Annotated in this window: 51 protein-coding genes, 1 tRNA gene and 4 pseudogenes (1 of these 56 running past the window's edge); 15 read left to right on the top strand and 41 right to left on the bottom strand. The window is 71.4% G+C overall.

Features of this window, described 5'->3' with window-relative positions; all coding sequences use genetic code 11:
- From M6G65_RS26370 to M6G65_RS26350, 5 genes are all read right to left on the bottom strand, one after another.
- A protein-coding gene (locus M6G65_RS26370; RefSeq protein ID WP_250103083.1) for a GSCFA domain-containing protein crosses the window boundary here: on the bottom strand, positions 1 to 472 show its 5' end (the start). The gene continues 1,361 nt to the left of window position 1, outside the view; 472 of the gene's 1,833 nt are visible here — the first part of the coding sequence; its start codon is at positions 470 to 472; the stop codon falls past the left edge of the window.
- Between the two features lie 493 nt (positions 473 to 965).
- On the bottom strand, positions 966 to 1,331 hold the full coding sequence (locus M6G65_RS26365) for a response regulator (protein ID WP_058194980.1): 366 nt from the start codon (positions 1,329 to 1,331) through the stop codon (positions 966 to 968).
- A gap of 169 nt (positions 1,332 to 1,500) precedes the next feature.
- Positions 1,501 to 2,067: a hypoxanthine phosphoribosyltransferase gene (gene hpt / locus M6G65_RS26360; RefSeq protein ID WP_192709623.1), complete on the bottom strand. Its 567-nt coding sequence runs from the start codon at positions 2,065 to 2,067 to the stop codon at positions 1,501 to 1,503.
- A gap of 147 nt (positions 2,068 to 2,214) precedes the next feature.
- Positions 2,215 to 2,538 (bottom strand): hypothetical protein, encoded by a 324-nt coding sequence (locus tag M6G65_RS26355; protein WP_238198743.1) that lies wholly within the window; start codon positions 2,536 to 2,538, stop codon positions 2,215 to 2,217.
- A gap of 365 nt (positions 2,539 to 2,903) precedes the next feature.
- Positions 2,904 to 2,980 (bottom strand) — tRNA-His (locus tag M6G65_RS26350).
- A gap of 540 nt (positions 2,981 to 3,520) precedes the next feature.
- On the opposite strand from M6G65_RS26350, the gene M6G65_RS26345 reads away from it, so the two are divergent.
- The 5 genes from M6G65_RS26345 to paoC all read left to right on the top strand — a co-directional run bounded on the left by M6G65_RS26345 (position 3,521) and on the right by paoC (position 10,499).
- Complete coding sequence (locus tag M6G65_RS26345; protein ID WP_379011839.1) at positions 3,521 to 5,215, top strand: chloride channel protein; 1,695 nt, start codon at positions 3,521 to 3,523, stop codon at positions 5,213 to 5,215.
- A 103-nt stretch (positions 5,216 to 5,318) separates the two neighbouring features.
- Entirely contained in the window at positions 5,319 to 6,422 is a 1,104-nt protein-coding gene (locus M6G65_RS26340) for a tartrate dehydrogenase (protein ID WP_238198745.1), read from the top strand.
- Positions 6,423 to 6,744: 322 nt separating this feature from the next.
- Positions 6,745 to 7,329, top strand: a complete 585-nt coding sequence (paoA, locus tag M6G65_RS26335) for an aldehyde dehydrogenase iron-sulfur subunit PaoA (RefSeq protein ID WP_250103082.1) — start codon at positions 6,745 to 6,747, stop codon at positions 7,327 to 7,329.
- Entirely contained in the window at positions 7,326 to 8,276 is a 951-nt protein-coding gene (locus M6G65_RS26330) for an FAD binding domain-containing protein (RefSeq protein WP_238198747.1), read from the top strand. Before paoA ends, M6G65_RS26330 begins: the two co-directional genes overlap by 4 nt.
- 3 nt (positions 8,277 to 8,279) lie before the next feature.
- Positions 8,280 to 10,499 (top strand): aldehyde oxidoreductase molybdenum-binding subunit PaoC, encoded by a 2,220-nt coding sequence (paoC, locus tag M6G65_RS26325; protein WP_250103081.1) that lies wholly within the window; start codon positions 8,280 to 8,282, stop codon positions 10,497 to 10,499.
- 460 nt (positions 10,500 to 10,959) lie between these two features.
- On the opposite strand, the gene M6G65_RS26320 is transcribed toward paoC, so the two are convergent.
- From M6G65_RS26320 to M6G65_RS26310, 3 genes are all read right to left on the bottom strand, one after another.
- A complete protein-coding gene (locus tag M6G65_RS26320) occupies positions 10,960 to 11,895 on the bottom strand; it encodes an aliphatic sulfonate ABC transporter substrate-binding protein (RefSeq protein WP_238198749.1) in 936 nt (311 codons plus the stop codon).
- Positions 11,896 to 12,252: 357 nt separating this feature from the next.
- Positions 12,253 to 13,224 (bottom strand): bifunctional helix-turn-helix transcriptional regulator/GNAT family N-acetyltransferase, encoded by a 972-nt coding sequence (locus tag M6G65_RS26315; RefSeq protein ID WP_238198750.1) that lies wholly within the window; start codon positions 13,222 to 13,224, stop codon positions 12,253 to 12,255.
- 84 nt (positions 13,225 to 13,308) lie between these two features.
- Positions 13,309 to 14,202, bottom strand: coding sequence for a LysR family transcriptional regulator (locus M6G65_RS26310; RefSeq protein ID WP_238198751.1), 894 nt, complete (start codon positions 14,200 to 14,202; stop codon positions 13,309 to 13,311).
- A 102-nt stretch (positions 14,203 to 14,304) separates the two neighbouring features.
- Here M6G65_RS26310 and M6G65_RS26305 point away from each other — a divergent pair, with 102 nt between their 5' ends.
- A complete protein-coding gene (locus tag M6G65_RS26305) occupies positions 14,305 to 15,186 on the top strand; it encodes an SDR family oxidoreductase (protein ID WP_238198752.1) in 882 nt (293 codons plus the stop codon).
- 79 nt (positions 15,187 to 15,265) lie between these two features.
- Here the strand turns inward: M6G65_RS26305 and M6G65_RS26300 are convergent, their stop codons facing one another.
- A complete protein-coding gene (locus M6G65_RS26300) occupies positions 15,266 to 15,787 on the bottom strand; it encodes a DUF1993 domain-containing protein (RefSeq protein ID WP_238198753.1) in 522 nt (173 codons plus the stop codon).
- Between the two features lie 127 nt (positions 15,788 to 15,914).
- A complete protein-coding gene (locus tag M6G65_RS26295; protein ID WP_238198754.1) occupies positions 15,915 to 16,529 on the bottom strand; it encodes an FMN-dependent NADH-azoreductase in 615 nt (204 codons plus the stop codon).
- Positions 16,530 to 16,617: 88 nt separating this feature from the next.
- Here M6G65_RS26295 and M6G65_RS26290 point away from each other — a divergent pair, with 88 nt between their 5' ends.
- The 3 genes from M6G65_RS26290 to M6G65_RS26280 all read left to right on the top strand — a co-directional run bounded on the left by M6G65_RS26290 (position 16,618) and on the right by M6G65_RS26280 (position 18,253).
- Positions 16,618 to 16,995 (top strand): winged helix-turn-helix transcriptional regulator, encoded by a 378-nt coding sequence (locus M6G65_RS26290; protein ID WP_238198755.1) that lies wholly within the window; start codon positions 16,618 to 16,620, stop codon positions 16,993 to 16,995.
- Positions 16,996 to 17,097: 102 nt separating this feature from the next.
- Positions 17,098 to 17,508: a response regulator gene (locus M6G65_RS26285; RefSeq protein WP_238198790.1), complete on the top strand. Its 411-nt coding sequence runs from the start codon at positions 17,098 to 17,100 to the stop codon at positions 17,506 to 17,508.
- 124 nt (positions 17,509 to 17,632) lie between these two features.
- The gene (locus M6G65_RS26280) at positions 17,633 to 18,253 is read left to right on the top strand and encodes a glutathione binding-like protein (RefSeq protein WP_250103080.1); all 621 of its coding nucleotides are present in this window, start codon (positions 17,633 to 17,635) and stop codon (positions 18,251 to 18,253) included.
- A 29-nt stretch (positions 18,254 to 18,282) separates the two neighbouring features.
- Here the strand turns inward: M6G65_RS26280 and M6G65_RS26275 are convergent, their stop codons facing one another.
- The 9 genes and pseudogenes from M6G65_RS26275 to M6G65_RS26235 form a co-directional block, all read right to left on the bottom strand.
- Positions 18,283 to 19,041: an SDR family oxidoreductase gene (locus tag M6G65_RS26275; protein WP_210030722.1), complete on the bottom strand. Its 759-nt coding sequence runs from the start codon at positions 19,039 to 19,041 to the stop codon at positions 18,283 to 18,285.
- Between the two features lie 15 nt (positions 19,042 to 19,056).
- On the bottom strand, positions 19,057 to 20,271 hold the full coding sequence (locus M6G65_RS26270; protein ID WP_250103079.1) for an ABC transporter substrate-binding protein: 1,215 nt from the start codon (positions 20,269 to 20,271) through the stop codon (positions 19,057 to 19,059).
- A 129-nt stretch (positions 20,272 to 20,400) separates the two neighbouring features.
- Complete coding sequence (gene phnE / locus M6G65_RS26265; RefSeq protein WP_238198761.1) at positions 20,401 to 21,222, bottom strand: phosphonate ABC transporter, permease protein PhnE; 822 nt, start codon at positions 21,220 to 21,222, stop codon at positions 20,401 to 20,403.
- Entirely contained in the window at positions 21,219 to 22,025 is an 807-nt protein-coding gene (gene phnE, locus M6G65_RS26260; RefSeq protein WP_238198763.1) for a phosphonate ABC transporter, permease protein PhnE, read from the bottom strand. The genes phnE (M6G65_RS26265) and phnE (M6G65_RS26260) overlap by 4 nt, the downstream gene beginning before the upstream one ends.
- Entirely contained in the window at positions 22,022 to 22,843 is an 822-nt protein-coding gene (gene phnC, locus M6G65_RS26255; protein WP_238198764.1) for a phosphonate ABC transporter ATP-binding protein, read from the bottom strand. The genes phnE (M6G65_RS26260) and phnC overlap by 4 nt, the downstream gene beginning before the upstream one ends.
- Positions 22,840 to 23,862, bottom strand: a complete 1,023-nt coding sequence (gene phnD, locus M6G65_RS26250; protein ID WP_238198765.1) for a phosphate/phosphite/phosphonate ABC transporter substrate-binding protein — start codon at positions 23,860 to 23,862, stop codon at positions 22,840 to 22,842. Before phnD ends, phnC begins: the two co-directional genes overlap by 4 nt.
- A 439-nt stretch (positions 23,863 to 24,301) precedes the next feature.
- Positions 24,302 to 25,541 (bottom strand): annotated as a pseudogene (efeB, locus tag M6G65_RS26245) (iron uptake transporter deferrochelatase/peroxidase subunit).
- A gap of 78 nt (positions 25,542 to 25,619) precedes the next feature.
- Complete coding sequence (gene efeO / locus M6G65_RS26240; RefSeq protein WP_238198766.1) at positions 25,620 to 26,507, bottom strand: iron uptake system protein EfeO; 888 nt, start codon at positions 26,505 to 26,507, stop codon at positions 25,620 to 25,622.
- 189 nt (positions 26,508 to 26,696) lie between these two features.
- Positions 26,697 to 26,882, bottom strand: coding sequence for a hypothetical protein (locus tag M6G65_RS26235; protein ID WP_238198767.1), 186 nt, complete (start codon positions 26,880 to 26,882; stop codon positions 26,697 to 26,699).
- A gap of 134 nt (positions 26,883 to 27,016) precedes the next feature.
- Here M6G65_RS26235 and M6G65_RS26230 point away from each other — a divergent pair, with 134 nt between their 5' ends.
- From M6G65_RS26230 to ugpB, 3 genes and pseudogenes are all read left to right on the top strand, one after another.
- Complete coding sequence (locus tag M6G65_RS26230) at positions 27,017 to 27,424, top strand: hypothetical protein (RefSeq protein WP_250103078.1); 408 nt, start codon at positions 27,017 to 27,019, stop codon at positions 27,422 to 27,424.
- A complete protein-coding gene (locus M6G65_RS26225; RefSeq protein WP_250103077.1) occupies positions 27,412 to 29,436 on the top strand; it encodes a sensor histidine kinase in 2,025 nt (674 codons plus the stop codon). Before M6G65_RS26230 ends, M6G65_RS26225 begins: the two co-directional genes overlap by 13 nt.
- Positions 29,433 to 30,784: pseudogene (gene ugpB, locus M6G65_RS26220) on the top strand (sn-glycerol-3-phosphate ABC transporter substrate-binding protein UgpB). The gene M6G65_RS26225 and the pseudogene ugpB overlap by 4 nt, the downstream one beginning before the upstream one ends.
- A 125-nt stretch (positions 30,785 to 30,909) precedes the next feature.
- Here ugpB and M6G65_RS26215 read toward each other — a convergent pair.
- From M6G65_RS26215 to M6G65_RS26195, 6 genes are all read right to left on the bottom strand, one after another.
- The gene (locus M6G65_RS26215) at positions 30,910 to 32,547 is read right to left on the bottom strand and encodes an ABC transporter substrate-binding protein (RefSeq protein WP_238198771.1); all 1,638 of its coding nucleotides are present in this window, start codon (positions 32,545 to 32,547) and stop codon (positions 30,910 to 30,912) included.
- The gene (locus M6G65_RS34100; RefSeq protein ID WP_430929512.1) at positions 32,544 to 32,921 is read right to left on the bottom strand and encodes a sensor histidine kinase; all 378 of its coding nucleotides are present in this window, start codon (positions 32,919 to 32,921) and stop codon (positions 32,544 to 32,546) included. The genes M6G65_RS26215 and M6G65_RS34100 overlap by 4 nt, the downstream gene beginning before the upstream one ends.
- A complete protein-coding gene (locus M6G65_RS26210; RefSeq protein ID WP_430929511.1) occupies positions 32,903 to 34,882 on the bottom strand; it encodes a HAMP domain-containing histidine kinase in 1,980 nt (659 codons plus the stop codon). Before M6G65_RS26210 ends, M6G65_RS34100 begins: the two co-directional genes overlap by 19 nt.
- A gap of 262 nt (positions 34,883 to 35,144) precedes the next feature.
- Positions 35,145 to 35,378 (bottom strand): hypothetical protein, encoded by a 234-nt coding sequence (locus M6G65_RS26205; RefSeq protein ID WP_238198774.1) that lies wholly within the window; start codon positions 35,376 to 35,378, stop codon positions 35,145 to 35,147.
- Between the two features lie 15 nt (positions 35,379 to 35,393).
- The gene (locus M6G65_RS26200; protein WP_238198775.1) at positions 35,394 to 35,660 is read right to left on the bottom strand and encodes a hypothetical protein; all 267 of its coding nucleotides are present in this window, start codon (positions 35,658 to 35,660) and stop codon (positions 35,394 to 35,396) included.
- A gap of 141 nt (positions 35,661 to 35,801) precedes the next feature.
- Entirely contained in the window at positions 35,802 to 36,563 is a 762-nt protein-coding gene (locus M6G65_RS26195) for a response regulator (protein WP_238198776.1), read from the bottom strand.
- 134 nt (positions 36,564 to 36,697) lie between these two features.
- On the opposite strand from M6G65_RS26195, the gene M6G65_RS26190 reads away from it, so the two are divergent.
- A complete protein-coding gene (locus tag M6G65_RS26190; protein ID WP_250103076.1) occupies positions 36,698 to 38,452 on the top strand; it encodes a DUF3369 domain-containing protein in 1,755 nt (584 codons plus the stop codon).
- A gap of 145 nt (positions 38,453 to 38,597) precedes the next feature.
- Positions 38,598 to 38,729, top strand: coding sequence for a hypothetical protein (locus tag M6G65_RS33575; RefSeq protein WP_283214896.1), 132 nt, complete (start codon positions 38,598 to 38,600; stop codon positions 38,727 to 38,729).
- Positions 38,730 to 38,821: 92 nt separating this feature from the next.
- Here M6G65_RS33575 and M6G65_RS26185 read toward each other — a convergent pair whose 3' ends face one another.
- The gene (locus M6G65_RS26185; protein ID WP_250103075.1) at positions 38,822 to 39,436 is read right to left on the bottom strand and encodes a sensor histidine kinase; all 615 of its coding nucleotides are present in this window, start codon (positions 39,434 to 39,436) and stop codon (positions 38,822 to 38,824) included.
- A 238-nt stretch (positions 39,437 to 39,674) separates the two neighbouring features.
- Between M6G65_RS26185 and M6G65_RS26180 the strand changes: the two genes are divergently transcribed.
- Positions 39,675 to 40,310 carry a hypothetical protein gene (locus tag M6G65_RS26180; protein WP_250103074.1) on the top strand — a complete coding sequence of 212 codons (636 nt, stop codon included), beginning with the start codon at positions 39,675 to 39,677 and terminating at the stop codon, positions 40,308 to 40,310.
- A gap of 72 nt (positions 40,311 to 40,382) precedes the next feature.
- Here M6G65_RS26180 and M6G65_RS26175 read toward each other — a convergent pair whose 3' ends face one another.
- The 15 genes and pseudogenes from M6G65_RS26175 to M6G65_RS26105 form a co-directional block, all read right to left on the bottom strand.
- A complete protein-coding gene (locus tag M6G65_RS26175; protein WP_238198779.1) occupies positions 40,383 to 40,868 on the bottom strand; it encodes a DUF302 domain-containing protein in 486 nt (161 codons plus the stop codon).
- A gap of 50 nt (positions 40,869 to 40,918) precedes the next feature.
- Positions 40,919 to 42,526, bottom strand: coding sequence for a DHA2 family efflux MFS transporter permease subunit (locus tag M6G65_RS26170; protein WP_250103073.1), 1,608 nt, complete (start codon positions 42,524 to 42,526; stop codon positions 40,919 to 40,921).
- On the bottom strand, positions 42,523 to 43,683 hold the full coding sequence (locus tag M6G65_RS26165; protein ID WP_238198781.1) for an HlyD family secretion protein: 1,161 nt from the start codon (positions 43,681 to 43,683) through the stop codon (positions 42,523 to 42,525). Before M6G65_RS26165 ends, M6G65_RS26170 begins: the two co-directional genes overlap by 4 nt.
- Before the next feature lie 60 nt (positions 43,684 to 43,743).
- Positions 43,744 to 44,229 (bottom strand): winged helix-turn-helix transcriptional regulator, encoded by a 486-nt coding sequence (locus tag M6G65_RS26160; protein WP_238198782.1) that lies wholly within the window; start codon positions 44,227 to 44,229, stop codon positions 43,744 to 43,746.
- Positions 44,230 to 44,352: 123 nt separating this feature from the next.
- Positions 44,353 to 45,360, bottom strand: a complete 1,008-nt coding sequence (locus M6G65_RS26155) for an SLAC1 anion channel family protein (protein WP_238198784.1) — start codon at positions 45,358 to 45,360, stop codon at positions 44,353 to 44,355.
- A 46-nt stretch (positions 45,361 to 45,406) separates the two neighbouring features.
- Positions 45,407 to 47,653: a xanthine dehydrogenase family protein molybdopterin-binding subunit gene (locus M6G65_RS26150; RefSeq protein WP_238198785.1), complete on the bottom strand. Its 2,247-nt coding sequence runs from the start codon at positions 47,651 to 47,653 to the stop codon at positions 45,407 to 45,409.
- Positions 47,654 to 47,663: 10 nt separating this feature from the next.
- The gene (locus M6G65_RS26145) at positions 47,664 to 48,110 is read right to left on the bottom strand and encodes a (2Fe-2S)-binding protein (RefSeq protein WP_192709657.1); all 447 of its coding nucleotides are present in this window, start codon (positions 48,108 to 48,110) and stop codon (positions 47,664 to 47,666) included.
- A 251-nt stretch (positions 48,111 to 48,361) separates the two neighbouring features.
- Positions 48,362 to 48,982 (bottom strand): reactive chlorine resistance membrane protein RclC, encoded by a 621-nt coding sequence (gene rclC / locus M6G65_RS26140; protein WP_250103072.1) that lies wholly within the window; start codon positions 48,980 to 48,982, stop codon positions 48,362 to 48,364.
- A 38-nt stretch (positions 48,983 to 49,020) separates the two neighbouring features.
- Entirely contained in the window at positions 49,021 to 49,368 is a 348-nt protein-coding gene (locus M6G65_RS26135) for a carboxymuconolactone decarboxylase family protein (protein ID WP_192709659.1), read from the bottom strand.
- An 87-nt stretch (positions 49,369 to 49,455) separates the two neighbouring features.
- A complete protein-coding gene (locus tag M6G65_RS26130; RefSeq protein WP_250104290.1) occupies positions 49,456 to 49,758 on the bottom strand; it encodes a helix-turn-helix domain-containing protein in 303 nt (100 codons plus the stop codon).
- A gap of 129 nt (positions 49,759 to 49,887) precedes the next feature.
- A pseudogene (locus M6G65_RS26125) lies at positions 49,888 to 50,405 on the bottom strand (cupin domain-containing protein); the annotation flags it as partial.
- Between the two features lie 83 nt (positions 50,406 to 50,488).
- Positions 50,489 to 50,839: a response regulator transcription factor gene (locus M6G65_RS26120; RefSeq protein WP_238198788.1), complete on the bottom strand. Its 351-nt coding sequence runs from the start codon at positions 50,837 to 50,839 to the stop codon at positions 50,489 to 50,491.
- Positions 50,840 to 51,022: 183 nt separating this feature from the next.
- Entirely contained in the window at positions 51,023 to 51,703 is a 681-nt protein-coding gene (locus M6G65_RS26115) for a response regulator transcription factor (protein ID WP_250103071.1), read from the bottom strand.
- Positions 51,704 to 51,907: 204 nt separating this feature from the next.
- A pseudogene (locus M6G65_RS26110) lies at positions 51,908 to 53,698 on the bottom strand (thiamine pyrophosphate-requiring protein).
- A gap of 350 nt (positions 53,699 to 54,048) precedes the next feature.
- Positions 54,049 to 55,272 carry an acyl-CoA dehydrogenase family protein gene (locus M6G65_RS26105; RefSeq protein WP_238198540.1) on the bottom strand — a complete coding sequence of 408 codons (1,224 nt, stop codon included), beginning with the start codon at positions 55,270 to 55,272 and terminating at the stop codon, positions 54,049 to 54,051.
- Positions 55,273 to 55,595 lie beyond the last annotated feature (323 nt).

The following is a 55,595-nucleotide window of genomic DNA, read 5'->3' as shown; positions in this document are numbered from 1 at the left end:
GCGTCGGGTGGTTGACGGCATGGCAGAACGGGGCGAGCCGCTTCAGATCGCCCAGCAGCGCCTCGCCGTCGAGCCCGGCCCGCGCGAAATCCTCGGCGAGATAGGCATCCGCGCTCGTGGCGTGGTCGAAATAGCCGAGCCGGTCGAACACCTCCTCGCGGAACAGGTTGATCGTCTGCCCGATCGTCAGGCCGCGCAGCCACCCGTAGAGGACCAGCGCCGAATTATACTCGTGAAGGGGGCTCGCGAGTGGGCCGTCACCCGCCCGCGCATAGACCAGATCGGGGTGAAACCCCGAGTGGTAGAAGGTCGGCCAGAGCCGCAGGCGCTCGGCCTGCCGCGCGGGGATGATCTCCCGGTTGTCGGCGAGCGCGGCGAATTCGGTCTGGAGCAGGACTAGGTCGCTCGCGGCGACGGTCTCGGTGCTCATGACCCCGAGATGGACACCGTGGATCTCGGCGTCCGGCAGCATCGTGCGCAGACACAGGGCCAGGACCGGCGCCGGCAGTTGCCCATGACGGTGATGCGCGTGACGCGCGGGTCGGGCGGCCCGGCATATTGCACGCGTCCCTCGCGACGCCCGTGAAGCTCGAAATGGAGGCGCGCCGACATCCCCGCCGCTCGCACGTCGGGATTGGCCGCGAGATAGCCTTCCGTGTTGAAGGTCTCTTCGGTGGGGACTTCGAGTCGCGTGTCTGAGGTCATGGTCAGGCCATCAAGAGTCCCACGGACCGCGCCTGTCCCGGCCGGAGCCGATGGGCGGGCGGGCGCCGCATCGGTGCGCCGTCGCTGGGCGGACCATATCCCAAAGCCGCCGCGCCGCGAGGTGCCGAGGACGACGAGCGGACGCGCCCTCCGTGCAGACGTCCTTCCCTCCTGCGGCGCCCGAGGGGATCAGCCCTGCGGCGCACCGACGGCCGTCCCGCGCGGAGCGGCCCGCCGCGCCGGTCCGGAGGCCCGGCCGTTCAGGCGGCGAGCGCCCGCCTCACCGTGGCGCGCAGGTCCGCGAGGGAGAACGGCTTCGTCAGCACGTCGGTGACGATGGCGTCGAGCCCCCGCGCCCGCTCGCGCTGGTCGGCGAAGCCGGTCATCAGCAGGATGGTCAGCTCCGGGAAGTCGCGCTTGGCGGCGAGCGCCAGGGCGATGCCGTCCATGAGCGGCATGCGGATGTCGGTGAGCATCAGGTCGAAGCCGCCATCGGCCTCGTTGAGCCGGTCGAGCCCGTCGCTGCCGTCATTGGCGGTCACGACGGCGTGCCCGTCGATCTCGAGCCCCCGCTTCAGGAAGCCCCGGACGGTCTCTTCGTCATCCACCAGAAGGATGCGCGCCATGTGGTCCCGCAAACGTCCCCGATCCCGCGAGCGTCCCGCCGCGATGACGCCTAGCTCTTGAGGAGACGACAGACGCCGACGGATCCGCCGCCTGTCAAGACGTTGCGTTCCGAAACGGCCGCCGCCGCGCGCGGAGAGGCCAAAATGTCGCGCCCTGTTGCGAGCCGGCTCACGGGTCGAACAGGTCGGGATCCGCGCTGCCGTAATCGACCACGCCCACGAAGGGCAGCTGCCGGAAGGCGTGGGCCGCGTCCATGCCGTAGCCGACGACGAACACGTCGGGGCAGGTGAAGCCGACGAAATCCGCATCGATCGTCACCGCGCGCTTGCCCGGCTTTTCGAGGAGCACCGCGGTGAGCACCCGCCGCGCGCCGCGCGCCATGAGCAGATCCTTGGCGAAGACGACGGTCCGGCCGGATTCCAGGATGTCGTCGACGAGCAGGACGTCCCGCCCGCGGACCTCGCTCTGCACGTCGCGCAGGATCTCGACCTGCCCGGTGGAGACCGTCCCGGTGCGATAGCTCGACAGGTGCACGAACTCGACCTGCGGCGCGAGCCCGACCCGGTGCAGGGCCCGGAGCAGGTCGGCGGCGAACATGAAGCTGCCCTTGAGCACCGCCACGACGAGGAGGTTCTCCGGCCGCGCGGCCAGGATCTCCTCAGCCAGCTCGTCGTTGCGCTTGGCGATCGCCGCCTCGTCGAACAGGATTCGAACGCGCCGTTCAGGGATGGTCATCTCACGTGTCCCGGAAAGCCCGGCCGCGGGGCGGGACCCGCCGCCGCGATCGGCACCGGTCTTAGCGCCCCCGGCGCGCCGGGGAAACTCCGGATCCACGAGATGGGCGGCCGTGTCACCGGCCGGGCGACGCCGTCCCCGGAGGCGTCAGGCCTCGGCCGCCGGCCGGAACGGGCGCAGCAGCCGGATCAGCCGGCCGGTGCGCGGCGCCGGCCGGTCGTCCGCGTCCGTCACATCCGGACCGGCTTCCGGATCCGCGCCGTCGGCCGGCTCGACGTGACGGACCTGTTCCAGGACATCCGTCACGATGCCGGGAATCGGGCGCTCGTGCTCTTCGAGAAGGAGCGACGCGGTCCACAGCCGGCCGGCATGCGCCAGCGGAAGCGTTCCGCGCGTCAGGCGCTCCATCAGCATCCGGTCGGCCAGAGAGGCCGCCAGCGCGCTGACGATCTCAAGTTGATCCTGCTGCATCCTACTATCCATATCGGTCTTCACCCATATGAAAATAGTCAATCCCCGCGGGGTCATCACATTAAGCGGCCAAATTAGGCGATTCTATAACATACGCGCAAATTCAACTGCGGGCTGCCGGCCGCGGGAGCGCGCGGGCCATTGCCTTCTTCCGGAGCCCGCACGAGCGAAAATGGCGCGTCGCGCCGTGCGCATGCTCGGGCGCGATCATTACAGGATCGGAGAAGCGTCTCGCGCACGCTCCGGGTCCGTGGATCGAACCCGATGCCGCGATCGGCCGGTTCCGCGGGAGCGCCAGATCCGGGCCCGTTCAAGCAAAAGGGGTCGGCGATCCGCCAACCCCTTGCGCTGTCGAGCTGAATGGATGGTACCACCGCCCCGGCTCGAACGGGGGACCCCCAGATCCACAATCTGGTGCTCTAACCAACTGAGCTACGGCGGCACTGGCGGGCGGTGTATCGTGGCCCGCGGCAGTTTTCAAGGCATCCGCGCGCAGGGATGTGGGGCCGGTGGACACAGGGCCGATTCGGCGCCCGGGCCCTGCGCGGGATGCCGCGACCGCGACGTCGCGCCGTGCCGACGCGGGCGACCGGATGGCCGGCATGGCCCGGCGGCTCTGCCCCGCACCAGGGTCCGGAGCCGCGCTCCGCCGGGGCGGGTGCGTTTGCAACGTGGACGGCCGGGGCTCTAACTGCGACCGGAAGGCCGACGCGTCGCTGGGACCGCGTCGCGCTGATCCGGGGGCGACGAGACGGACCGTGAGCGCGCGACAGCCAGCGGCGGCCGCGGGCGGGGGCAGGCCTCCGCCGAAACGCCAGGGCGGGCGCAGGCCCGGCCGGGCCGCCGCGCCCGTCGGCGCTGGACCGGTGCGGGCCTCGTCCAGGCCCCGGGGCGGCTGCGCAGCCTCGTCCGCCGCAGCGAGGGCGGCCTCGTGGCGCTCGCGACGCTCGTCGGCTGCGTCTCGGGGATTGCCGTCTCCGCCATGACCTGGGTCACCCAGACCCTGCGCGAGCTGCTCTACGGATTGCCCGCGGGAACGCGGCTCAGCGCGGCCGACGCCGTGACGCCGACGCTCCTGCTCGTGGGGCCCTGCCTCGGCGGCGCGCTGCTGGGGCTGGTGATCCTCGCCGCCGCTTATCTGCGCGGGCCCCGCAAGCGCCCGGCGATCGACCCGATCGAGGCCAATGCCCTGCATGGCGGCCGCATGTCCCTGCGCGACAGCGTCTACCTCGCCCTGCAGAACGTGATCTCGAACGGGTGCGGCGCCTCGGTGGGTCTGGAAGCCGGCTACACGCAGATCGCCTCCGGCCTGGCCTCGCGGCTGGGGATCGCCTTCGAGGTGCGGCGCAGCGACCTGCGCACCCTGGTCGGCTGCGGCGCGGCCGGCGCGATCGCGGCGGGGTTCGGCGCGCCGCTGGCCGGCGCGTTCTACGCCTTCGAGCTGATCATCGGCACCTATTCCATCGCCACGCTCACGCCGGTGGTGGTCGCGGCGCTGTGCGGCAACCTCGTCTCCCGGTCGCTGATCGAGACGCAGCCGCTGGTCGACCTCGGCGACATGCAGGCGGTCACGACCTCGCACGTCACCAGCATGGAGATCCTGCCGAGTCTCGCCCTCGGGCTGGTCTGCGCGGCCCTCGGCATCCTGATCATGCGCGGAGTGACCCTGGTGGAGCGGTTGGTCCAGGCCTCCGGCCTGCCGCGGGCGGCCGCCCCGGCCTTCGGAGGCCTGTGCGTCGGCGCCCTGGCCCTGCTGGCGACGCCGCAGGTGCTCTCGGGCGGCCACGGCGCCCTGCACATGCATTTCGCCGCCGAAGGCCAGGGCCACGGGATCGCGGCGCTCGCCGCTCTGTTCGCCGCCAAGGCCACGGCCTCGGCGATCTCGATCGGCTCCGGATTCCGGGGCGGCCTGTTCTTCGCCTCGCTGTTCCTCGGCGCCATCGCCGGCAAGCTGTTCGCGGCCCTGGCCCCCGAGCTGGTGCCGCCGCTCGCGCAGTTCGGCCTCACGCCGCTGGCCTACGCGGTGATCGGTATGAGCGCGCTCGCCGTGGCGATCATCGGCGGCCCGCTGACCATGACGTTCCTGGCCCTGGAGGTCACCGGCAGCCTGCCGATCACTGGGGTCGTGCTGGCGGCGGTGATCGCGTCCTCGCTGACCGTGCGCAAGACCTTCGGCTACTCCTTCGCCACCTGGCGCTTCCACCTGCGCGGCGAGAGCATCCGCAGCCCCCACGATGTCGGCTGGATCCGCTCGCTGACCGTGGGCCGGCTGATGCGCCGGGACCCCGGCACCGTGGCGGTCGAGACGCCGCTGCCCACCTTCCTGCGGGCGCATCCGCTCGGCTCGCCCTCCCGGGTGATCGCGGTCGACGGGCGCGGGCGCTATGCCGGCATCGTCAACGTCCCCGAGGCGCACGCGGCCGCGCGGGACGCCGCCGCCGACGCCCAGCCGGTGCTCGCCGACCTGCTGCTCCACGCCGGCGACTTCCTGACGCCCAGCATGAACGCCAAGGATGCCGCCGCCGCCTTCGACCGCACCGAGAGCGAGGCGCTCGCGGTGGTCGACGGGCCCGAGACCCGCAGGGTGCTGGGCCTGCTCACCGAGAGCCACACGCTCAAGCGCTACAGCGACGAACTCGACCGCCAGCGCCGGGCCATGGCGGGGGAAACCGACTGATTGTCAGGCCGGGGTGTTGACCGCACACAGGCGAGCAACAATCACCCTGGCGCCTGCAACCAGGGGTCCGCAAGGCCCGAACGCCGTAACCCGTGGAGGATCCATGCCCGGCCAAGAGACAAGCCCGCAGACCGGCCAGCAGCGCCGCTATCGCATCGCGGTCATCCCCGGCGACGGCATCGGCAAGGAAGTGGTGCCCGAGGGCGTGCGCGTGCTGGAGCAGGCCGCCAAGCGGCACGGTTTCAGCCTCCAGCTCGACTGGTTCGATTTCGCGAGCTGCGACTACTACGAGAAGCACGGCCGGATGATGCCGGAGGACTGGAAGCCGCAGATCGAGACGCACGACGCGATCTATTTCGGCGCGGTCGGCATGCCCGAGCGGGTGCCCGACCACATCTCGCTGTGGGGCTCGCTGATCCTGTTCCGGCGCGAGTTCGACCAGTACGCCAACCTGCGCCCGGTGCGGCTGATGCCGGGAGTGAAGTGCCCGCTGGCCGACCGCAAGCCGGGCGACATCGACTTCTGGGTGGTCCGGGAGAACACCGAGGGCGAGTACTCGAATGCCGGCGGCCGGATGTTCGCCGGCACCGACCGGGAATTCGCCCTGCAGGAGACGATCATGACCCGCCACGGGGTCGACCGGGTCCTGAAATTCGCCTTCGAGCTGGCCCAGAAGCGCCCGAACAAGCACCTGACCTCGGCCACCAAGTCGAACGGCATCTCGATCACCATGCCGTACTGGGACGAGCGGGTGAAGGAGATGGCCAAGGCCTATCCCGATGTGCGGTGGGACCAGTACCACATCGACATCCTGACCGCGCATTTCGTCCTGAACCCGGACCGGTTTGACGTGGTGGTGGCCTCGAACCTGTTCGGCGACATCCTGTCGGACCTCGGGCCCGCCTGCACGGGCACGATCGGCATCGCGCCGTCGGGCAACATCAACCCGGAGCGGGTGCACCCGTCGGTGTTCGAGCCGGTCCACGGCTCGGCGCCCGACATCGCCGGCCAGGGCATCGCCAACCCGATCGGCCAGATCTGGTCGGGCGCGATGATGCTGGAGCATCTCGGGGAGCACGCCGCGGCCGCCGAGATCGTCAGCGGGATCGAGCGGGTGCTCTCGGAGCGGACGCTGCGGACCCGTGACCTCGGCGGCAACGCCGATACGGAGGCCTGCGGCAAGGCGGTGGCAGAGGCGCTGGGCTAGGCCCCGGCCCCTCTCCTCGCGCGTTCCGGGTCCCGCCGTCGCCCCGGACGCGGGGGCGGGCCCGCAGACAGGATCGTCGTCCCGGTGCTGGGCTCCCCGCCGGGACCGGCCGCCCCCGCCCTCCTGCCGGAACGCCGCAGACGCGCCCGCCCCCCTGATCATCGCGCCGGCGCGCCATACCTTGGAGCAAATCCAGGGTGTCGGTGTTTCCCTGGGGCATCCCGCCCGCGACGGGCCGGCCCGTGCCGGTCCTCTCCCTGCCCCAGGCCGGGAGATCGGGATGCAGCGTTCGCGACGTGATGATCTGAACCGGAGAGACTTGATGGTGGGAGCTACCGCCGCGGCCGGCGCGCCCGAGGGCGCAGGTGCCGGGACCGTACGGACCGACGAACCGGTCCTCGCGAAGGTCACCCTGACGGTGAACGGCCAGCGCCGGGACCTCGAACTCGATACCCGGACCAGCCTGCTCGACGCGGCGCGCGAGCATCTGCACCTGACCGGTTCCAAGAAGGGCTGCGACCACGGCCAGTGCGGCGCCTGCACGATGATCGCCGACGGCCGACGCATCAACGCCTGCCTGACGCTGGCGGTCATGTACCAGGGCGCCGAGATCACCACGATCGAGGGGCTCGGCCAGCCGGACCACCTGCACCCGATGCAGGCGGCCTTCGTGAAGCACGATGGCTACCAGTGCGGCTACTGCACGCCGGGCCAGATCTGCTCGGGCGTCGCCGTCCTCGAGGAGATCAAGGCCGGCATCCCGAGCCACGTGACCGCGGACCTCGAGGCCGCCCCCCAGGTGACGGAGGCCGAGATCCGCGAGCGCATGAGCGGCAACATCTGCCGCTGCGGCGCCTATTCCAACATCGTCGAGGCGATGACCGAGGTCGCGGGAGCGCGGGCATGAAGTCCTTCACCTACGAGCGCCCCGGCACGCCGGCGGAAGCTGCCGCGGCCGTCGCCGCCACGCCCGACGCCAAGTTCATCGCCGGCGGCACCAACCTGCTCGACCTGATGAAGCTGCAGATCGAGACGCCGCGCCACCTCGTGGACGTGAACGGCCTCGGACTCGACACGGTCGAGCCGACCGAAGAGGGCGGCCTGCGCATCGGCGCGCTGGTGCGCGACACCGACCTCGCCGCCCATCCGCGGGTGCGCAAGGATTACGGGGTCTTGAGCCGGGCGCTGCTCGCGGGGGCCTCGGGCCAGCTGCGCAACAGGGCGACCACCGCCGGCAACCTGCTCCAGCGGACGCGCTGCCCGTATTTCTACGACACCGCGCAGGCCTGCAACAAGCGCGCGCCCGGCTCCGGCTGCGCGGCCCTCGATGGCGTGAACCGGTCGCTGGCGGTGATCGGCGGCAGCGAGGCCTGCATCGCCACGCATCCCGGCGACATGGCGGTGGCCATGCGCGTGCTCGACGCCACCGTCGAGACGGTCGACGCCGCCGGCAGCGGGCGCAGCATCCCGATCGCCGAGTTCCACCGCCTGCCCGGCGACGAGCCGCAGCGCGACACCACCCTCAAGCCCGGCGAGCTGATCACCGCGGTGACGCTGCCGAAGCCGGTCGCCGGCACGCATATCTACCGCAAGGTCCGCGACCGCGCCTCCTACGCCTACGCGCTGGTCTCGGTGGCGGCGATCCTGGGCAAGGACGGCAGTGGCCACGTCGCCTTCGGCGGCGTCGCCCACAAACCCTGGCGGGTGGAGGCGGCCGAAGCCGATCTCCCGAAGGGCGCCAGGGCCGTGACGTCCCGGGTCTTCGCCGACGCCAAGCCGACCCACGAGAACGCCTTCAAGCTGACGCTCGCCGAGCGGACGCTGACCGCCGCGCTCAACCAAGCGAGGGCCTGAGCCATGAAGTTCGACACCCCCGCGGGCCCGAACCCGATCGACCGCCTCAAGGTCGTGGGCCGGCCCACCGACCGCATCGACGGCAAGTACAAGACCACCGGCACCGCACCCTACGCCTACGAGCGCCACGACGTGGCGCCCAACGCCGCCTACGGCTACGTGCTCGGCGCCGGCATCGCCAAGGGCCGCGTGCGCCGGATCGGCACCGCGGCGGCGAAGGCCGCCCCCGGCGTGATCGCGATCGTCACCACCCTCGACACGCCGCGGATCGAGCGCGGCGTGATGAACGTCGCCTACCTGTTCGGCGGCGACGTGATCCAGCACTACCATCAGGCGATCGCCGTGGTGGTGGCCGAGACCTTCGAGCAGGCCCGGGCGGCCTCCTTCCTGGTCGCGGTGGAATACGCCCCGGAGGACGGCGCGTTCGACCTCGCCGAGGCGGCGAAATCGGCCAAGCCGGTCCCGGCCGACAGCGGCGAGGGCAGCGGCGGCGACGGCGAGGAGCGGGTCGGCGATTTCGAGGGCGCGTTCGCGCAGGCCCCCGTGACGCTCGACGCGACCTACACGACCGCCGACGAGAGCCACGCCATGATGGAGCCGCACGCCACGACCGCGGCCTGGGACGGCGACAAGGTCACGCTCTGGACCTCCAACCAGATGATCGGCTGGGGCCACGGCAGCCTCGCCAAGATGCTCGGCCTGCCCAAGGAGAAGGTCCGGCTCGACGCGCCGTTCGTCGGCGGCGGCTTCGGCGGCAAGCTGTTCGTGCGCGCCGACGCGGTCCTGGCGGCGCTCGCCGCCAAGGCGGCGGGGCGGCCCGTAAAGGTGGCGCTGACGCGCCCGCTCATCGCCAACAACACCACCCACCGGCCGGCCACGATCCAGCGGGTGCGGATCGGCGCGACCCAGGACGGCACCATCACGGCGATCGCTCACGAGAGCACGTCCGGCAACCTGCCGGACGGCGATCCCGAGACGGCGGTGAACCAGACCAAATTCCTCTACGCGGGGGCGAACCGCCTGACCGCCATGAAGCTCGCCCATCTCGACCTGCCCGAGGGCAACGCCATGCGGGCGCCGGGCGAGGCGCCGGGCTTGGCGGTGCTCGAGATCGCCATGGACGAGATGGCCGAGAAGCTCGGCCTCGACCCGGTGGAATTCCGCATTCGGAACGACACCCAGGTCGATCCGAACCAGCCGGACCGCCCGTTCTCGCACCGCGACCTCGTCGGTTGCCTGAAGCTCGGCGCCGAGAAGTTCGGCTGGGCCAAGCGCAACCCGAAGCCCGGGCAGGTCCGGGAGGGCCAGCGGCTCATCGGCCTCGGCATGGCGGCGGCGTTCCGCAACAACATGGTGCTGAAGTCGGGTGCCCGGGTGCGGCTCGATCGCGACGGCAGAGTCACGGTCGAGACCGATATGACCGATATCGGTACCGGCAGCTACACGATCATCGCGCAGACCGCGGCCGAGATGATGGGCGTGCCCCTCGACCGCGTCGTGGCGCGGCTGGGCGACTCGGACTTCCCGGTCTCGTCGGGCTCGGGCGGCCAGTTCGGCGCCAACTCGCCGACCGCGGGCGTCTACGCGGCCTGCGTGAAGCTGCGGGAGGCCGTCGCGCAGAAGCTCGGCTTCAACGCCACCGACGCGGTGTTCGAGGACGGCGAGGTCCGCGCCGGCAACCGCGCGATCCCGCTCGCCCAGGCCGCGGCCGACGGCGAGCTGGTGGCCGAGGACGCGATCGAATTCGGCAAGATCTCGAAGGTGCAGCAGGTCTCGACCTTCGGGGCGCATTTCGCCGAGGTCGCGGTGGACGCCTATACCGCGGAGGTGCGGGTCCGGCGGATGCTGGCGGTCTGCGCGGCCGGGCGGATCCTCAACCCGAAATCCGCCCGCAGCCAGGTGATCGGCGGCATGGTCATGGGCACCGGCGCGGCCCTGATGGAGGAGCTGGCCGTCGACACCAAGCGCGGCTTCTTCGCCAACCACGACCTGGCCGGCTACGAGGTGCCGGTCCATGCCGACATCCCGCACCAGGAGGTGTTCTTCCTCGACGAGGTCGACCCGATGTCCTCGCCCATGAAAGCGAAGGGCGTGGGCGAGCTCGGCATCAGCGGGGTCGGCGCCGCGGTGGCGAACGCGATCTACAACGCCACCGGCATCCGCGTGCGCGACTACCCGATCACCCTCGACAAGCTCCTCGAGCGCATGCCGGACGCGGCCTGAGCGTCACGCGGGGACGTCCACGGCGGATGTCCCCGCTTCGCGGCGCATCATCCAGAGAGGTGGTCTGCGGCCTCCCGGATGGTGCATGATCAAGGCTCCAAGCAGCGTTGCCTCGTCCGGCCCACGGTCCGCGGCCGGGAAGCACCGACGATTTTGATGGACCCGACGCCCCCTCTCCCGTGCGGGCGGATCGCTGGCCGCGCCGCGCCCTCCCCGCCTGCGGGCTCCGGGCGACACCGGCTGGAACATTCATCTCCCAACATGGGATGATCCCCGCTGTCCTCCCGAAACGCCGAAGGCGAGCCCGGACCCGACGGGGCACGCTAGAGGCGGGCAATCCAGAACCGCAGGTGGTGCAAGGTCTGCGCGCATCGGCGGCTCTGGATTCCGGGCTCCGCTGCGCGGCCCCGGAATGACGAGGCGGGAGCCTTAGAACCGGCGCCATTCTGGCGACACCCGCTTAGGTCCGAGGCGGCGTCCAGACCGCGTCCCGGACCTGGATGGCGCGCGGGATCAGCCCGAGCCGGTGAAATCGGTCGGCCGTCGCCTGCTGCTTGGCGAGGAGCGCCTCCGTGACCGGGCCGACGCCGAATTCAGTGCGGTCGGCGACGCCCTTCTCGATCGCGTACGGCACGCCCGTGACGGTCGCGAGCGCCTGCGCCACCTGATCCCGGTGGACCTCCGCCCAGGAAGCCGCCTCCGCCATGCCCTCTACAGCCGCCGTCACGATCCCGGGATACCGGTCGGCGAAGGTGCGGCTGGCCAGGAAGAAGTCCGACACGGCGTGCGTCTGCCGGGAGGTCGTGAGGATCCGCGTGTCGTTCTGCGCCTGCGCCAGGGCGAGATACGGATCCCAGATCACCCAGGCCTCGACGCTGCCATTCGCGAAAGCGGGGCCGGCATCGGAGGGCAGCAGGTAAGCCGGCTTGACGTCGGAGATGCTGAGGCCCGCCTTCTCGAGCGCCGTCACCAGCAGGTTGTGGGAACTGGTGCCGCGCCCGACCGCGACCGTGCGGCCCTTGAGATCCGCCACGGTCCGGATCGGCGAGCCTGCCTTCACCACGATGGCCTCGCCGTCGCCGGACAGCACCGAGGCGCCGACATAGACGAGGGTGCTGCCGGCCGCCTGGGCGAAGCCGAAGTCGAGGCTGCCGGCGTTGAGCGCTTCGAGCAGCGGCGGTCCGGCCTGGAACTCGACCCAGCGCACCGCGATGCCCTGCGGCGCCAAGCGCTTCTCGATGGTCCGCTGCTGGCGAGCCACCACGACCACGCCGACCTTCTGGTAGCCGATCCGAAACTCTTTGGGTGCCGCCTGCGCGGCCGCGCCCGTCGCGGTCGCGAGGCCGGCGCCGAGGGCAACAAGCAGAGCCGCGACCCGGCGTCGTGTGGTCGTCACGCGGAGATCTCCTTGCAGACGGGCGGGCGCTCGGCCCTGCACGAACCGGCCGACCCTGAATCACGGCAGGCCCATCCGGAGCATCGCCAAGATATCCCCCGGCCCGCAGAAAGAGGTTCCGTATTTTCAGGGCAGACCGGAACGTCTTTCCAAGGCCGCCTCCATAACGGGAGCGCCGACCTGTGCTTCTCCGTTACTGAGCTGCCGTCGATCCTGCAGATCCGCCGAGGCTGCGCAGCAAGACTTGCCCGGCACGACCGGGCCGGTTCGGGACATGAGACCCATCCGGCGGATCGAAGACCTGCGCAACTGGAGCCGGTACGCCGGATAATGGCGGCCCGCCTGCGGCCATCCCGGTCACGGTTCGTAGCGCATTGCCACGTTGCAGCGGGCGTAACGCCGTCCGAAGCGGTCCATGATCTCGGCATCGTGCCGGAACCCGACCTTCTCGTAGAGATGGATCGCCGCCGCGCACGCGGTGTTGGTCAGCAGGTAGAGCGTCTCGATGTCCATCGTCCCGGCGCGGGCTAGGACGGCGCGCAGCAGGTGCTCGCCGGCCTTCAATCCGCGTGCCCGCTCCGACACCGCCATCTTGGTGAGCTCGAAGCAGCCCGGACTGGTGGTCATCAGTGCGCAGGTGCCGACGACACCCAGACCCTCGGCCTCGACGAACAGGATGAGACCACCCCGATCCAGGATCTCGCCGCGCGGGTCGGACAGGATCCGGCGGTCGTTCTCCTCCAGGGCGAACATCGCCGCGATCCACTCGGCGTTGATGGCGTAGAAGGCCTCGGCCAGATCGTCCGCATAGTCGCGGATCGTGAGCGCCGGCCGCTCGCCGCTCCCGCGGGGGCCGGCCTGGACGCGCGCCGCGAAGGCGCGGTCATCGAGCCGGCGCTCCAGCCCGGCGAGCTGGTCCAGCAGCGGACCGGTCAGGCCGTCGCACAGGTCGGTCACGGCCGCGTGGACCCGGGGCCACAGCGTCGCCTTGGCGCGCGCCATCAGCGCCTGCCCGGCGGCGCTGAGCGACAGGGCCTTCTGGCGCAGGTCGCGGTCGGAGCGGGTCTCGGTCAGGAGCCCGGCTTCCACGAGGCTCGCCGCCGTGCGGGTGACGGCCGGCTGGCTCACACCGAGAGCAAGGGCGGCATCGTTGACGGTCATGGGGCCGTAGCGATCGACCGCGGCGAGGAGCGGGAATTGCGCCGGCTGAATCCCGAGCCCCTCCTCCCGCAGGATCTTGGTCGCGTCCCCCTGGAACCGGTCGGACAGGCGCTTGAGGCGGCTGCCGAGGAACAGGGGCCCCAGGTCGTGCAGTATGTCGGCGCTCATGGCATCGCTCCTGAGCGCGATATACATAACGCGTTATGGATATGGCAAGCCGGCCCCGGGCGCGTCGCCGGAGCGCTGCCGCCTTCAGCTGCCGATGAAGGTCGCCAGCTCCTCCGGCGTGCCGAGCGGGAAGGCCGCCTTCAGGTGGTCGAGGAAGGCCGACACCCGCGCGCTCAGCAGCCGGCGCGACGGGTAGAGCGCCCACAGCGCGATCTCCGGGCCGTCCGCATCGCCCCAATGCACCAGCGTGCCGGCCGCGAGATCGCGGCCGACCAGCGAGACCGGCAGGCAGGCGGCGCCGGCGCCCGCCCGGACCGCGTCGCGCACCATGATCAGCGAGGACAGGTGCAGGACCGGATCGACCGCGATGCGCACCCGGCCTGTCGGTCCCGTCACGGTCCAGGCGGACACGGGATCGCTCCCGCCGCGCAGGACGGCCGGGACGGCAGCGCCGTCCACGCCGCGATCGAGACCCGGGCTCGCGACCACGACGAGCCGGTCGCGCAGGAAGATCCGCCCGACCAGGCTGTCATCCGGGTCCGGATTGACTCGGATCACGAGGTCATAGCCCTCCTCGACCATGTCGACGGCGCGATCCTCCGTCGTCACCTCGAGCCGGACCTCCGGAAATCGCCCGGCGAATCCGGCGGCGAGCCGGCCCATGGCGGTCTGCGAGAACAGCAGCGGGGCGCTGATCCTCAGGCGCCCCCGCGGGTTGCGTCCGCCCGCCGCGATCCCCGCCGCAACCTCCTCAAGCTCGGTCAGCAGGGCACCGGAGCGTGCGTGGAGCGCCCGCCCCTCCTCGGTGAGCGTCAGGATGCGCGTCCCGCGTTCCAGCAGGCGCAAGCCCAGGCTGCCCTCCAGCTCCGCGACCCGGCGGGACAGCGTGGCCTTCGGGCGTCCGGTGGCCCGGGCGGCGCGTCCGAACCCGCCGTGGCGGGCGACCAGGTTGAAATCGGCGAGGGCGAGGAGATCCATCCGTTCCACCAGCGAGACAGTGCATCCCAATATACCGTCTATTGGCGCACAGGTGGATCACGCATCTTCGGGCTGTCCACGACATCAACCCGGAGTGCTCCCATGACCATCCTCGTAACCGGCGCCACCGGCACGGTCGGCCGCCACGTCGTCGCGCAGCTCGTGCAGCAGGGGGCGGAGGTTCGAGCCCTCGTCCGCGATCCCGCCAAGGCCGATCTGCCGGCCGGAATCGCCGTCGTGCAGGGCGACCTGCTGGATGTCGACGCGCTGCGGAATGCCCTGTCGGGCGTCTCCACCCTGTTCCTGCTGAACGCGGTGGTGCCCGACGAGGTCTCGCAGGCGCTGATCGCGCTCAATCTCGCCCGGGAGGCCGGCATCGAGCGGATCGTCTACCTGTCGGTGATCCACAGCGACGCCTACGTGAACGTGCCGCACTTCGCCGGCAAGTTCGCCGTCGAGCGCATGATCGAGCGGATGGGCTTCGGCGCCACCATCCTGCGCCCCGCCTACTTCTTCAGCAACGATCTGACGATCAAGGACGTGGTGCTGGGCCACGGCGTCTACCCGATGCCGGTCGGCAGCAAGGGTCTGGCGATGATCGACGTGCGGGACATCGGCGCGATCGCGGCCCGCGAACTCCTGCGCCGCGAGCAGGCCCCCGGGCCGCTCCCGCTCGACCGGATCAACCTCGTCGGTCCGGACACGCTGACCGGCGCGGATGTCGCGGCGATCTGGTCGGAGGTGCTGGCGCGCCCGGTCGCCTATGGCGGCGACGACACCGCCCGGTTCGAGCAGACCCTGCGGGCCTTCATGCCGGGCTGGATGGCCTTCGACATGCGCCTCATGGCCGAGCGCTTCCTCACCGACGGCATGCTGCCCGAGGCCGGCGACGTCGCGCGCCTGACCGGGCTGCTCGGCCGGCCGCTGCGCAGCTACCGCGCCTTCGCGGCCGAGACCGTGTCCGCAACCGGGGTCTCGGCCTGAGCGCCGGATGCCGATTCCGGGCCGGGGCGTGCGGCCCCGGTCGTTTCGACCGTTACCGGGCCGGTCAATCCGGCCGGCGCTACGCGGAGGCCCCGTCGAAGGGGCCGAGATAGTCGCGCTTGCCGACCGGGACGCCCCTGTGCCGCAGGATGTCGTAGGCCGTGGTGACGTGGAAGAAGAAGTTCGGCAGCGCGAACTGGAGGACGTAGCGGTCGGCGGACAGCGTCTGCTGGAACGCGCCGCCGCCGAAGGTGACCGCCTGCGTCTCGCGGCCCGCGAAGGCGTCTGGCGGCAGCGTGCCGAGATAGGCGATCGTGTCCGCGCAGCGCGCCCGCAACTGGTCGAACGTGGTCTCCGCGTCCGCGAAGGACGGGGCCTGCCTGCCGGTGAGCCGCGCGCCGCCGAACTTCGCAGTGTCGGAGGCGCGCTGCACCTGGCCGGCCAGCGTCAGCATGTCGGGCGCGAGCCGCGCCTCGATATAGGTTTCGGGTGCCGCGCCGGTCTCGGACGCGTGCGCCTCCGCCTTGTCGAGCAGGGTCGACAGGATCGTCAGCCCGCGCGTGAACACCGGGATCGAGGCGTCGTACAGGGTCAGGGGCATCGCGGACCTTCTCGAATGCGGGGCGTCTGGCCGGCGTCCCGAAGCGGCGCGCGGGTCATGCGGGAACGAGGCCGGTCCCGGCGTGCGGTTTGTCACACCGGCCGCGTCCACGGCAGCGGCGTGCCCGTCAGGCGGCGAGCTGTCCGATGGCGTCGCGCGCCGCCTCCATCGCGTGGGTCTTGGTCTGCTCGCCGGCCGCCAGACCCTCGACCAGCACGAATTCGGGCGCGATGCCCAGGAACCCGAAGACCGCGCGCAGGTAGCTCTGGGCGTGCTCCGCCGAGATCATCGCGGTGTCCGGACCGTAGAAGCCGCCGCGAGCCAGCGCGACGATCACGCGCTTGCCGCGCATCAGGCCCTCCGGGCCGCCCGCGCCGTACCTGAAGGTCCGGCCCGGAACGGCCAAGCGATCGATCCAGGCCTTGAGCTGCGAGGGGATGCCGAAATTGTACATCGGGGCCCCGACCACCACGATGTCGGCGGCCAGGAACTCCTCAAGGAGCCGGTCGCTGGCGTCGCGCCGGGACTGCCCGGCGGCGTCGAGCGCGCCCGCCAGGGCCGCCCGGGGATGGGCGCTCGGCAGCGTCGCCAGCGTCAGGTGCGGCAGGTCCGCCTCGGCGAGGTCGCGGTACGTGACCTCCGCCGCGACGCCCGCCGTCACCCTTCGGACGATCAGGGCCGACAGCTCGCGCGAGACCGAGCCGGCCCCGAGAATGCTGCTATCCACGTGCAGGAGTTTCATATCGGAACCCGGTTCCTGTTTGTGACCGGGCGATGATATGAGCTTGGCTGGGCGCCGCAAGACGGCACAGATTTGATACCGAGGTTACATGGATGTGACCGAGTCGACCGTCTCGCCGTCCTCGGATTGCCGCCGGGTCTCGCAGGTCCTGTCCCGTATCGGCGACAAGTGGAGCGTGCTCGTCATCATGCTGCTGCATCGCGGACCGCACCGCTTCAGCGCATTGAAGCGCAGCATCGGCGGGATCTCGCAGCGGATGCTGACGCTGACCTTACGGAACCTGGAGCGGGACGGCCTGGTGAGCCGCACCGTCACGCCGTCGATCCCGCCCCGGGTCGATTACGAGCTGACCGAGATGGGACGTTCCCTGGCCGAGCCGGTGAAGGCGCTGGGGGCCTGGGCCTTCCAGCATCTCGACGCCATCGGTGCCGCGCAGACCCGGTACGACGGGCAGGCGGACCCCTGAGACGGCCACCGGACCAGTGCGCCTGCGCCGCCCGACGTGCCGCCCGGCACCTCGCCCGATGCGCGGCGCGGATCTTTGATCTGGGTTGGGATTTGTCCGATGATGACCGACTCGCCCGCCCCTTCGACTCCTTACGCCCTCGTCGTCGACGACGACGGCCTCATCCGCATGGATGCGATGGATATGCTGGAGGATGCGGGGTTCCGGACCTTCGAGGCCAGCGACGGCGACACGGCGATCGCGCTGCTCGCCCAGAACCATGCCCTGATCGTCCTGCTGTTCACCGACGTGCAGATGCCGGGCTCCCGCGACGGCTTCGCGGTCGCGCGGGAGACGGCCCGCCAGTGGCCGCACATCGCCATCGTGGTGGCGTCCGGTCAGGTCCAGCCCGGCCCGGACGACATGCCCGACGGGGCGCGCTTCATCGGCAAGCCGTTCACGGCCGACATGGTGCACGACCATCTCAAGGAGATCCTGCCGGACGGTCAGAAGCCGGAGCCGCTGCGCGATTAGGCTCGGTCGGGATCGCGACCTGTAGCCGGGCAGCTGGCAGCATCCCGCACGATCCCGGCTTCTGCGAACCGGCGGGGGCCGGTACACAGGACCGAGGATCCGGCGCCTGAGGGATGCACCCGCGATGATCGAGCTGTACGCCTGGAACACGCCCAACGGTCGCAAGATCAGCGTGGCCCTCGAGGAGATGGCGCTGCCCTACCGGGTCACGCCGGTGGACATCACCCAGGGCGCGCAGCACGAGCCGGCCTTCCTGGCGATCAGCCCGAACAACCGGATCCCCGCCATCGCCGACCCCGACGGGCCGGACGGCGCGCCGATCTCGGTGTTCGAATCCGGCGCGATCCTGCTGTACCTCGCCGAGAAAACCGGCCGGTTCCTTCCGGAGGACCGGCGGCAGCGCGTCGCCGCGCTGGAATGGCTGATGTGGCAGATGGGCGGCTTCGGGCCGATGCCCGGTCAGGTCCACCATTTCCTGACCGTCGATCCGGCGAACCGGGCCTACGGGCTGGAGCGCTACCAAAAGGAGACGCGGCGGCTCTACGGCGTCCTGGACCGTCGCCTGGCGCAGGTCGCGTTCGTGGCGGGACCGCTCTCGGTGGCGGATTTCGCGATCCTCGGATGGGCCTGGCGGCACGAGCGCCATCAGGTCAGCCTCGATGCGTATCCGCACGTGCAGCGCTGGTATCAGGCCCTGATGAGCCGGCCGGCCGTGCAGCGCGGTTTCGAGGTTCCCCTGAGCTGAGGCCGGCGCGGCCCCTTCATCGCGACCGCTCAGAGCTTCACACCCTCGAGATAGCCGCGGTTCCAGGTGGGGCTCATCAGGATCTCGTTGATGCACACGGAGGCCGGCAGGCGCGCGACGAACAGGATCGTCTCGGCGAGATCCTCCGCCTGCAGCATCCGCCCCTTGTCCTCCGCCGTCACCGGAACCGGCCGCTTGTCGAGGAGCGGCGTCGCGACCTCGCCGGGGCAGATGCAGCAGGACCGGATGCCGTGGCCGCATTCCTCCTGGTTCAGGCTCTCCGAGAGCGCCACCAGCCCGTGCTTGGCCGCCGAATAGGCCGGCCCGGTCAGCTTGGAGACGTAGCGGCCGGCCCAGGAGGAGACGTGGATGATCAGGCCGCTCCCCTGGGCGCGCATCGCCGGCAGCACCGCCCGCGACGCGTAGAACGGGCCGTTGAGATTGGCGCCGACCACGGCGTCGATGCCGGCTGGCGTGATCGCGTCCCAGCCCCGCTGCGGCACGTTGAGGCCCGCCGCGTTCACCAGCAGGTCGCAGCGCCGGTAGGCGGCCTCCACTGCCTCCCAGGCGCGCTGGACGTCGTCGGCCACGCGCATGTCGGCGGGGGCGACCAGCGCCTCCCCGCCCGCCCCGCGCACGAGCTCGGCGGTGTGCTCAAGCGCCTCGCGCCCCCGTCCGGTGAGCGCGAGCCGCAGCCCGGCCTTCGCCAGCGCCAGGGCAGCCGCCTGTCCGATGCCGGACCCGGCCCCCGTCACCCAGGCGACCTGTCCTCCGATGTCACGCAGCATGCCGGGCTCCCGTTTCTACAGCTTGCCGACGAGCGGGCAGCCCCCCTCGGCCAGGGGGCGGAAGGCCTGCTCGGCTGGGATCGTGTCGAGGAGTTTGTAGAGGTCCCACGGACCCTTCGATTCCGAGGGCGCCTTCACCTCGAACAGGTACATCGGGTGCACCTTGCGCCCGTCCGCCCGGACCGTGCCCTTGCCGAACAGCGGGTCGTCCGTCGGGTTGGCCTTCATCCAGGCCATGGTCGTCTGCGGGTCCGTCGACTTCGTCGCCGCCACCGCCTTCAGGTAGTGCAGCAGCCCAGCATAGACGCCCGCATGGTTCATCGTCGGCATGCTGTTGCCGTTGCGCGGGTAGAACCGCTCGGAGAAGGCCCGCGTCCCAGGGTTGAGGTCCCAGTAGAACGATTCCGTGAGCACCAGCCCCTGCGCGGTCTGCAGGCCGATCGCGTGGACGTCGACGGCGTAGATCAGCAGCGCGGCGAGCTTCTGGCCGCTCTCGGTCAGCCCGAACTCGTGCGCCTGCTTGACCGCGTTGACCGTGTCGCCGCCGGCATTGGCCAGCCCCACCACCTTCGCCCCCGAGGCCTGGGCCTGCAGCAGGAACGAGGAGAAGTCGGTGGCGGGGAACGGGACCCGGGCGGCGCCCAGGACCCGCCCGCCGCCCTTGTCGATCACCGCGGTGGCCTCGTTCTGCAGCGAGAGGCCGAACGCGTAGTCGGCGGTGAGGAAGTACCACGCGTCGCCGCCGCGCTTGAGCATGGCGCCGGCCGTGCCGTGCGCCAGCGCGTAGGTGTCGTAGGTCCACTGGATCGTGTTCGGCGAGCATTGCCGGCCGGTCAGCTCCGTGGTCCCGGCGCCCGAATCGATGAAGACCTTGTTCTTCTCGCGCGTGACCTCGCTCACCGCCAGCGCCACCGAGGAGGTCGGCACGTCGAGGATCGCGTCGACGCCCTCGCGGTCGTACCACTGGCGGGCGACGGCGGCCCCGACATCGGGCTTGTTCTGGTGGTCGGCCGAGACGACCTCGACCTGCACGTCCGGGTTGGTCTTGGCGAAATCCTCGACCGCCATCTGCGCGGCGACGACGGAGCCCTTGCCGCCGGTATCCGCGTAGACGCCGGACATGTCGTTGAGGATTCCGACCTTGACGCGGATCGGCTCGGCGGAAGCCGGCCCGATCAGGGCGGCCAGATTGATCGCGGCCGAGAGAACGCAGCACCGGATCAGCGTCATGGCAGACATTCCTCCGAGGCGGATTTTTTGTTGCCGACAGGAGGGCATGGCTGGCATCCCAGCGTCAAGCACCGGTCCGCGGCGGGATCCGGGCATCGACGCGCCACCCGAACCTGTCGCCTGCGAGGCTCAGAGCATGCGGGCTCTCACGGTCGTGACCACGATCTCGGCCGCGATGACGGTGGCGAAGATGGCGGCGAGCACCACGGCCACCTGATCCCAGTAGAGCAGGTTGAGCGCCGTATCGAGCGCGACGCCGATGCCGCCGGCGCCGACCAGGCCGAGCACGGCCGATTCCCGGATGTTGATGTCCCAGCGGAACAGCGCGATCGACCAGAAGGCCGGCTTCACCTGCGGCCAGTAGCCGAGCAGCAGGGTCGAGAGCCGCCCGGCCCCGGCGGCCTGCAGCGCCTCGATCGAGCCGCGGTTCGCCTCCTCCAGCGCCTCGGCGAACAGCTTGCCGGTGAACCCCACGGAGCGCAGCGCGATCGCCAGCGTGCCGGCGAGCGGCCCCGGGCCGAACACCGCCACGAACAGCAGCGCCCAGACCAGGGAATTCACCGAGCGGGAGGTCACGAACACGAACTTCGCCAGCAGGTTCAGGGGCAGGCTGGGCGTCACGTTCCGCGCCGCCAGCAGCCCGATCGGCACCGCGATGCCGATCGCGATCAGCGTGCCGAGCGTCGCGATGTGCAGCGTCTCGACCAGGGCCCGCAGCGTCGGGCCGACATAGCCGGCATCCATCGGCCACATCCGCCCGAACAGGTCGGCGAGCTGGTCGGGGGCGTCGTAGAGGAATTCGGGGATCACCTCGATCGTGCGCAGGCTCGTCACGAAGGCGGCCACCGCGAACAGCGTGAAGGCGAGCCGCGCGAGGCGCTTACCCAGGGAGAAGCGCTGCCAACGGCGCGGGGCCGGAGCGGCGGAGACGGTCGCGGCGGCGGCGCTCACTGGAACACCTTCCGCGCCCAGCCCGACACGATCTCGGCCACCATGATCAGCGCGACGATCACGATCAGGATCGCCAGCACGACGTCGTAGTCGAAGCGCTGATAGGCGGTGAACAGCGTCGCGCCGATGCCGCCGCCGCCCACGATCCCCACCATGGTCGAGTTCCGGAGGTTGGAATCGAGCTGGTAGGTGGCGAAGCCGATGAAGCGCGGCAGGACCTGCGGCTGCACGCCCATGATCAGCGTGGACAGGAAGCCCGCGCCGGTCGCCCGCACCGCCTCGACCTGCTTCAGGGAGATCTCCTCGATCGCCTCGGCGAACAGCTTCGCGATGAAGCCGACCGAGGCGACGATCAGCGCCATCACGCCGGCCAGCGCCCCGAAGCCGATCGCCTTCACGAACAGGATCGCCACGATGATCGGGTGGAACGAGCGGCACAGGGCGATCAGCGCCCGCGTCGGCCACGTCACCCAGGACGGCATCAGGTTGCGCGCCGCGAGGAAGCCGATCGGCAGGGCGATCACGATGCCGATCACCGTGGCGATCACGGCGATCTGCAGGCTCTCGACGATGCCGGACTGGATCAGCTCCCAGCGCGAGAAGTTCGGCGGGAACATGCGGGCCAGGAACTGCCGGCCATGGCCGAGCCCGCTGGCGAGGCGCTCCGGCACGAAGCCGAGTTGGCTGGCGGCGTAGAGCGCGTAGAGGGCGAGGAGCGCCCAGCCGATCCGCGCCGTCCAGTTCGGACGGAACGCGGCGTCGCGGGGAACGCCCGCGGGAGGTCGTCCGGCGGCGGCGCTCATTCGAGCCAGTTCTCGCCGCCGTAGATGCCGCGCAGGTCCCGCTCGCTCAGGCGGTCGGGCGGCCCGTCATAGACCACGTGGCCGCCCGACATGCCGACGATGCGCGCGGCAAAGCGCTGGGCGAGCGCCACGTTGTGGATGTTGACGACCACCGGCACGCCGCGCTCGGCCGCGAGCCGCGACAGGATCTCCATGATCTCGACGGAGCTCTTCGGGTCGAGGGACGAGGTCGGCTCGTCGGCGAGCACGATCTCGGGCTCCTGCATGATCGCCCGGGCGATGCCGACGCGCTGGCGCTGGCCGCCCGAGAGGGCGTCGGCCCGGCGCGTGGCGAAGCCCGAGAGGCCGACCGCGTCGAGGAGGTCGAAGGCCCGGGCGATGTCGGCCTCGGGGAACCGCCGCAGCCACGCGCGCCAGACCGGCACGTAGCCGAGGCGCCCGCAGAGCAGGTTCTCCATCACGGTCAGGCGTTCGACGAGGTTGTATTCCTGGAACACCATCCCGATCCGGCGCCGCGCCTGGCGCAAGCGGCGGCCGGAGAGCTGGGCGAGATCCTCGCCGCGGAACAGGATCTCCCCCGACGTCGGCTGCACGAGGCGGTTGATGCAGCGGATCAGGGTGCTCTTGCCGGTCCCCGACGGCCCGATGATCGCGGTGAGGCCGGTGCCCGGCACCACGAGGTCGATGCCCTTCAGGACCGGCTGGCCGGGCCGGTACTCCTTGGTGAGCCCACGGATCACCAGGGCGCGCGGATCGTCCGCCCGGACGCCCGCGTCCGGCCCGGCGGTGGGCCCGCGCAGCGCGGTTCCCGCGGTCACGGCTTGCCCGTGCCGTCGGCCTTCTTGCGCGCCGCCTCGGCCTCGCGGGCGGCCTCCCGCTCGTAGGCGGTCTTGTTGTAGGGCGTGCCCGATTCCTCCGCGACCTTGCGGACGATCGCCCAGTCCTTGAGGTAGGTGATCGGCGCGAAGCGGTCGTCGCCCTCGAAATCCTTCACCATGTCGGGCGGGAAGCGGAAATCGTAGAAGCACTGCTTCAGCTTCTCGGCGAGTTCCGGCTTGAGGTCGTGGGCGTAGGCGAAGCCCGAGGTCGGGAACTTCTCGCTCGTGTAGATCACCCGGTAATCGTCGCCCTTGATCGTGCCGCGGGCGACCATCCGGTAGAATACGTCGGAGGCCACCGGCGCCGCGTCGTAATCGCCGGTGCCGACGCCCAGCGCCGACTTGTCGTGGCCGCCGGAGTAGATGAGCTTGTAATCCTCGCCCGGCTTCAGGCCCTGCTCGGGGAACAGCGCCTTGGGGGCGAGATTGCCGGAATTCGATGACGGGGCGGTGTGGGCGACCCGCTTGCCCTTGAGGTCGGTGAGCGTCTTGTACGGGCTGTTCGCCTTCACCACGACGATGAGGTTGTAGCCCTCGGCGCCCTTCTCGGTGCCCTTGGCGGCGAACGGGATCGCGCCGGCCATGTTGACGGCGAAGCCGAGCGGGCCCGTCGAGAAGCCCGCCACCGTGAGCCGGCCGGAGCGCATCGCCTCGATCTCGGCCGAGTTCGACTGGACGGGGTAGTAGACGACCCGCTTGCCCGTGCACTGGCTCAGATAGGTGGTGAACGGCTTGAAGGAATTCTCGTAGACCGCGGGATCCTCGACCGGTGTGTAGGCGAACACGATGACGCTGGGATCGCGGGTCTTCGCCGGCACATCGGCGACGAGGTCCTTGTTGGCGTCGCAGTACGCGTCGTCGAGCTGGCCGCGATTGGGGCAGTCGTCGGCCTTGGCGGGCGACACCGAACCCAGTCCCCAGAGCAGCGCCAGGGCGGCACCGTATCGGGCGATTGTCACGCGGTTTCCTCCATGCGGAGCAAGGCCTTAGGCCGCTCCGCCGTGTTGCCGCTCGATCCAGGCCGAGCTTGAGCCGGCAAACTTGTAGGCGTCGGCTTCCGGATTGCGCAAGGCCGCGGGCGCGGCGGTTCTTGAGGGATGGGGTGTGGTGACAGGTTCCGTCGATCCGCGGCCCGCCCGCCTCGCGGCATCGAACCGCGTTCCCCGGCGGCGCGCCAGGATCGAGATCGCGTCCCTCGATCAGGAATTCGCTTGGGCTGCCGGCCATGCCGTCATTCCGGGGCGCCGCAGGCGCGCCCGGAATCCAGAACCACCGACGGAGCAAGGCATTGGCGCGTCGGCGGCTTTGGATCCCGGGCTCCGCTGCGCGGCCCCGGGATGACGGTGCGCAGGACCAACCCCGGGCGGCCAAGTCCACGCGGATCGGGACGCGATCAGCCTACACGGCGGCGAGCAGCCCCTCCCCCAGGAAGCTCTCGGGCCCCGCGACCCCCGGCAGGGCGAAGAAGTAGCCGCCGCCGACCGGGCGGATGTACTCCTCGAGGCCCTCGCCGGAGAGGCGGTTCTGGACGGTGATGAAGCCGGCCGCGAGGTCGGCCTGATAGCAGACGAACAGCAGGCCCATATCGAGCTGCCCGGCCGTGGTCAGCCCGCGGGAGTAATTGTAGCTGCGACGCAGGATCAGGCTGCCCTCGGTGCCGGGCAGGCGCGGGTTGGCGAGGCGGATATGGGCAGCGAGCGAGATGGCCTCGCCGTCCGGATCGGCCGCGTAGTCGGGGGTGTCGCGCTCGTGGCCCTGCCGGAGCGGCGCGCCGCTGCCCTTGTGCCGGCCGATGATCGCCTCCTGCTCGCCGAGCGGCGTGCGGTCCCAGCGCTCGGCGAGGGTGCGGATGATCCGCACCACGGTAGCTGCCCCCCGCCGTCCAGGCCGGCTCGTCCTGCCCCGCCGCCACCCAGACGTAGCGGTCCATCAGCCGGGAATCCCGAACGTCGAGATTGGCGGTGCCGTCCTTGAAGCCCAGCATGTTGCGCACGGTGTCGGCCCCCATGGTCTTCACCACGTGGGGCGGCAGGAAACCCTCGATCTTCCAGCGGGGCGCCAGCAGGCCGGGCGTCGCCTTGATGACGTCGCGCAGGGCGTGGATGTTGGTCTCGGCCGTGTTCGAGCAGAACTGGATCAGCAGGTCGCCGTGGCACTGGGCCGGGTCGAGGGCGTCGTTGGAGAAGCGCTCCATGGGCCCGAGATGGCGCGGGCGGGCGCGCGCCAGGCCGAACCGGTAGTCGAACAGGCTCGCGCCGATCGAGACGGTGGCGGTGAGGTTGTCCGGCAGGACCGTGGGACCCAGGATGCCGGAATTGCGCGGCGGCAGCTGCGGGTGGACATCGGGCACGGCGCCGCCCCGGGTCAGGAAGGCCAGGCGCTCGGTCAGCGTCCGGAACAGGTGGGGCAGCTCGCCCCGACGCTCGGCCAGCACGTCGAAGGCGACGTAGAGGGCGGCGGCCGGCTGCGGGGTGACGATCCCGGCCTGGTGGGGCCCGTAGAACGGCTGGGCGACGAGCGTGCCCTCGGTCGCCGGCGTGGGCGTCGCATCCTCGGCCCGGGCCGGAGCGAGGAGCGCGACCGCGCCGAGACCGCCGAGGAAACGGCGGCGGGTGGAGACCGGAGACGGAAAGCGCATCATCGCTCGACGAAATCTGTTCGTTCTGCCGCGTGTCGTCGCGAACAAAGACGACAGGACGGCACCTTGGCAATGGTTTCAGTCTAACCCCAGACGGCCGCGCAACGTCGACAGGTCTTCGGCGAGCAGCGTGATCGGCCCCTTGAGGGCGTTGCGGTCCCGGGCCGTGAGGTTGTCGTAGCTCTGAAAGCCGCCATCCGGGCTGCGGTAGCGGGCGAGCAGGTCCTCGACCCGCTTGTAGCTGCGCTCGACCCGGGCCACGAAGTCCCGGTCCGCCAGCAAGGGCCGCAGGAGCGTGAACACCACCTTCGAGCCCTCGATGTTGGCCTGGAAGTCCCACAGGTCGGTGCGGCTGTAGCGCTCCTCCTCGCCGCTGATCTTGGTGGCGGCGATCCCCTCGATCAGGGCCGAAGCGGCCCCGACCGCCCTCGCGGGCGGAATGGCCAGCGCCACGATGCGGTCGCGCAGGGTCACGGTCTCGGTCGCGAGCCGCTCCGCGACCTCGCCGAGGCCCTCCGTGGTGCCGTGGGTGAAGAGCGCCATCTCCAGGCGGTGGAAGCCCACGAAGGCGGGATCGCGCTCGCGCAGCTCGAACTCGTCGCTGCGCACGTCGAGGCGCTTGATCAGCTCGGGAAACAGGGCCGCCACCGGCTCGATGCGCTCGTAGGGTGCGCGCGCCGGGGCGTAGAGCCGGCGCGCCTCCGCGAGCTGCCCGGCCTGGATCGCCGCGACGAAGCGCGCGGTCTCGCGCACGAAGGCGTCGGCCTGGGCGATGACGTAGGTCCGGTAGGCGGCGAGGGCCGCAGCGAGCTCCGGCGCCACCGGCCGGGACGGCCGCGCGGGGCGCGGGCTGTCCGGCTGCTCGAGGGACAAGGCCGGCCGCGGATCGCCGAGGCCGATCAGGATCGCCACGACGACCGCCGCGACGCGGCGTCGGTCCCTGTCGAGGCGTGCAATCTCGGGCATGCGTGGCCGGAGGCGGGTCCAAACGCGGAGCGCGACGCGCGCCGACCGCCTGGTCCGGCTAACCGAGGCCGCGCACCGGGGCAACCGCCCTGGGTCCTCACAGCCGGCTCAGACGAGAAGCGGGATCAGGATGGCGAGCAGGACATTCCCGCCGACGAGCAGGACCAGGGGGAGCGCGTCCATGGCCGGTCAGCCGATGCAGGCCAGCGCGCGGGCGCCGGGCGCGGCGGCCTTCGCCGGGCAGGCACGGACAGCCATCGCGGAGGCCGGGGCGTCGGCCGGCTGGGCGGTGACGGCCTGCGAGAGCATCGGCAGGTAGGTGGTGCCGGTCAGGATGCCGGCCGAGAGCAGCAGGCGGGCGATGACGTCGAGCATGGTGTTTCCCCTCTTTCGGTCTTCGAGGACCGTTGTGCGGGGCGGTGTCTACGGGTTTCGTGATGCGGGAATATTGCGTCCCGTGTTGCTTCAGTGCTCTCGGGAAGTCATCGCGCGGATGTCACAATAACCGAATGTGTCGTCGCAAGGTCGGCGGCGGAACGGGAGACCGCAACGGTGGCGGGGCGCGGGACACGGTGTGGGGCGCGATGATGCGCGGGTTCGGCAGGTCCGGCATCGCGCGCCGCGTCCTCGTGGTCGGGGCGATCCCGATCCTGGTCGCGGCCGCGATCGCGCTCGGCGCCTGGATCCTGCTCCACGAGGCCGAGCGCGCCCGGGCCGGCGCCGTGGTGGCGACGGAGACGGCGCAGACGCTCGCGGCGATGAACCGGGCGCGGGCGGATGCCCTGAGCGGCAGCGTCGCGGGGCGGGACGGGGCCGAGCGCCGCTTCGGCGAGCGCGCCGCGACGGCGACGGCGCAGCTCGAAAGGCTGGAGCGCCTCGCGCGGACGCGCGGCAGGCCGCCCTCGTGGCGACCGTGACGGGCGATCTGACCTCGCAGGTGACGCGGATGCGCGCGCTCCTGCTCTCCGAGCAGGCGGCGAATGCGACGATCGCCGACATGGCCCGGCGGGCGGACGCCCTGGTGGCGCTGACCGACGTCGCGCGCCGGCGCCAGCAGCAGGACAACGCCCAGCTGATCGCCGTGCTCGCCGTCAAGGACGCCGAGCTGGAGCGGAACCAGGGCGTCGTCACCGCGCTGCGGGAGCTGCGCGAGGCGATCAGCACGGCGGAGCTGAACCGGGCGCGCATCGGCCGCCCGGTTTTCCCGATCGAGTTCGACGAACTCGCCGCGGATCTGCGGCAGCTCGATGCCGTGGGCGACCGGCTGCGCCGGGTCCTGCGCGTCGACGGCGAGGCCGGGGCGGCCGACCGGGCGACGGAGCTGCTCAAGGCCTATCGCGACCGGAGCCGGACCGAGGATGACCTCAACCGGGTGCTCTCGGAGGGGTTCGAGCTGACCCGCGCCACCCAGGCGGGCCGCGTTCTGGTCGAGTGGTGCGACCAGCTCGTCCAGGTGAACGTCGCCCGCCAGAGCCGGCTCTACGAGGAGGTCGCGCTCCTCATCCGGCACTCGGTCCTGTCGAACGAGGCCGAGCTCTCCGCCCAGGACATCGCCCTCACGGCCCTGCGCCTCGCCCGGCGGACGGATGCGGCGCTGGCGGGCCGGGACACCGCCGAAGCGTCCCGGGTGCTGGCGGCGGGCGCGGACCTGTCCGGCACCTCCCGGACGCTGCTCATCCCGGTGAGCATCCGCGACGAGATGGCGGGGGCGATCGACGGCTGGCGCACGCAGCTCGCCGCAACGATCGACAAGATCGGCGAGCAGAACGAGACCATCGCCGACATGGACCGGCGGGCCGCCACGATGAGCGCCAACGCCCAGACCCTGAGCCGGGCCTTCATCGGCGACGCCGACCAGTTCGGCAGCGTGATCCGGCAGCTCCTGATCGTCGGGGCGGTCGGGGCCCTGTGCCTCGGGATCGGGGCCGCCGCCGCGGTGGCGCGCTCGATCACCCGGCCGCTGCACGCCCTCCAGCACAGCATCGTCACCGCCGCCGGCGCGCCCACGCCGGAGGATATCGGCCGGGACGGCCACCTGCTCGCCCGGCGCGACGAGCTCGGCGACATCGCCCGGGCGACCAACGCGTTCCTGGAGCAGATCCGCCGCCGGGAGGCGGACCGGCGCAACGCGTCCCAGCGGGCCGACGACGCGCTCACGACCCTGCGGCAGGCCCAGGAGGACCTGATCCGGGCCGAGCGGCTCGCCTCGCTCGGCCAGCTCGTGGCCGGAGTCTCGCACGAGATCAGCACGCCGCTCGGCATCGCGTTGACCACGGCCACGCAGGTCCAGTCCGACTCAGCCGCGTTCGCGCGCCTGGTCGGGGACAACCAGCTCTCCCGCTCGCGGCTGACCCAGTATGCCGGGCGGATGCAGGAGGGCGCGCAGCTCCTGACCAGCAACCTCATGCGGGCGGCCGACCTCCTCTACAGCTTCAAGCAGGTGGCGGCCGATCAGGCGATCGAGGACCGCCGCGCGCTGAACCTCGCGGACTGGATCGACGAGCTGCTGAAGAGCCTGCGGGCCCTGGCGCGGCCGGGCCGGCACGCCTTCGTGGTCGAGTGCCCGCCCGACCTCGTCGCCGACACGCTCCCGGGCATCCTGGCGCAGGTCGTATCGAACGCCGTCAAGAACGCCATCGAGCACGGCTTCCGCGACCGGGAGGGCGGCCGCATCACCATCACGGCGCAGCGGACCGGGGACGGGATCGACCTGTCCATCGCGGATGACGGGCGCGGCATCGACAGCGCCGATCTCGGCCGCGTGTTCGACCCGTTCTTCACCACCGCCCGCGCCCGCGGCGGGACGGGCCTCGGCCTGCACATCGTCCACAACCTCGTGGTGAACCGCCTCCAGGGGCGGGTCGAACTGCAGAGCAGCGCCGGCGCCGGCACGGTGCTGCGGCTGTGGCTTCCGGAGCGGCTGGCATGAGCAGAGCGACGCGGAACGCCCCGCGCGGCGGCCTCGTCCGCCTGGGGCTGCTGATCGCCGGCCTGCTTCTCGCGCTGCGCCCGCTCCCGGCCGCCGCCGTCACCGAGCTGCAGTTCTGGCACGCCCTCGACGGGCCGAACGGCGAGCTGGTGACCCGCCTCGCCGAGACCTTCAACGCGTCGCAAGCCGATTACCGGGTCGTCCCGGTCTACAAGGGCAGCTACGCCGAGACGATCAGCAGCGGCATCACGGCCTACCGCACCGGCGCGGCGCCGCACCTGCTCCAGGTCTTCGAGGTCGGCAACGGGACCATGGCGGCCGCCATCGGCGCCGTCAGGCCGGTCGCCACCGTGATGCGGGAGGCGGGGCTCTCGGCGATGCCGGAGGATTTCCTGCCGGTCGTCGCCACCAATTACCTGGATTCCGAGGGCGGGATGCTGTCCCTGCCGTTCAACGTCTCCTCGACGGTGATGTGGATCAACCGCGACCGGTTCCGGCAGGCGGGCCTCGACGCCCATCATCTGCCGGCGACCTGGCCGGAGGTCTTCGCGGCCGCGCGGCGGCTCAAGGCGGCGGACGGCACGCGGTGCGCGCTGTCCTCGGCCTGGCCGACCTGGGTGCATCTCGAGCAGCTCTCCGTCTGGCACGACCGGCCGCTCGCGACCCGCTCCAACGGCCTGGACGGCTACGACGCCGAACTCGTCTTCAACGGCCCGCTCCAGGTCCGCCATCTGCAGAACCTCGCCGACCTGCACCGCGCGGGCGTGTTCGCGTACAACGACCGCGTCAACCGCGGGGAGAGCCGGTTCGTCTCGGGCGACTGCGCGATCTTCCTCACCTCGCCGAGCCTCTACGGGAAGGTCTCGACCGCGGCCCGGTTCGACTGGACGGTGGCGCCGATGCCCTTCTACCCCGACGTGGTCGCCGAGCCGCAGAACGCGATCCTGGGCGGCGGCTCGCTCTACGTGATGCAGGGCAAGACGCCGGACGAGTACCGCGGCGTCGCCCGGTTCCTGGCCTTCCCATGGAGGGACGCCAGCAGGCCGCGCTGTACCGGAACACCGGCTACATCCCCACGACGCGCGCCGCCTATGCTGACGCGGTGGCGGAGGGCTTCTTCGAGCGGCACCCGCAGCTCCACGTCGCCGTGCAGGAACTCACCCGACGCCCGCCGACGCGCAACACCGCCGGCCTGCGCCTGGGCAACATGCTGCAGATCCGCGACCTGTGGGCCGAGGAGCTGGAGGCGGCGCTCAACGGCGCGAAGCCGCCGCAGCAGGCGCTCGGCGACGCCGTGGCGCGGGGCAACCAGGTGCTGCGGGTCTTCCAGCAGCGGACCAAGAAGTGAGCATGGCGGATAGGTCGGCCCGCGCCGCCATCGCGAGCGCAGCGAAGCGACCCAGGGCACCGCGACCTCGGTGACCATGGCGCCGGCTGGATTGCTTCGCTGCGCTGGCAAGGACGGCGTTGCCGTCACCGGGACGCGCGGAACCGCACCGTCTCGAACAGGTGGCGGCCGAGGGGATCCATCGTCAGGCCGAGCACGTCGTTGCGGATCGCCAGATGGACCTTGCTGTGCGCCAGGGGCACCCAGGGCATCGCCTTCCGGACGATGGCCTGGGCCTGGCGGTAGAGGGCCTGCCGCGCCTCGCGGTCGCCGGTGCGGCGGGCGGCCTCGACCAGCCGGTCGTAGGCTGGGTCGCACCAGCGGGCGAGGTTGGCCCCGCCGGCCTGGGCGGCCTTGCAGCCGAGCAGCACGTTCAGGAAGTTGTCCGGATCGCCGTTGTCGCTCGTCCAGCCGTAGAGCATCAGGCTGGGCTCCCCGCCATAGAGCGCGGCGCGGTACGCGTTCCAGGGGCGCGTGACCGGGCGCGCGCGGATGCCGACCTGCGCGAGGTCGGCCTGGATCATGTCGGCGACGCGCCGTCCGTTCGGGTTGTAGGGCCGGCTGACCGGCGGGTACCACAGGTCGGTCTCGAAACCCTCGGCGAGCCCCGCTTCCGCCAGCAGGCGCAGGGCCTCGGCGCGGTCGAAGGGCGTGTCCGGCAGGTCGGCGTCGTGGGCCCAGATCCCCGGCGGCAGCGGCCCCTGCGCCAGGAGGCCGGCATCGCCGTAGACGCCGGCCACGATCGCCTGCCGGTCGATCGCCAGATTGACGGCGCGCCGCACCCGGACATCGTCGAAAGGCGCCTTCGTCGTGTTGAGGGCGAGATAGGCGACGTTGAGCTCGGCGAGTGCGAGCAGCGTCAGGCCCGGCTCCGCGCGGATCGCGTCGAGATCCCCGGTCGCCGGGAACGCCATGGCGTGGCACTCCCCGGCCCGCAGCTTGGTCAGCCGCACCGCCGCATTCGGGGTGATCGCGAAGACGAGGCCGTCGGGGCGCTCCCCCGGTTCGCCTTCGTCCGCCCCGCGGCGCCAGTAATCCGGGAAGGCGCGATAGCGCAGGACCTGATCCGGCCGGTAGCCCTCGAACACGAACGGACCGGTCCCGATCGGCGCCCGGGCGAGGTCGTCCGACGCGTTGCCGGCCGCGAGGGCTGCGGCGTACTCGGCCGACAGGATCGCCGCGAAGGCCTGGGCGATGTTGGCGAGGAACGTGGTGTCGGCCTCGCGCAGCCGGAAGCGGACGTGGCGCGGATCCGGCGCGTCGATCGCCTCGATCAGGTCGGCGAGGCCGAGATCGTGGAAGTAGGTGAAGCCCGGCGCGGCACCGTCGGGTCCGGCCCGGCGCTGCCGAGCGAAGGAGAACACCACGTCCTCGGCGTTCAGGGTGCGGGTCGGGGTGAAGCGCGAATTGGCGTGGAAGCGGACGCCGTCCCGCAGGGCGAAGACGTAGGTCCGGCCGTCCTCCGAGACTGTCCAGGATTCGGCGAGGCCCGGGCGGATCGTCGTGGTCCCGGGCGCGAACTCCACCAGCGTGTTGTAGACCTGCCAGGCCGCGTTCATCGTGGTGGTGGTCGTGGCGCGGGCGGGATCGAAGCTCTCCGGGCTGCCCTCCGAGCAGAACACGAAGGTGCGGGCCGCCGCCGGGCCGGGCGCCAGGAGAAGCCCTGGAAGCAGGCCGGCCGCCAGGGCGAGGAGCCCGGCCCGGCCTCCCGCGGCCGGCCTCACGGTGTCCCGATCGCGGTGGGGAGCGCCCGGGCGGCCGTGTCCGCGCGGCGGGCGGGAAACTCGACCTGCACCACTGTGCCCTGGCCGAGTTCGCTGGTGAGCGCGATGCGGCCGCCGAGCTTGGCGGTCACGAGGTTGTGGACGATGTGCATGCCGAGCCCCGTGCTGCCGGCGCTGCGCGCCGTCGTGAAGAACGGATCGAAGATCCGGTCGAGGTGCTCCGGCGGGATGCCCTGGCCGGTGTCGCGGACCTCCATCCGCACGAGGCCGCCGTCCCGTTCCGATACGTCCACGGCGATCCGGCCCGGCTCGCCCGCGCGGAAGCCGTGCACGACCGCGTTGGCGATCAGGTTGGTCACGATCTGCGCCAGCACGCCGGGATTGGTGTCGATGACGAGGTCCTCCGGGCAGGCGCGCGCTCCACCGTGTGGCCGCCCTTGCGCAGCATCGGCCGCAGGCTCGCCAGCAGGTCGTCGAGCCAGGTCGCCAGCACGACGCTGCGGCTCTCGTCGCTGACCCGGTCGACCGCGACCTGCTTGAAGCCCTGAACGAGGTCGGCGGCCCGGGTGAGGTTTGTGCAGAGCAGGGTGGCGCCCTCCTCGACCCGGTCGACGAAGTGGTTCAGCCGGGAGCGCGACAGCGTGCCGGCGGCGAGGCCCGTCCGGAAGGTCCGCGCCTCGTCGCTCATGAGCGTCCCGGTGGTCAGCGCGATGCCGAGCGGCGTGTTGATCTCGTGGGCGACCCCGGCCACGAGCTGCCCGAGGGAGGCGAGCTTCTCGGCCCGGACGAGGTTGTCCTGAGTCCGGCGCAGCTCGACCAGGGCGACGTCGGCCTGATCCTTGGCCCGGCGCAGCGCCCCCTCCCGGCGCGTGATCTCGGAGACGAAGACGGCCGTGGCGCGGGCGATGTCGCCGAGTTCGTCCCGACGGCCCGTGCCGCGCACGGCCGCGCCCGCCGGGTTGCCGGTCAGCATCACCATGTCGCCCTGCAGGGCGCGCAGGGGCACCAGGATCGAACGGGCGACGCAGATCACCACCAGGGCGCCGAACAGCAGCAGCCCGGCCGCGCCGACGAGCAGGATCCGCTGGATGAAGATGCCGAACCGGTCGGCGTCGCCCACGAAGGCGTCGTTGAGGGCCTTGGCGCTGTCGATCATCGTCGCGGCGAGCCCGTCCATCGCGACGATCATGGCGTTCTGGCTCCGCAGGCCCCCGATGGTGGTCGTCAGACGCGCCCGCCAGCCGTCGAGGGCCTGGATCATCTCCGCCTGGATCAGCGGCGAGATCGGCAGGGCGCCGGCGCTCCGGGCGAGGCGCTCGCCCTCGGCCAGCATCCGCTCGGCGAGAGCGGCGTCGCGGTGCAGCAGAGCGCCCGCCGTGCGCGGCCCGAGCTTGAGGGTGCCGATGGCGACGTTCTGCGTGGCCTGCTCGATCTCGTTGGCCTCCACCGAATAGGCCAGCAGCTGCGCCACCTCGTCGTGCAGGCTCTCCTGGCCGGAGGTCTCGATCTTGAGATTGCGCTCGATCCAGCCGTCGAGCTTGCCGCGGTCCGGGTTCTGCCCCGCGGCCTCGACGGTCAGGGCGTCGAGCGCCTCGGCCTCGGCCTCGCGGCCGTCGTCCCGCAGCGCCGCCGCCAGGTCGCGGCTGGCGGCGCGGAAGCGGGCCTGCGCGCGCTGGGCCTCGGACTCGGCGGCCGCGGGTCCGGCCGGATCGGCGGCCTGGCCGGTGCTCTGGCCGGCACTCTGGGCGGCGCCTTGCGCGGCGATCACCGCGCTCTCGGCGGTCCGGACTCGCAGGGCGTTGAGGCGGGCGACGAGGCCGCGGGCGACCCGCAAGGCCTCGACCTTCTCGGCCAGCGAGCGGGCGAGGTCGGCGTTCGAGGCCTGCTGCCGCAGGCGCGCCCGGTCGGTGAGGTCGATCAGGGTGTCGGCCCGCTGATTCATCTCGCGGATCAGGCCGTCATTCTCCTGGGTGCGCCGGACGAAGGCCTCCATCTGGCTCCGGTAGCGGGCGAGCGCCGCTTCCACCGAGGCGATGCGGGAGCGCTGCGCGTCGATGCGGGCGAAGCCCGTGAGCCGGCCGAGGCCCGCTTCGGCCCGCGCCGTCAGCCCGGCGAAGCGCTCGGCGTAGGTCTGTCGGTCCTGCGCGTCCGCGGCGGCGTACTGGTCACGGACCAGACGCGCGGTGGCGATGTCGTGGTACACGTCGGCGACCAGGACCGCCCCGCCGCGGGCGCGCTCCTCCTGGGCCAGGAGGAGCCAGCCGGCCATGGCGATCGCGCCGGCGGCGAGGATCGGCACGCCTCCGACCAGGGCGATCTTGGGTCCAACCCGCATCCGCGTCCCGACATAGGGGTCCGGCATCAACTTAAAGCGGTGCCGGAGCGCGGTGCAATCGGGCAGCGTTCCGGCGAGTCCCGGCGGCCCGGCGACGCGGCCATCCCGTTTCCGTTCGAAGCCTTCGGTCGATGCTGACCGCTCCGTCATCACGCGCGCCGCGGTGTGACCCAGGGCAGCGCGCGTCCGGTCGGTGCGGCGCTGCTGGATTGCGTCGCTGCGCCCGCACAGACGGCGTCGCAGCCATCCACCCCGCGCAGTCTCAGCGGGGTCGGGAACCGGCCGGTCGCGGGTCGGGACCGGCCAGCACCGCATCCTGCGGATCACGCGCGCCATCGGTGGGCGCGGGCGCGCCGAGCGGCGCCGGCACGCCGAAACGTTCCGCCCGGGTCGGCGGGCGCCGCGGCGCGGGATCCCGGCCGTGCAGCATGCGGTGCAGCCGGCGCAGCAGGTTGGGATCGTCGCCGGCGCCGGGATCGTCGCTGAAATGCGGCATGGCGGTCCCCGCCTCTCACCGCGAGCCGGGCGCGGGCTCGACCGCGATGAGCCGCACGCGGCGGGGCGGCGCATCCGCTTCGCCGGGGCCCGCACAGGCGCCCGGCGGGTACGGCCAGGCCGCGCCGGCACAGGGTGCGCCGTCACGGAGAGACGCGGCGGAGGCCCGCGCATCGCGATCCGCCACCGGCGCCGCGCCGCCCGGGGCGACCAGGCCGACGAGCGCCAGAACGCAGAGCGTGCCGGCCGCCGCGGCCGACGAGGGTCCGATCAGATGTCGCATGGCCTGTCCTCCGGGCCGCCTCGGCCCTCGGTCGTGCCACGCTGATAGGGGCTCTCCGTGCCGCGGTTATTGCGTCCCGGCCGGCCCGAGCGCCGAAATGTTGCGTCCGCAGGCCGGGACGCAATATTTCAGCGCCCTTCATCAGTCTCCCTCAGGCCGGAAGATGTATCCGAGGCCCCTGACCGTACGGATGTAGCGCGGATTGCCGGGATCCGGCTCGACCTTCTTGCGGATGCGGTTGATCCGCACGTCGATGGCGCGGTCGAACGCGTCCGGGTCGCGGGCATCGGCGAGGTCGAGCAGCCGCTCGCGGGACAGGGCGCGCCGCGGGTTGTCGGCGAACGCCTTCAGCAGATCGAATTCCGAGCGGGTGAGCGCCTGTTCGAGGCCGGCATCGTCGCTCAGGCGCAGGGCGTCGAGTTCCAGCCACTTGGTCCCGAACCGGATCCGGCGTCCCACGTCCGGGCTCGGCACCGGCGCGGCGCCCGGCGCCTGCACGCGACGCAGCACGGAGCGCACCCGGGCGACCAGTTCCCGCAACTCGCACGGTTTGGGCAAGTAATCGTCGGCCCCGAGCTCCAGCCCGACCACCCGGTCGATCGCGCTCGCCGTGGCGGTGAGCATGATGATCGGGATCGCCGTCCGGGCCTTGAGGTCGCGCACGATGGAGAGCCCATCCTCCTCGGGCATGTTCAGGTCGAGCACGATCAGGTCCGGGCTCTGCCGGACGAGGTGCTCCCGCAGGGCGCGTCCACCGTCGCACAGGACCACCGAGAACCCGTGGAGCTTCAGGTAATCCCCCACCATCTCGCGGGTCGCTGCCTCGTCATCGACCACGGCAATAGAAGGCATCACCGCGCCGCCACGGGCGGTGCCGAGGGCGGGGCTGTCTGGAATGGTCATCGCGGCTGTGCGCACTTTCCGGCTTCGCTCTGGAACGAATGTAGGAATCGTATCGGATCACGATAGCGTGACAAGTTTTCAACACGATTGCTAGCGTACTCGTCAGGTTTCGAGCAGCATTTCAGGCCACAGCCATGGATGACGACACCCTCACGCTGATCCCGGACGATCTCGATGAGGCGAAACCGAATGCGGGGGCGTGGGTCATCGCCGTGATCGACGACGATCCGGCGGTCCATGACGGCACCCGCTACGCCCTGGCGAGCTACACCCTCGACGGGCGCGGCCTGGAGATCCTCACCGCCCGCTCGGCCGCGGAGGCGCGGGTGCTGCTCGCCGAGCGCCGCGACGTGGCGGTGGTGCTGCTCGACGTGGTGATGGAGACCGACAACGCCGGGCTGGACCTCGCCGACTACATCCGGCGCGACCTCCGGCAGGAGACCGTTCGGATCATCCTGCGGACCGGCCAGCCCGGCCAGGCGCCGGAGCGGCGGATCATCGCCGATTACGACATCAACGACTACAAGGCGAAGACCGAACTCACCGCCGACAAGCTGTTCACCAGCCTCACCGCGGCGCTCCGCGCCTACCAGCAGCTCAAGCGCCTCGACGAGACCCGGCGCGGGCTGGAGATCATCATCGACGCCGCCCCGATGCTCCTCGACCACAAGTCGATGCAGCGGCTGGCCGAGGGCGTCCTCACCCAGGTCGCCTCGCTCCTGAACGTCGCCTGCGCCGGCATCCTGGTCCTGCGCGAGACCGCGGCCCCGCAGGAGCGCTTCTGCGTGCTGGCCGGGTCCGGCTGCTACGGACATTACGCGGGCCGCGAGCCGGCCTGGCCGCTGGAGGAACGGGTGCAGCCCCTCGCCGAGCGGGCCTTCGCCGAGCGCCGCCACAGCTTCGGCGAGCATTGGTCGACCCTGTACCTGCACACCGCGAGCGGCAGCGAGATCGTCGCGCTGATCGAGGCCGACCGGCAGCTCTCCGAGACGGACCGCTCGCTCATCGCGCTGTTCACGAGCCGGCTGTCGATCGCCTTCGACAACGTCATCCTCTACGAGCGGCTGCAGCAGACCAACGCCGACCTGGAGCGGCGGGTGGTCGAGCGCACCGCCGAGCTGATCCGGGCGAACCGCCGTCTGGACCTGCAGCGCTCGGACCTGCGGCGGGCCAACAGCCTCAAGACCGAGATCCTCGGCACCATCGCGCACGACCTGAAGAACCCGCTGGCGGTGATCCTCGGCCGCGCCGAGATGCTGTCCGACCTGATCGACATGCAGGGCGACCGCGAGCAGATGCGGGCGCAGGTGCAGCACGTGCGCGCCAGCGCCAAGGGGCTGACGACCATGATCGACAGCCTCATGGCGGATGCGATGAACGACGCCCTCGACATCAGCCTGCGCCGCGAGCCCGTCGACCTCGCGGGACTCGCCCGGGAGGTCTGCGAGGCCGACCGGCCGCTGGCCGACGCCAAGGGCCAGACCCTGGTCTGCGACGGCCCGGACGAGCTGTTCCTCTGCGGCGACGCCGAGCGCCTGCGCGAGGCCCTCGACAACCTCGTCTCCAACGCGATCAAGTACAGCCCGGCCGGCGGCGCGATCAGCGTCCGGGTCAGCCGCGAGCCGGGTCCGCGGGGTGCGGAGCTGGTCTGCGCGGTCGCCGATCACGGGCCCGGCCTGTCGCCGGAGGATTCGACCCGGGTGTTCGGGCGCTTCCAGCGGCTCTCGGCGAAACCCACCGGCGGCGAGAATTCCACGGGCCTCGGCCTCTCGATCGTCCGCCGCATCGCCGAGCTGCACGGGGGCCGCGCCACGGCCGAGAGCGCGGGACCCGGGCTCGGGGCGGTGTTCGCGATCCGCTTTCCGGAAGAGGCCGTCGGGTTGATCTGAGCCGACGCGTCAGGAGCCTGTCACCGGGGCTCCCGCGATCCGCCCGGCGCACGCAACAAGCGACGCAATCCGCACGCAAACCAGCTTGGCCATACATTCGTCCCAGAACAGCCGACCGGCTTTCGTGGTGAGGGGGAGACGACGGATGGCCACCCGGATGATGACCCGCAGCGTGACCGGCGCGGACCGCATCGTGGCGTGGATCATGGTTGCCGGCCTGGCGCTAGCCTTGATCCAGTCCGCGCAAGCGTTGGCGCTGCCGGCCCATTTCATCTAGCGCCATCTGGACGCTCCGAAATCGACGGCACTTCGCAGCCCAACAGCCCGCCCGCACCGCCGCATCGCGGGCGCACGCATCAGGCGACCCGTTCACGTCCGATGGAGCGGCAGACGGACGGAGAAGCGGGCGCCCGGCGCATGACTTCTAGCGCCCGCCTCGATCGAACCGCCATGCGCCGCGACGATCGTGCGGCAGATCCCGAGACCCAGGCCGAGTCCTTCGGCGCGCGTGGTGAAGAACCCGTCGAACAGCCGCTCGGCGTTCACCGGGTCGATGCCCGGCCCGTTGTCGAGGATGTCGATCACGACGGACGCGCCGTGATCGGAGGTCTCGATCATGATCTCCGGCATCATTGTGCGGGCGTGCCGGTGGATCTGAATGGCGTTCATCAGCAGGTTGACGAAGACCTGCTGCAGCTGGATCCGGTCGGCCTGGACCAGCGCGTCGCTGCCGGCGCAGGCGAGGCTGAACCGGACGTCGATGCGGTCGAGATCGTGCCGCACGAACTGCACGGATTCCGTCAGGACCTCCGCGACGGACACGAGTGTCCGGACGCTGTCCCGCTTGGTGGCCATGCGGCGCGTGCGATCGATGATGTCGCCGGCGCGGGCGACCTGATCGACGATGCGCTGGCATTGCCGCCGGAGCAGGTCTCGGTCGAGATTGTCCCGGTCGAGGAGGCGCAGCATGGCCCCGGCGGTCATGCCGATCGACGACAGCGGCTGGCCGATCTCGTGGGCGATGGAGGCGGAGAGTTCGCCCAGGGTCGAGATCCGGGCGACATGCGCGAGCTCGTCGCGCAGCGTGTTGAGGGATGTCTGCCTCTGAACGTGCTCGGTGATGTCGGACGAAGGAGGCCAGCCACAGGCCGGAGGTCGCCCCGTCCGCCCGCGGCACCACGCAGAAGAGCGTTTCGAAGCGGCTCCCGTCCAGCCGGACGCTGTGCGCCTGCTGCTGGAACGCGGTGGCGCCGGTCGCGAAGGCCCGCGCCGAATTGACCTGCGCGGTGCAGAGCGGATCGAAGAAGCGCTGCGTGCGCTGCCCGATCATGTCCGCGCGGCCGGCGGCGCCGAACATCCGTACGGCCGCCTCGTTGACGTCGAGGATGACCATCCCGTGCCGCAGCCGGTCCGCCACGGCGGGATGGGCGTCGAGATAGCCGGAGATGTCGGTGATCCCGGCGGCTCGCAGCGCGTCGAGGGCGGCGACGCGTTCGCGCGCGTCGGCGACCACGAAGCCGATCGCCGAGACCTTCATGCAGACCAGGTACCAGGCGTCGTTCCAGTCGGCCTCGGTGGTGACGATCAGCCGATCGGCCGCGGGCGCGAGTCCGACGCTCATGCCGGCCGTCCCCGGGCAGGGCTGCGGGCGCCGTGTGCCGCCCGCGCCGCCGCGGGCTCGGCCCGCGACCGCGTCAGTCCGTGCGCCCAGGTCGGCACAGGCCGCCAACCGGCCACGTCCACGGTGCGCGTCATCGGGAAGCTCCATTCCGGTCACGGGACGGGTAAGGCCATGCAGCTTTGCCGCCAAGTCTCCGCCCCGTTCATCCGGCGGCTTCCGCGTGCAGCCGCGTGCTGATCCGCGATCGCACGCTCCCGAGACGCCGAAGGCGATGCGCGACCGGGCGGGGCGGGGCTCCCGGAGGGCCGGTCACGCGGCCGCCGCGATCAGCGTCGCCCGCAGCTGCGCGTCCAGATCGCGCGCCACCGCATCGACGGCCTCATCGTGGAACTGGCCGAAGGCGGTCGCCGGCCGGTCGTACTCGAACGCGACGCCGTCGGCGCCCTCCCGCAGCAGCACCCGGATCGGCGCGTACAGGGCCGCCGAGAGCACGTGGCACGTCATGCGGGAGGCGGTCAGCGGGTTGCCGATGTCGTACTGAATGGCCTTGCGCTCCAGGCCGGCGATCCGCAGCAGGGCGCCGTGATCGCGCTGGCCGAAGATCGAGAGCGGGGCCGCGCGCGCGAGCTGGCTGCGCGCCTCCTCGGCCCGGCCCGCCTGGACGAGGACCGCGTAGCCGTGGTCGAGGGGCGGGACCGCATCCTCCAGGGCCTGGCGCACGGCGTCGAAGGGTTTCGTCGAAGGGATCGTCACGTGCTCGATCGTGATGGGCGTGGCCGATGCGGTCATGGCCATGGCGCTGTCTCCGTGTCTGGCGGGTTCGGCCCTGCCTCGGTCCCCCCGGGTCAGTGCGCGTCGGCGGAAGGCCCCTTCGGCGGGGCGACCTTGCGCATCAGCGGCACCAGCGCGGTGGCCAGGGCGAAGCAGAGCGCGATGGCCGTGAAGGCGTCGGCGTAGGTCATGGTCTGCGCCTCGCGCAGCGTGAGCGACCGGAGCTGCCGCAGGGCGGCGACGTGGCCGTGCGCGGGATCGCCCGCGAAGCTGCCCGCCATGCGCACCTCCATACCGCGCAGGAGACCGAGCATCGCCGGGTTCGTCGGGTTCAGGTGCTCGGCCAGCCGCAGGAAGTGCAGGTTGGTGCGGTCGTTGAGGATCGTCGCGCAGGCCGCGATGCCGATGGCGCCGCCCAGGTTGCGCATCAGGTTGAACAGCCCGGAGGCGAGCTTCAGCTTGGCCGGCGCGAGGCCGCCGAGCGTCAGCGTCACGGTCGGCGCCACGGCGAATTGCTGCGCGAAGCCGCGCATCGCCTGCGGCCACAGCAGCTCGCGCCAGCCCCACTCGTGCGTGATCGGCGTGAACGACCACATGCTCAACCCGAACAGGCCGAGCCCGAACATCATCAGCCAGCGCAGGTCGATCCGCCGGGCCAGGACGGCGTAGACCGGGATCGCCATCACCTGGAACACGCCGGTGGAGAAGATGGCGAGCCCCATCTGCAGGGCCGAGAAGCCACGCACCTGACCCAGGAACTGCGGCGTCAGGTAGATCGTGGCGAAGATCCCGATGCCGGTGACGAACGAGAACAGGCAGCCCAGCGCGAAGTTGCGGCTTCGGAGCGCCGTCAGGTCGACGATCGGGTGGGCATAGGTGAGGCTGCGCCAGAGGAAGCCGACGCCTGCGAGCCCGGACAGCCAGGCGGTGGTCCGGATGGTGGCGTCCTCGGTCCAGTTCCAGCGCGGCCCCTCCTCGAGCGTGTATTCGAGGCAGCCGAGGAACACGGCCATCAGGGCGATGCCCAGCCAGTCGGTGGACTTGAGGAGCGCCGGCTCGGGCTCGCCGACCCGCACCAGCAACGGCACCACGACGGCGACGAAGATCCCGGGCACCAGATTGACGAAGAACAGCCAGTGCCAGGAGTAATTGTCGGTGATCCAGCCGCCCACCGTCGGCCCCAGGGTCGGCGCCAGCGACGACAGCGCCCCGATGGTCGCGGCGGCCACCAGGATCTTCTTGCCGGGGAAGAACGCGAAGGCGGTGGTGAAGACGGTCGGGACCATCGAGCCGCCCAGGAAGCCCTGGAGCGCCCGGAAGACGATCATGCTCTCGATGTCCCAGGCCCAGCCGCAGAGCAGCGAGGTCGCGGTGAACCCCGCCGCCGAGACGCAGAACAGCCAGCGCGTCGACATCACCCGGGCGAGGAAGCCCGAGAGCGGGATCACGATGATCTCGGCGATGAGGTAGCTGGTCTGGACCCAGGCGACCTCGTCCGGGCTCGCCGCCAGGCCGCCGCCGATATCCTTCAGCGAGGCCGAGACGATCTGGATGTCGAGGAGCGCGATGAAGAAGCCGATGCACATCACCGCGAAGGCGAAGACCTTCTGGCCCTCGCTCAGCGGGGCGGGTGCCGCCCGGGGCGGGGCCGTGGCGCCGCCGGTGACGGCCGCGGCCGTCATCGGGTGAGCTGACCGACGACGACGCCCGCGCTTTGGGCCGGCGCGTCGGGCTCGGGCGCGCCGCCGCGGCGGTCGACCGAGGCGGTCACCGACAGGCCGGGCCGCAGGCGGCCGAGCCGTCCGGCCTCGCCGTCGAGGCGGATCCGCACCGGCACGCGCTGGACGATCTTGGTGAAGTTGCCGGTGGCGTTCTCGGGCGGCAGCACACTGAACTGCGCGCCGGTCGCCGGCGCCAGGCTCTCGACGTGGCCCGTGAAGGTCTCGCCCGGACGCACGTCGGCCACGACGGTCGCGAGCTGGCCGGGCCGCATCTCGGCGAGCTGGCTCTCCTTGAAGTTCGCGTCGACCCAGAGACCCTGCGCGGGCACCAGGGCGATCAGGCCGGCGCCCGGCGTCGCGTAGGAGCCGGTGCGGGCGCTGCGGTTGCCGACCACCCCGGCGATCGGCGCCCGGATCTCTGTGTAGCCGAGGTTGAGCCGCGCCGTGTCGCGCTCGGCCACCGCCTGGGCGCGGGCGGCTTCGGCCTGCCGCTTCTGCGTCTCGATGACGGCGATCCGCCGCTGCGCCGCGTCGAGGGTGGCGCGCGCCTTCTCGACCGCCGCACGGGCCTTCTTGTCGTCCGCGTCGGCCTGCTGGAAGCGCTGCTCGGACGCGTACTGGCTGGCCGAGAGCTGCCGGTAGCGGGTGTAGTCGAAGCGGGTGCGGGCGGCTTCGGCCTCCGCGGCCGCGAGGTCGGCGCCGCCCTGTGCGATCACGGCCTCCTGCAGGTGCCGGGTGGCGTCGAGGTTGAGGAGCGTGGCCTCCTGGCCGGCCACCGCCGCCTCGGTCCTGGCCAGGGCCGCCCGGTAATCGCGGTCGTCGATCCGCAGCAGGAGGTCGCCGGCCTGGACCTGCTGGTTGTCGGTGACCAGCATCTCCGTCACGAAGCCCGACACGCGCGGCGCGAGAACGGTGACGTCCCCGCCGACATAGGCGTCGTCGGTGCTCTCCAGGAAGCGGCCGGTCTCCCACCAGGCGCGGCCGTAGGCCGACCCCGCCGCCAGGGCGAGGATCGCGAGGCCAGCGACGGCCGCACGCTTGCGGGATCGCCGCCGACCGGCCGCCGCCTCGGCCGGAACCGCCTCCACGAACCCGTCCATCGCCGCCGCGCCGCTCATGGTCCCGTGCTCCCGATCCGGTGGTCCTGGCCCGTGCTCTTGGTCCTGTGCGCCTGCCGGTCAGAGCGCGGTCTGGCGCTCGAAGCGCCGCCGCAGCCGCGGGCTCGCCGCGGGCCCGGCGACGACCCGGACGCCGTCGGAGAGCGGCCGGCCGGTGCGCCGGTCGACCACGACGGGATCGACCGCCAATCCGGTCTCAGGGTCGATGAGGCTCACGCTCTCGCCCTCCGGGGCGAGGTGGCGGTTGCCCCAGGCGAACAGGGTCCACAGCACGGGCCGGAAGTCCCGGCCCTTGTCGGTGAGCACGTACTCGTAGCGCGCCGGCCGCTCCTGGTAGAGCCGCCGCTCCATCAGCCCGGCCTCGCACAACGCCTTCAGGCGGCGCGTCAGCATGTTGGGCGCGATGCCGAGGCTCTGCGCGAACTGGTCGAAGCGCGTCAGCCCGTAGAAGGCGTCGCGGAGGATGAGGATGCTCCACCACTCGCCGACCCGATCCAGGGAGCGGGCGACCGGGCACTGCATCTGATCGAAGGAGGTCCGTTGCATGATGCAAGTTACCGAACATGGCTTTCATCAAACAAGTGACATTTCGCACATTCTATGGTGGTGGGTGCCGGTCGCGCGGGCCGCGATGGCGTGCGGCTCCGCGCGATCCGGTGCGACGGCGTCTCAGCCGCTGAGGGCGCGCAGCTCGCCGCGCGCGATGCCGGTCAGGGTCCGCAGGGCGAGCGCCCCGATCAGCCCCGTCGCGAAGGCGAGGAGGAGCAGCGCCAGGCCGTCGGCGAGGCCGCTCTGCGCGTGCTCGGCGTAGCGCAGGGCGGCCACGGCGGTCGCGGCCGCCGGGAAGCTCACGGCCCACCACGACACCCGGAACGGGCAGCATCGCGGCAGGTCCCGGAGCAGGCCGACGAGGATCACGAAGACGAACAGGCCGATCAGGAACAGCCCCTCGGCGAAGGCGTCGATCCGCCCGAGCGTCGCGGCGTAGCTCGAGAAGCCCACCACGAAGGGCGCGACCAGGATCATCAGCGTCGGCCGCATCGCCGGCGCGAGCGGCTCCTCGAAGACTAGGCGCGCGAAGACGAGGGTGAAGAGCGGCACGGCGAAGAACAGGCCGACGCTCAGCGCCAGCAGGGTCACGGTCTGCGTGTGCGGCAGGCCGAGGACCGGGGCGGCGAGCGGCACGTCGAGGAGCCCGACCACCGGCACGATCCAGGCGGGCGTCGCGTGCGCGAGCTGCTGGCGACTGCTCATCCAGCGGCTGACGATCACCACCGCGAAGACCAGCATGCCGGCGGCGGCCAGGATCCAGACGCCCTGGGCCAGGAGCGGGCTGACGCGGACCAAGACCAGCGGCAGCAGCAGCAGGCTGATCAGCACGGTCCCGAACAGGTTGCCGGCGATCGGGTGCCGGAACTCCGCGACGACGGTCGACCACGCCGTGACCGCCTTCATCCCGTAGGCCACGGCCAGGGCGAGGAAGCTGGCGAGCGCCCCCCACCCGATCAGGTCCGCCACGAGGCCCGGCAGAGGGTAGCGCAGGGCCGCAAGCCGCCACGCGACGCTCAGGCCGGTCAGCCCCATCACCGATCCGAACAGGGCGACCGGCAGGTACTCGAAGCGGGGGCCGGTCCTGAACAGCGCCCATCGGGGCGTCTGCGCGGCTGCCGTCGTCATCGCGTATCCTCCAAGTCCCGTCGCCGCGCCCCGCGCAGCTTTTGCATCACGCTCCAGAGAGGCGCGCCTTGGCCAGCGGCAGGCTGCGCAGGCGCTGGCCGGTGAGCAGAGCCACCGCGTTGACCACCGCCGGCGGCACGCCCGGCAGACCCGGCTCGCCGATGCCGCCCATCGGCGCGCCGCTCTCCACGATCGCCACATGCACCCGCGGCATCCGATCCCGATCGAGGATCGGGTAGGCGTCGAAGTTCCGCGCCTGGCGCTGCCCGCCCTCGTAGACGACCTGCTCCAGCAGCGTCGACGACAGGCCCAGAGCCGCCGCGCTCTCCACTTGACGCTTCACGATCGCCGGGTTGACCACGCGGCCCGGATCGATCGCGATCCACAGGTCGTGCACCCGCGCCTCGCCATCCTTGAGCGAGACCTCGGCGATCGTCGCCGTCTCGGAGCCGAACGGCGAGGCCATCGACACGCCCCGCGCCCGGCGCGTTCCGTCCGGTGCCTGGAACGGCCCCGGCTTCCAGCCGCCGGCCAGATCCGCCACCGCCTGCAGCAGCGTCCGATGGCGGGGGCTGTCCTTCAGGAGCGCCATCCGCAGGGCGAACGGGTCCTGGCCGCCGGCCTGGGCGATCTCGTCGAGGAAGCTCTCGTAGAAGTAGTCGTTCATCGAGTGGCCGACCGAGCGCCAGAACGCGATGGTCACCGGGTGGGGCACCTTCACGTAGCTGAGCTTCCGGTTCGGGATCGCGTAGGGCTTCTGGTCGAGGCCCTCCACCACCGAGGAATCGACCGGCGACTTGAACAGCGCGCCGAACCAGCGCCCGATCGGGCCCTCGCCCACGGCCGTCGTCTCGAGCGCCACCGGCATCCCGTCGGGCCCAAGCGCGGCGCGGAAGCGTGCGAAGCTCAGGGGCCGCAGCGCGTCCATGCCGAACTCCTCCTCGCGCGACCACAGCACCCGCACCGGCTTGCCCAGGGCCTTGGCGAGCAGGATCGCCTGCGGGAACGGGTTCGCCGGCCCGTAGTAGAAATGGCGCCCGAAGAAGCCGCCGAGCATCGGTGAGTGGATCCGGACCTGATCGGGCTGCAGCCCGGCGGTCTTGGCGGCGATCTGCTGGAACAGCTCGGGCATCTGGTTGGGCAGCCACAGGTCGAGGCTGCCGTCGGCGGCGAAGCGCGCCACCGCCGAGGGCGGCTCCAGCTGCGCGTGGGCGAGGTAGGGGGCTTCGTATTCCGCCGCGACGACCTTGGCGGCGCCCTTGAAGGCAGCGTCCGGGTCGCCCGCCTGCTCGGCCGGGATGCCGGGCTCGGTCGAGCCCTTCAGGGCCGCCAGCATCGCGGCCGAGGAGAAGCCGGCCGACACGGTGGCGATGCCGTCGGGGGCCGGCTTGGACCACGTGACCTGCAGCGCCTCCGCGCCCTTGCGCGCCCGCCACCACGTGTCGGCCACCACCGCCACCGCGCCCGGCAGACGCTGGACGGCCTGGACGCCCGGCATCGCCCGGACCTCCGCCTCGTTGGCGATCGCCTCCGGCTCGGTGCCGAGATGCGGCGCGTGCTGGACGGCGGCGTGCAGCATGCCGGGCTGGCGGATGTCGATGCTGTAGACGGCCCGGCCGGTGGACTTGTCGCGCATGTCGAGGCGCGCCACCGGCTTGCCGATCCAGCGGAAGGCCTTCGGGTCCTTCAGCGGGACGTCGTCGCGCGGCTGCAGGGCGAGGGCGGCGTCGGCGAGCTCGCCGTAGCCGAGGCTCCGGCCGGAGGCGGCGTGGACCACGCGGCCATCCCCGGTGGTCAGGCCGTCCTGCGGCACGGCGAGCTTGGCGGCGGCGGCGCGCAGCAGCATCTCGCGGGCGGTGGCGCCGAGCCGGCGCATCGCCTCGAAGCTGGAGCGGGTCGAGAACGAGCCGCCGGTCATGCGCAGGCCGTTGACGACGGCGTAGTCCGGCCCGGGCGGGGCGCATTCGACCGTGAAGCGGGCCGGGTCGAGGTCGAGTTCCTCGCCGATGGTCTGAGCGAGCCCGGTGTTGATGCCCTGTCCGCCCTCCACGAACGGGCTGAGCAGGCGCACCGAACTGTCGGGGCGGATCTCCAGGAAGGCGGCGACCCGGGTGCCGGGCTTCGGCGCAACGGCCGCCGGGCCTTCCGCGCGGGTCTGCGCGGCGGCCGGCTCGAGCCGCAGGCCGATTCCGAGGAAGAGCGCGCCGGAGGCGGCGCCGAGGAAGCCGCGGCGGGAGAGGTTGCGGACCGGCTCGCGACGGTCGGCGCGGCGGAGGGGCGTGAGGTCGGTCATGGGGCCCTCCTCAGGCGGCGGCCTGCCGCACGGCGGCGGCGATGGCGTTGTAGGTGCCGCAGCGGCAGAGATTGGTCATGGCGCCGGCGATGTCGGCGTCCGAGGGTTTTGGGGTCTGCTTGAGCAGGCTGGTGGCGGCCATGACCTGGCCGGACTGGCAGTAGCCGCATTGCGGCACCTCGATGCCGACCCAGGCGGCCACGACCTTGGCGCCGACCGGATCCTGCTCGATCGCCTCGATCGTGGTGATCGCCTGGGTGCCGACGCTCTCGAGCGGGATCTGGCAGGAGCGGGTCGCCGCGCCGTCGAGGAGCACCGTGCAGGCGCCGCACTGGCCGATGCCGCAGCCGTACTTGGTGCCGGTCATCCCGAGGCTGTCGCGCAGGACGAACAGCAGCGGCGTGTCGGGCTCCGCATCTACCGTGTATTGGCGCGCGTTGATCGTGAGCTGGATCATCGTTCGACCTCTTCCACAACGTGGCAAGGGTTATCGCGCCGGATCCATTTGTCCTGGCGCCACGAAACTCTCGAAGGCGCGCCACGAATGCGGTGCTTCGCGATCGCGTCCTGTTCGAACGGGCGTACAGGCGCCGGAAGCGGTTCGGAATCATACGAAGGTTAGGGATCATCACCTCGAGCGATGGCCGACCGGGGGTGCTCCGAACCTCGGTGGCGGGGGCGGCCGTGCAGCCCCCGCCCAGCGATCAATTACGCCTTCGCGGCCGGCACGAGCCCCGCCGGGGCGGTGCGGGCCGATGTCTGCTCAAGGACGGCGCGGGCGCTGTCGGCGAGGACCAGCCACGCGCCGGCCATGAGGGTCACGTCCTTCAGGACGAGGCGGCCGGCTCCCGACAGGTAGGGAAAGCCGTGCTCGGCATCGCCCAGGGCGGCCACCCAGGCCTCGGGCGTGGTGACCAGGAACGACAGGGTCACAACCGGGGTGAGGAAGGCCAGCACCGCCCCGGCGAGGCCGAGCCGCCGCGACACCAGCCCGACGAGGACGAGCAGGCCGATCAACAGCTCCACCGTGCCCAGGCCGCGGGAGAACGCGTAGGTGTGGTTGGCGGCCTGCCGTGCACGCGCGGCGAGATTCAGCTCGCCCTCATGGGTGAGGTGCTGCGCATACTGGTCCGGATGGGCGTAGAAGAACGCCATCACCGGGCTGTTGGCGACGAACGGCGTGATGCTGTCGGCCTCGTAGGGCACGAACTTGAGCGCGCCGATCCAGAGGAAGATGATGGCGATGGCGACCCGCATGGCCTGAAGGCCGAGGCGGTTCGATTCCGGCCCGGAGACGAGGCCGAGGACGCGACGGATCTGCGTGTTCATGACACGGTTCCTTTGCTCAAGCGGACGGGCGTGCAGGGTCAGGCCTCGGCGGAGGCCGCGAAGGCGTCGAGGGCGCGCGTCGCGTAGACGACCGCGGCGCCGGCATTGATGCTGGTGGCGACGCCGAGGGCTTCGGCCAGCTCGGCCTCGGTGGCGCCGAGCTTGCGGGCGGCGTCGGTGTGGACCGTGATACAGCCGTCGCAGCGCAGGGAGATCGCCACCGCGACCGCGATCAGCTCGCGGGTCTTGGCGTCGAGTTGGCCGGTCTTCTGGCCGGCGGTGCTCAGGGTGCCGTAGCCGCGCACGGTGTCGGGGCTGAGCTTGGCGAAGTGTCCGACGCCGGCCGTGACTTGCTGGCGGTACGTGTTCCAATCGATCATGGCCATGACGACCTCCTTCGTGATGACGAGGAAGGTAATCGTGGCCGGCCGCGCCCTCGATGGCCGGGCGGCGCAAGCGGATGACCGCGCGGATCAGCCTGGATCGGCGGCGTGTTCGGCCTGTCGCACGTGGCCGGGGCGGATCCCGTACTTGCGCAGGAACGCCCGGCTGAGGGCGGCGGCGGACTGGTAGCCGACCTCCGCTGCCAGGACCTCGAGCGGGACGGTGCCGGCTCGCAGACGATGACGGGCGAGGCCCAGCCGCAGGTCGGTGAGGAATTCCAGGGGCGCGATGCCGGCGGCCTTCCGGAAGGCGCGCACGAGGCTCGCCCGCGAGGCGGCGGAGAGAGCGGCGAGTTCGTCCAGCGTCCAGTCGCGCACGGGATCGCGCACCATCGCGAGCACCGCCCGGGCAGTCACCGGCTGCCCGAGCAGGCGCAACAGGCCCTCGGCGGGCGCCGCGGTTTCGAAATGCGCGCGCAGCATCATCATGAACAGCGCGCTCGCGAGATTCTCGGCGACCGCGACGGCTCCGGCGCGCCCGTCGCTCAGCTCCTCGCGGATGCCGACGAGGAGGGGCTCGAACCGTGTCGCCAGCGGCTGCGCGCCGACGCTCAGGACGACGAGGTCCGGCAAAGCGGTGACGATCAGGTTCTGCGGCGCGGCCTCGAAGTGCAGGCGGCCGCAGATCAGCTCGACATCCGGCTCGGCCCCGACGGTGGTCTTGAACCGGAGGTCGTGCCGGTGCTGGACGGCGACGGGCAGCCGGCCTGCGGCAACGGTCCCGCGCTGTGGAGGGTGTGCGCGTCGCCGCGCGGCAGGAGCAGGATGTCCCCGGCGGCGATCTGGAGCGGGTCGCCCTCCGGCCGCCGGAGAACGGCCTGGCCGCGCGTGACGATGTGGAAATAGGCCTGCCGGGTCGGCTCCGGCGAATGCGGGGCGGCCCAGCTCCCGCCGAAGCGGCAGACATCGTCCAGATGCGGCCGCACGCGCAGCAGGGGCGCAAGCCCGCTCAACGGATCTTCGCCCCCCGTCGCCGTCATGCGTCCCGTCCCATGCTGCGCGCGCTCCACCGAGTGATGATCCTGCACGGCGCCGCCGCCACGTGCCTGAGACACGACCGGTCTCAGGCCCCGATCGTGTCTTCCAGGCAGCGGATCAGGTCGTCGGCCGCCAGCGGCTTGCGCAGGAGATCGCGGGCGCCCCCCGCGAAGGCACGAAGCCGCGTGGTGTCGTCCGTCAGCGCCGTCATCAGGATGACGGGCAGGGCCGGCTGGACCCGCCGCACGCGCTCCTGCAGGTCCAGGCCGTTGAGGCCGGGCATGTTGATGTCCGTCAGCAGGCAGGACACATCACCCGTGAGGCCCGAGGCCAGGAACGCCTCGCCCGAGTTGAAGGCCCGCGGGTCATAGCCCAGCGCTTCGAGGAAGCTGGATGTCGCATCCAGAACGGCCTCGTCGTCGTCGACGACCGCCACGGCTTTCTTTCCAGCCGACACAGATGTTCCTTTCGAGGCGTCTCGCCGGCAGACGGTCTGAACTCAATGCGCCGATCGCGGTGATCCCGATATTATACGTTCGGTTGGTCCGGCCGGCCGCCGTTTACCTCGGGCCGGACAGCCGGTGCATCCGTTTCACTGACGATCATCGCGCGCATCCGGTCACCCGGTCGGCCGGCAGCTCTCTGCCCCCGTCTTCAACATCTCGGTCTTGCGCACGAGGTCGGCGACGGACCCGGCGGCCATCTTCCGCATGACGTTGCCGCGGTGGATCTTGACCGTGATCTCGCTGATGCCGAGCGCGTGGGCGATCTGCTTGTTCAAGAGACCCTTGACCACGTGATGCATCACCTCGGCCTCCCGCGCCGTCAGAGCGGCGGCGAGCGCCTCGATCTCGGCCACGCCCGCGCTCGCGGCGCGCCGCGCCCGATCCCGCTCGATCGCGACCGCGATCGCATCCAGCATGTCCTGATCGCGGAACGGCTTCGTCAGGAAGTCGAGGGCGCCGGCCTTCATGGCCTGGACGCTCATGGGAATGTCGCCGTGGCCGGTCATGAAGATGATCGGCATGCGGTTGCCCATCGCAACCAGCTTCGATTGGAGCTCGAGGCCGCTCGAGCCGGGCAGCCGGACGTCCAGAACCAGGCAACCGGGACGGTTCGGCAGGGCCGCGGCGAGCAGACCGCGCGTCGAGTCGAAGGCGATCGTGTCGAGGCCCACCGACCGGAGCAGATCCTGCAGCCCGTCGCGGACACCCTCGTCATCCTCGGCGATGACCACCAGCGGGGGCGCCTTCGCGTCGGCGGCCGTCCTGACCGCGGCGCCCCGGGTGTTGCCTGCCATCGTCATCAACGAGCCCTTGCAGTCCTATGCGAGCGCACCCCTGACAGGTGTGCTTACAGAGATCGACGCCGCGCGATCAAGCGCGCGTGCTCGGGCTGGAAGGGCTTTCACAATCGTCTCGACCGGCGTGTCCCGCGGCTTGTGCAAGAGCGCCGGTCCGCGGCCCGGATCGGAGGGTTGATCAGGTCGGAGCGGGCGGCCGCCCTACGTCCTGTCGCCGGGCAGGACGGAGCTCAGCACCTGCCGGGCGGTGTCGGCCAGGAGGTGGCGCTCCTTCGAGTCGCCCTTGCCGAGCATCGACATGAAGTTCTTGACCTGCTCCAGGGTGAAGAACGGCGGCAGCGGCGGCACCTCGGGATCGGTCTTGACCTCCAGCACCACCGGCACCGGGCTCGCCAGCGCCTCGTCCCAGGCCGGGCCGACCTGCGCCGGGTCATCCACGTAGAGGCCCTTCAGGCCGATCAGCTCGGCGAACTTGTGATAGGGCACGTTCGGAATGGTCTGGCTCGCCTCGATTTCGGGTTGCCCTCCATCACCCGCTGTTCCCAGGTGACCTGGTTCAGGTCCTCGTTGTTGAACACGCAGCAGATCCAGGTCTTGTTGGACCAGCGATGCATGTACTTCGCCACCGTGATCAGCTCGGCCATGTTGTTCATCTGCATGGCGCCGTCGCCGACCAGCGCGATCACCGGCCGGTCGGGATGCGCCACCTTGGCGGCGATGGCGTAGGGCACCGCCGCGCCCATCGAGGCGAGGCCGCCCGAGAGCGAGCACATCTGGCCCCGGCGCATCTTCAGGTCGCGGGCGTACCAGTTGGCGCAGGAGCCGGAATCCGAGGTGACGATCACCCGCTCGGGCATGCGCGGCGAGAGCTCCCAGGTCACCCGCTGCGGGTTGACCGGGTTGGCCTTGGCCATCGCTCGGTCCTCGGCCTCCTTCCACCAGGAGGCGACGTTCTTCTCGATCCCGGTCCGCCAGGCGCCGCCCTCCTTCTTCTGGTCGAGGAGCGGCAGAAGGGCGGTGAGCGTCTCGGCGGCCTCGCCGCAGAGCGGCACCTCCATCGGGTAGCGCAGCGACAGCATCTCCGGCGCGATGTCGATCTGCACGCCGCGGGCCTGCCCCTCCTCGGGCAGGAACTCGGCCCAGGGAAAGCCCGAGCCGACCATCAGCAGGGTGTCGCACGCGGCCATCATGTCGGAGGACGGCTTGGAGCCGAGCAGGCCGATCGTGCCGGTGACGAAGGGCAGGTCGTCCGGCAGCGCCGCCTTGCCGAGCAGCGCCTTGGCGACGCCGGCCTGGAGCTTGTTGGCCACCGCGATGACTTCGTCGGTGGCGTGGAGCGCACCGGCGCCGACCAGGATCGCGACCTTCTGGCCGGCATTCAGCACGTCGGCCGCCCGGCGCAGGTCGCCGTCGAAGGGCACGACCTTCGGGGCGGTGTAGCCGACGCCCGAGAAGGTGTTGCCGTGCTTGCGCACCGGTCCCTCGTAGGGGACGTCCTGCAGGTCGTTGGGCAGGATGATCGCCGCGACCTTCCGCTCGGCCTTGGCGATGCGCATGGCACGGTCGGACGATGTGGCGGACCGAGGCCGGGCTCGCCGCCTGCTGCACGTAAGCGGCGACGTCCTTGTAGACGCTCGTGAGGTCGAGCTCCTGCTGGTAGTGCGCGCCATTGACGTTGCGGGCCTGCTGGCCGGCGATGGCGAGCAGCGGCACGTGATCCGAATAGGCGTCGTACATGCCGGTGAGCAGGTGCGTCGCGCCGGGACCGGAGGTGGCGAGGCAGACGCCGACCTCACCGGTGAACTTGGCGTAGGCGGTCGCCATGAAGGCCGCCATCTCTTCGTGGCGGACCTGGATGAACTCGAAGGGCAGGTCGTTGCGCTGAAGGGCGCCGAGCAGGCCGTTGATGCCGTCCCCGGGGTAGCCGAAGATCGTCCTCACCCCCCATTCGGCCAGACGCTTCCAGAAGAAGTCGGAGACGGCGTCGGCCATGTGAATCCTTGGACTATGAGCGGCCGTGGCGCCGTGCACGCAGGATCGGGCCTGCGGGCTGCGGATCGGAAACGGCTCGTGCCGCCGTGGAGCGCTGCTGCGTGCTTGGCCAACCCGACACCGGAAACCGTGTTCCTGACCACCCCGCGGCGCGCTCTGACGCGCGCGTGATGCGGCATCGGGCGGCCGAACCATCAGAATCGGCGGTGTCGAGGGGCTGCGCTGCGGCGGGCAGACGGCCCGCACCTGCGCCCTCTCGGCCTACGGGGCCGCCTCCCGCGCGGCGCTGCGCATGCCCGAGACGGCCTCAAGCGCCCGGTCACCGGGATACCGGCCCCCGGCGACGCGCCTCACGCCGTGCCGACGCGGTACTGCCGCGGCGGCGACGCGCCCGTGATCGCGAAGGCCCCGACGATGCGGTCCCGGTAGATCCGGGGATTGTGGGACGCGATGGTGCGGGCGTTGCGCCAGTACCGGTCGAGGCCGAGCCCCGACTTCACGGCCGAGGCGCCCAGCGCGTCGAACAGCGACGTCGTCGCCTGCAGCACGAGGTCCGTGACCACGCTCACGGCCTGGTTGACCTCGACATCGGCGAGCGTCGTCGCCCGCTCGGTGGCGGGCCCGTCGCCGGTCTGATGCGCCGCGTAGGCCCGCTGGAGGGCTTCGGCGCTCTTGAGCACAACGGTGCCGGCCGCGTAGGCATTGGCCCGGACGCGGCCCACCACCGCCTGGATCTGCGGATCCTCCGCTGTGCGCCCGGCATTGCCGTGGCTGTAGACCCGGGTGCGCTCGGCCACGAGCCGCGCCACGTCCTCGGCGGCCGCCCGGCCGATGCCGGCGAGCGTCGCGAGATGCACCAGCTGGAAGAACGCCATCGCGTAGGGGAAGCGGGCCGGATCGGGCTTGATCAGGTCCGGATCGAGCGCCACGCCCTCGAAGGTCACGGTGCCGCTGGCGGTCAGCGCCTGCCCGAACCCGTCCCAGTCATCGACAACCGTGACCCCAGGCGCCCGGACCGGGACGGCAGCGGTCACGGCCCCGCCCGTCTCGTCCTCGGCCGAGAGGTGGATGTAATCCGCGAACAGCGAGCCGGTGGTGTAGAACTTCCGGCCGTCCACCACGAACCCGCCGTCCCGCCGCCGCACCACCGTGTCGAAGGCGCCGACCTTGGCCGGCCCGGTTTCCGAGACGCCGCTGCCGATCGTTGCGCCGGCCCCGATCCGGGCGAGCCAGGCGGTGCGCCACGCGTCGGAGGAGGCGCACAGGGCGTCCTCCGTGAAGCCGAAATGCGCGCGCAGCGCGTTGGTGACGTTGGAATCGGCCTGGGACAGCTCGATCAGGAGCGCGAACAGCTCGGGCAGGCTGGCGCCGTGGCCGCCCTGCTCCGGGGCGAGGCGCAGGGTGGTGAAGGTCGCCTCCCGCAGCCAGCCGATCTCGGCATGGGGCAGGATGCGGGTGCGGTCCCGCTCGGCCGCGTTGGCGCGGATCTCGGCGAAGACCGGACGGAACCGGTCCGCCAGCGTCTCGTAGCGCGCACTCGGACCCGCGCCCCAGCCCGCTTCCGTCTGCGACATGGCTTCCCGTTCCCGATCCTGAGCAGCGCCGCGGCGCCTCACCCTGAAATCGAGGAGTTGTCCCGTGACCTCAAGCTGAATCGAGAGTCCGCCAAGCTTTTGAAAGCATCATCTCGCCAGGGCCGGCCTGTGAACATCTTCGATTTATAAGTCGACCCTAGAAGAAAAAGCTTTTCTTTCCGCGAACCTTCCTCTGCCGCGGAGAACGCGCGCGGCGATCCCCGACCCGTGCCGGCTCATCGATCCGACCGGTGCCTTTCGCGGCCGACATCGGAAAGACGACACTGCTGCTGATGTCCATCTATGAAGGATGTCGTTTTACA

Source organism: Methylobacterium tardum (genome assembly GCF_023546765.1).
Lineage (GTDB): Bacteria > Pseudomonadota > Alphaproteobacteria > Rhizobiales > Beijerinckiaceae > Methylobacterium > Methylobacterium tardum.
This window is presented reverse-complemented; position numbering and strand designations above follow the sequence as displayed.

Coding starts and splice junctions, on each gene's coding strand:
- M6G65_RS26310 (WP_238198751.1), bottom strand. CDS start 14,202: ATGGATCTCCTCGCCCTCGCCGATTTCAACCTGGTCGCCCGCCACGGC.
- M6G65_RS26160 (WP_238198782.1), bottom strand. CDS start 44,229: ATGCAACGGACCTCCTTCGATCAGATGCAGTGCCCGGTCGCCCGCTCC.
- M6G65_RS33575 (WP_283214896.1), top strand. CDS start 38,598: ATGGCCACCCGGATGATGACCCGCAGCGTGACCGGCGCGGACCGCATC.
- M6G65_RS26145 (WP_192709657.1), bottom strand. CDS start 48,110: ATGATCCAGCTCACGATCAACGCGCGCCAATACACGGTAGATGCGGAG.
- paoA (WP_250103082.1), top strand. CDS start 6,745: ATGGTGGGAGCTACCGCCGCGGCCGGCGCGCCCGAGGGCGCAGGTGCC.
- M6G65_RS26275 (WP_210030722.1), bottom strand. CDS start 19,041: ATGCTGCGTGACATCGGAGGACAGGTCGCCTGGGTGACGGGGGCCGGG.
- M6G65_RS26270 (WP_250103079.1), bottom strand. CDS start 20,271: ATGACGCTGATCCGGTGCTGCGTTCTCTCGGCCGCGATCAATCTGGCC.
- hpt (WP_192709623.1), bottom strand. CDS start 2,067: ATGACCATCCCTGAACGGCGCGTTCGAATCCTGTTCGACGAGGCGGCG.
- rclC (WP_250103072.1), bottom strand. CDS start 48,982: ATGAACACGCAGATCCGTCGCGTCCTCGGCCTCGTCTCCGGGCCGGAA.
- phnE (WP_238198763.1), bottom strand. CDS start 22,025: ATGAGCGCCGCCGCCGGACGACCTCCCGCGGGCGTTCCCCGCGACGCC.
- M6G65_RS26150 (WP_238198785.1), bottom strand. CDS start 47,653: ATGACCGACCTCACGCCCCTCCGCCGCGCCGACCGTCGCGAGCCGGTC.
- M6G65_RS26300 (WP_238198753.1), bottom strand. CDS start 15,787: ATGCCCCTGACCCTGTACGACGCCTCGATCCCGGTGTTCACGCGCGGG.
- M6G65_RS26130 (WP_250104290.1), bottom strand. CDS start 49,758: ATGGTGCGCGATCCCGTGCGCGACTGGACGCTGGACGAACTCGCCGCT.
- M6G65_RS26105 (WP_238198540.1), bottom strand. CDS start 55,272: ATGTCGCAGACGGAAGCGGGCTGGGGCGCGGGTCCGAGTGCGCGCTAC.
- M6G65_RS26230 (WP_250103078.1), top strand. CDS start 27,017: ATGTGTCGTCGCAAGGTCGGCGGCGGAACGGGAGACCGCAACGGTGGC.
- M6G65_RS26235 (WP_238198767.1), bottom strand. CDS start 26,882: ATGCTCGACGTCATCGCCCGCCTGCTGCTCTCGGCCGGCATCCTGACC.
- M6G65_RS26285 (WP_238198790.1), top strand. CDS start 17,098: ATGACCGACTCGCCCGCCCCTTCGACTCCTTACGCCCTCGTCGTCGAC.
- M6G65_RS26345 (WP_379011839.1), top strand. CDS start 3,521: ATGACCTGGGTCACCCAGACCCTGCGCGAGCTGCTCTACGGATTGCCC.
- M6G65_RS26200 (WP_238198775.1), bottom strand. CDS start 35,660: ATGCGACATCTGATCGGACCCTCGTCGGCCGCGGCGGCCGGCACGCTC.
- paoC (WP_250103081.1), top strand. CDS start 8,280: ATGAAGTTCGACACCCCCGCGGGCCCGAACCCGATCGACCGCCTCAAG.
- M6G65_RS26330 (WP_238198747.1), top strand. CDS start 7,326: ATGAAGTCCTTCACCTACGAGCGCCCCGGCACGCCGGCGGAAGCTGCC.
- M6G65_RS26315 (WP_238198750.1), bottom strand. CDS start 13,224: ATGAGCGCCGACATACTGCACGACCTGGGGCCCCTGTTCCTCGGCAGC.
- M6G65_RS26205 (WP_238198774.1), bottom strand. CDS start 35,378: ATGCCGCATTTCAGCGACGATCCCGGCGCCGGCGACGATCCCAACCTG.
- M6G65_RS26210 (WP_430929511.1), bottom strand. CDS start 34,882: ATGCGGGTTGGACCCAAGATCGCCCTGGTCGGAGGCGTGCCGATCCTC.
- efeO (WP_238198766.1), bottom strand. CDS start 26,507: ATGCCCGAGATTGCACGCCTCGACAGGGACCGACGCCGCGTCGCGGCG.
- M6G65_RS26340 (WP_238198745.1), top strand. CDS start 5,319: ATGCCCGGCCAAGAGACAAGCCCGCAGACCGGCCAGCAGCGCCGCTAT.
- M6G65_RS26305 (WP_238198752.1), top strand. CDS start 14,305: ATGACCATCCTCGTAACCGGCGCCACCGGCACGGTCGGCCGCCACGTC.
- M6G65_RS26165 (WP_238198781.1), bottom strand. CDS start 43,683: ATGAGCGGCGCGGCGGCGATGGACGGGTTCGTGGAGGCGGTTCCGGCC.
- M6G65_RS26190 (WP_250103076.1), top strand. CDS start 36,698: ATGGATGACGACACCCTCACGCTGATCCCGGACGATCTCGATGAGGCG.
- M6G65_RS26185 (WP_250103075.1), bottom strand. CDS start 39,436: ATGACCGCCGGGGCCATGCTGCGCCTCCTCGACCGGGACAATCTCGAC.
- M6G65_RS26290 (WP_238198755.1), top strand. CDS start 16,618: ATGGATGTGACCGAGTCGACCGTCTCGCCGTCCTCGGATTGCCGCCGG.
- M6G65_RS26115 (WP_250103071.1), bottom strand. CDS start 51,703: ATGGCAGGCAACACCCGGGGCGCCGCGGTCAGGACGGCCGCCGACGCG.
- M6G65_RS26195 (WP_238198776.1), bottom strand. CDS start 36,563: ATGACCATTCCAGACAGCCCCGCCCTCGGCACCGCCCGTGGCGGCGCG.
- M6G65_RS26175 (WP_238198779.1), bottom strand. CDS start 40,868: ATGGCCATGACCGCATCGGCCACGCCCATCACGATCGAGCACGTGACG.
- M6G65_RS26170 (WP_250103073.1), bottom strand. CDS start 42,526: ATGACGGCCGCGGCCGTCACCGGCGGCGCCACGGCCCCGCCCCGGGCG.
- M6G65_RS26135 (WP_192709659.1), bottom strand. CDS start 49,368: ATGGCCATGATCGATTGGAACACGTACCGCCAGCAAGTCACGGCCGGC.
- M6G65_RS26365 (WP_058194980.1), bottom strand. CDS start 1,331: ATGGCGCGCATCCTTCTGGTGGATGACGAAGAGACCGTCCGGGGCTTC.
- M6G65_RS26295 (WP_238198754.1), bottom strand. CDS start 16,529: ATGAAACTCCTGCACGTGGATAGCAGCATTCTCGGGGCCGGCTCGGTC.
- M6G65_RS26280 (WP_250103080.1), top strand. CDS start 17,633: ATGATCGAGCTGTACGCCTGGAACACGCCCAACGGTCGCAAGATCAGC.
- M6G65_RS26155 (WP_238198784.1), bottom strand. CDS start 45,360: ATGACGACGGCAGCCGCGCAGACGCCCCGATGGGCGCTGTTCAGGACC.
- M6G65_RS26355 (WP_238198743.1), bottom strand. CDS start 2,538: ATGCAGCAGGATCAACTTGAGATCGTCAGCGCGCTGGCGGCCTCTCTG.